A 54,400-nucleotide genomic window follows, 5' to 3' on the forward strand; every position below is an offset into this window, starting at 1 on the left:
TAAGGCATCAAAAAGATGCATTTTATGATAATAATTAACTAACTCCCCCTGCGGTGAAAAAACCAGGCAGGTGCTGTAAATTTTATTTTCCAGAGCACTTTTAATCGGGAAACTGCCGCAGACCAAATAGCACTGGTAGTGCACAGCTAGTTCAGCAAGGCGAGTCTGATAATAGCCATCACCTAAATTTTCAGCTAACGCTAAATAAGTTTCTTTATCAGAAAAGCAAAGTGCATTCTCAGGTATCAGCACCAGCTCGTCTGGCTCAGGAGACCGCTCGGCCAGCAGCCTGATTAACGACTGCAGATTGTGCCCGGGAGCAGCGCTGCTGAGCATCTGCACTGCGCATAAATTAAATGCCATTATGGAACCAGCGGGCCGTTCTGCGGCTGATATTTATTCATCTCTTCAAGTACTTCACTGTCCTGCAGCTTAACTTTCGCTTTCTGACTGGACAGCAGCTCCACTTTCGGGTTATCAATAGGGCCTTTTACAGAAAAATCAACGCGTATCACAGTCTCAACTACCGGTTCAAACAGCTTAGACAACATCAGTACAGCAGCTCCGGTTAACGGATTAATAGCAAAAGCAGTTAATACCGGCAGGCTTGATGTCACCGCCGGACTGTAACTGATCTTATAGTTAGTATCAAAGTTAGGCAGATCAATCAGGCCTTCACCGGTAATTCTACCCGCTGAGCCGTTTAAATTAAAATCATCATTTTCAACAATACCGTCAGTGATATTGCCCGATAAGGTAAAGTCGTCAAAGTTAAACCCCTTGGAGAAAACATTATCAAATTCCAGATTAAGGCTGCGCCGAATGCCGTCAAGACTGAAAATACTTAATAATCTGGCACCTTTATCACTTACCTCGGTAATTGAACCGTCTTTAAATTCAGCGGCAAAAGCCCCGTTTAATGAATCGAAATTGAACTCCCAGGGTGCACCTATCCAGTTAAACGCACCGTTAAGTTCAGCTTTCTGATAGACAACAGGATTGACATAACCAAGGCGTTTAATGGGATTATTATTTTGATCTGCAATGCTGTCAATAATCACATTAGTACGGCGCTGATCCCAGATTCCCGATATGCTGGTAAATTCATTGTCACTGCCGATCTTTATATAATCAATATTAAGACGTTTTTTGCTGGGAAAAATATGCATGCTTAAAGGGGACAGATTGATATCACCAACAATACACTCAACACACTCGGCAAAAACTTCCGGATAATCATTCATCAGATTAGTGCTTTGATATTGTTTTTTCATCGCTACGGATTCTTTATCAGCATTAAACTTAGACAAATCCAGTTCCTGGAAATTAATTTTTTTAATATCCAGATCCACACGTACCGGCACCCCGAAGCGGTACTCAGCCGTTGTCTGCAAATTATCAGAGTAGATGTCAGCAGACCATTTGTCTTTATCATTAAGCGCCGTTATTTTCAGCCCGGCTAAAGGCTGCTCAAAAAACTGTGCATGCCTGATATCAACCTTAATTTCGTCAAGGGAAAATACAGCAGCACTTTCCTTATCTGCCTCAAAACTGCCCTGCTCATTTAATTCAAGCCACTTCTCATACCAGGGGGTTAAATTCAACTTATCTAAATTAACCTTAACAATATGCTGATTCGTCTCTACAACAGACAAATCATCGCCGCCGATATTCACTGCTGAATAGGGAATCGTCGGGCTGTCGCCATGAAAGTCCATAGCCCCGGCAAGCACCAGCTTATCTTTAATTTTCGCTTTTATTTTAGCGTTATAGTCATCACCGGAGATCTGCACATCAGTCGGCCAGGACTGCAGTGCATTTTTATTAAACGGAGCAGGAAGGCCGCTTATCATACCTTGAGCTGCAGAATTAAAAGCAACATCAAATTCATAGCCGCCGGAAAAATTATATTCAAAATCAACACTGCCGTTCCAGTCTAAACTGCCCGATAAGCGTGCAGGCTGGAGCACGGTATGATAACCACTTAACGGCGCTAACTGCCATATACCGGCAATATCTGCATTAACCTGATAAGTTTCATCCTTTTCTTTACTGCTGAAAGAAAAATCTACCGGCTGTTCAAACAGCTGCGCATTTAAACCTTGAGCAGTTAAATCTCCATTAATAAAACTGAACTTTCCATTTACCTCTTTTAAGGGCATGGTCAGCTCATCCGTTAAATGCAGGTTGATATCATTATCCGTCAGGGTGATCTCGCCGACTGTCTGTTCAGACATAGTTTCACGGTTAAAGGGAATACTCAGCTGTAATTTCCCGCTCAGCTCATTCTGTACCTCAATGATATTAAGAGCATTACCAACACTGTCTTTAAGTGGCGAGTTTTTTAAATAATCACTGATCTCCTGTGCATCATCACTAATATCAGCAGTAATAGTTAAAATACCGTCAGGATTAAGGTGATCAATTTTTCCATCAAGTTTCTGTACTGTAATTTGACCTAATTGAGCCCGCCGGGCATGCATAGTTAACCAGTCATTTTCAAAGAGCAGATCTAAATCTAAATCGGTTAACCCCTGCCACTGCCCGTAAAAGTCATATTGTGCTTTGCGCACCGGCACCCAGGCTTGAAAAATACCATTATGCTGTTCGTAGGGATAATTGCTAAAGGCGCCGTACCACAAGATCTTAGCCCCTTTCACCTGCCCTTTTTTAAGCGTCGGCTGAAGATAGTCGAAAACATCATCACCCATGGCTTTAATCGGATAATAATGCTGTGCTTTTCCCGCATCATTAAGAGAGGCATAACTGTACAGGCTTAAAAAAGGACTTTGGTTTTGTGCTTTTTTATTGGGGAAAAACAGAGAGAACTGAGTTGTTGTATCAAGATCCTCGGTTTTTAATAAACTCTGCTCACTATATAATTTGAAACCTGTGTCGCTCTGCAGCCAGCGCAGATCCAGCAGACCTGATTTTACCGGCATAGGACGGCTGAACTGTCCGTCAAAATAGATCTTCTGTTTCGGCAGCTTAACGCTAAGCTCTCCTTGAGAAAGCCCGCCGGAAAGCTCAAGATGTGCATTACTCAGCCCGGGTATGCCGCCCTGCGGTCTGTTTTTAAATGCCTTTAAGCTTGTCTGATAATTCAGGGTATTATCTTTATTTTTTACAAGACTCAAATCCTCTATCTGAGCATCCATATCAAATGCGCTTAAATAGGTAATCTGCTCGGTGCTTAAATCACTTCCTAAAAGATAAAAGGGCAGCAGGTCAGCTAAATGCAGACTGCTGAAATCAAGGTAGGCACTCTCTCTTGTACCGTATCCGTTAATATTAAGCCCCTGCCATTTTTTCTGGTTGCGCTCAATATCAAGATCGTAGCTGTCCAGTAACCAGGTTTGTCCGTTGTTGGTCAGCTGCAGCAGGCCGCCGTTTAACTGCCAGTCATTGAAGTGCCTGGATTGTGACCAGGACAGCTGACTATTCTGCAGAGCAACCTGTATTTTATTAAAGTGGCTGGATTTGCCCAGAGAAAAGTCAGCCCAGGCTTCAAAACCTAACACAGCTTTTGCAATCCGTGCATCCGCATTAACCCTGTCTATTAGATAATCCGTAATATTAAGGTTATCTGCATCGACATAAAGCTGGCCGGAAAACTCCCGGTCTGCACTGCTTCTGTCCGGCTGCAGATCCACCACAAACTGTAAAGAATTATCCCCTAAACTATTCGGAAGTGAAGCCGCCCCCACGCCCTGGTGCAGTCCGCCTTTATTCAGCCAGCGCAGCGTCTCTATAACAATGGTTTTATCATTGCCCAGGTGATCTTTAAACTTAACCACACTGTCTTTAATAGAAAACTTATTCAGCTGCTGTAAAAATATTTTTTTCAGTGAATCAAGGGTCAGCAGCGACTGCTCTGACTTAGCTGTACTCTCACTGCCGGGTTTAACCGTTAACTGCGCTCCCTGCAGTGAAATGCGGTTAAATACCAGAGAGCTTTCTGTAATGGACTCCCAGAAATTAAGGTGCAGAAAAAGATGATCCAGCTTCAGTACAAAGGGAAGGTCCGCGGAGTCCAGCAGCTCAATATTATTAAGCGTTAAAACCATACCGTCGAAATCAATACCAGCGGAGATATCTTCGACCGATAAATTAATATTGTATTCTTCGGCTAACCAGAGCGCAGCATCTTCCTTATAATCATCAATACTGATCAGGAAAATGCGTAATAAAGTTAAACATAATGCGATGAGAAACAGTTTAAAGGCAACTAGTGCATAAATACGTTTCAGCCATCTGAAGGTAAAATGTTTCAACTTACATCATAACCACGTCAAACTGCTCCTGCCCGTACATGGGCTCAGCATGAATTTCTACCTGCTTGGACATAAATAAAGTTAACTCTCCCAGGCTGTGAGATTCATCGCCCTGCAGCGCTTCTGCAACAGACGGCGAAGTATAAACAACAAAACGGTCAACATCATAAGCGCGGTTAACCCGCAGAATTTCCCGCAGCACTTCATAACAGACGGTTTCTACCGTTTTAACATAACCCCGTCCATGGCACTCTTCACAGGCACTACAGAAAATATGCTCAAGGCTTTCCTGAGTACGTTTACGGGTCATCTCGATTAACCCCAGAGGAGAAAAATCATTAATATGTGTTTTAACCCGATCTTTAGATAACGCCTGCTCTAAGCTGGTAAAAACACGACGTTTATGATCTGCTGATTTCATATCAATAAAATCAAGAATAATAATACCGCCTAAATTGCGCAGCCGCAGCTGCCGTGCAATCGCCTGTGTTGCTTCAATATTGGTGTTAAAAATAGTTTCATCAAGATTACGGTGGCCGACAAACGCGCCGGTATTAATATCAACCGTAGTCATCGCTTCGGTCTGGTCGATAATCAGATAACCGCCTGATTTCAGTTCAACTTTACGTTCCAGCGCGCGCTGTACTTCATTTTCAACATCAAACAGATCAAAAATAGGACTTTCACCCGGGTAATACTCAATCTTATCTTCAAGTTCAGGTACAAACTCATTGGTAAACTCTTTAAGCTGATTATAGGTAAGATTAGAGTCAATACGCACTCTGTCTATCTGAGTGCCGACAAAGTCGCGCAGGATTCTGAATGCTAATCCTAAATCCTGATAAAGCAGTTTATTTTTACTTTTGCTGCGCTGACGGCGGGTAAGTACCTTACGCCATACCCGCTGTAAAAAAGCGGCATCATGAACCAGTTCATTTTCCGGCGCACCTTCGGCAGCTGTGCGGATAATATAACCGCCTAACTCATCCAGACAACCCTGGGTGATCGCTTTTAAACGGTCCCGCTCTTCGGCACTTTCAATACGCTGTGAAACACCAACATGCTCACTGCCCGGCATGAAAACAAGATAACGCGAAGGCACGGTAATATCAGTGGTTAAACGAGCACCTTTAGTACCAAGCGGATCTTTAACCACCTGCACCATAATATCCTGTCCCTGGCGGACCAGTTCAGAAATATCAGCTACTTTAAACTGCGCTTTTTCTGTCTGCGCAACACATTCAGTATGCGGAACAATATCCGAGGCATGTAAAAAAGCGGCTTTTTCTAAACCAATATCTACAAAAGCAGCCTGCATACCCGGCAGTACCCGACAGACTTTACCTTTATAAATATTGCCGACAATACCTTTACTCGCCTGACGTTCGATATGTAGTTCTTGTAACACCCCGCCTTCGACCAGCGCCACACGCGTTTCTGTCGGGGTAATATTCATTAATAATTCAACGGACATTTGTAATTCCTTTAAAAGCTCTTTAATGAGCGGATCTGCCTGAATAATATAAGAGGCAGACTGCCCTGCTCTAATCTTTGTTAATACTCGCGTTTCACTCAGCGAGCATTTTGCGGTGCTTGTAAAAATGCCTTAATCAGCTGATCAGTCTCATACAGCGGCAGACCGACAACCGCACTGTAACTACCTTCAATCGCTGTTACAAATTTTCCACCGACACCTTGAATACCATAGCCGCCGGCCTTATCTAAAGGCTCGCCGGTTAACCAGTAATCACCTATTTCATTGTCGCTTAACACTTTGAAGCAAACGTCTGTCTTTACCAGAACATGTTGTGAGCGTAAATTATCGACTAAAGCAACAGCAGTAAATACCTGATGTTTACGACCGGAAAGCAGCTGCATCATCTCTCTGGCATGACTTTCATTGCGGGGTTTTTCTAAAATATGCTGATCAATAACCACTATCGTATCCGCACCTAATACCGGCCGGTCCTTAGGGCTGTTTACGAAACCGGCCTGCGCTTTCTGCAGCGCTAAACGCTCCACATAGCGCACTGCAGTTTCACCCGGGTTTATTTTCTCTTCAATCGATGCCTTAACTTGAGTAAAAGAGACACCAATCTGAGTTAATAGTTCAGAGCGTCTAGGCGAGTTAGAAGCAAGGTAAACAGCTGATTTCATATTTATGCGACCTTAAAACGAATGCGAATAAACCGCAGAAACAAAAAGAACCAGGGCCAGATTAACATCGAAGTAAAAATTGACCAGAAGTAATGGCTGTGCAGCACAATATCCTGCAGGCTTGATGCAATCCAGTACAGCACTAACTTCGCCAGCAGAATAAATCCTCCTGCTAACAGTGTTGTCTGCACCAGTGTGAAATAACGAATACGCTGGTAATTAATACTCACCAGATAAGCCAGAACCGAAAATAACAGAGCATGCATACCCAGCGTTGAACCTAATAACAGATCCAGCAGCAGACCTAAGACAAAAGCGTGACCAATACTCACCCGGTGAGGCAAAGCTAATACCCAGTAAAAGAGCAGCAGGATCATCCAGTCCGGACGAAAAGCATTAAGTATAATCGGAAGCGGAAAAATGGCACAAATTAAACCAAGAAAAAATGTCAGGTAGATAACCCGGTAACTACTCAGGACTGACATCTTCTGACTCCGGCGGGGTAAGCGATAAATCAGACTCGTTATATTGATGATCATTCCATAACAGCAGCAGGTAGCGGCTTCTGTCCAGTTTTGCTACGGGTGTTGCCGTCACCTCAGCGTACAACGCACCTTCCTGATAGTTAAAGCGGCTGACAGTTGCAACCGGATAACCTGCCGGGAAACGCCCTCCCAGACCAGAGGTAACCAGCAGATCCCCCTCCTGCAGATCGGCATTACTCTGCACAAAGGGAACATTAAGTTTATTCCATGCGCCGCTGCCGTGAACAATGGCGGTCACATCATTGCGCTGCACCCGTACTGGAATACCGTGGCTTGCATCAACAATTAACAGTACCCGGCTGGTTGTACTGCCGACCTGCGAAACCTGGCCGACAACGCCCTCTTCATTGATCACCGGCTGCCCGAGATAAACACCGTCAAGCGCACCTTTATTAATTAACAGCTGATGAGTAAAGGGATCGGAACGCAGACTCATCACCTCGGTGATCATGCGTTTATTGGTAAAACTGCGCTGTGAGTTCAGCAGCTCACGCAGTTGTTTGTTTTCATTCTGCAGCTGAGTAAGTAATAAGCGATCCGCTTTAAGGTGCAGATTGTCTTTTTCCAGCTGCTGATTACGTTCTTTTAAAGCGTCCCGGGTCATCAGATTGTCAGCTAAGGTGCTGAACAGTTTCTGCGGTGCATCAGCAATATACTGCAGAGGACTAACCAGTGAATTAAGATAAATACGCGATGAGGCAAAAAGATTAAACTGACTGTCAGCTAAAAGCAGAATAAGCGAAAGCGCTATCACTATGGATAGCCTTAATAAAAAAGAGGGACCGCGCGTAAAAATTGGTTTCATTGTTACCGATCAAATAAGAACAGGCTGCTGGTAATCACTGACGATAAAGCAGTCAGATTGATTTGATAAACTCTTATGCAGCGGTTTAAAAAAATATCACATCTGAAAAAGCCTGCGTCGGCAGGCTATATATTAATGCACCAGGTCTAATTGCAAAATTAATCCGGCAGACGCAGTAAATAAAGCATTCAGCTGCTGTAAGCGCAGTTAGTCTGCGTTAAACACGTCACCACCATGGGTATCGATCATTTCCAGCGCCATACCGCCGCCTCGAGCGACACAGGTCAGAGGATCGTCAGCAACAATAACCGGAATACCAGACTCTTCTGAAAGCAGACGGTCAAGTTCACATAATAAAGCACCACCGCCGGTTAATACCATACCTGTTTCTGCAATATCGGCAGCCAGTTCAGGCGGCGTTTTTTCAAGCGCCAGCATAACAGCAGAAACAATACCGCTTAAGGGCTCCTGCAGCGCTTCTAAAATTTCATTGCTGTTAAGCGTAAAGCTGCGTGGAACACCTTCTGCCACATTCACACCGCGTACTTCAATCTCTTTAACTTCATTAATCGGGTGAGCAATTGCAATGCTGTGCTTGATACGTTCAGCTGTAATTTCACCAATGGTACAGCCGTAATTACGACGTACATAGTTAATAATCGCTTCATCAAATTTATCACCGCCGACACGTACAGAAGCAGAATAAACCACACCGTTTAAAGAAATAACGGCAACTTCTGTTGTACCGCCGCCGATATCAACAACCATTGAACCTTTCGCTTCCGATACCGGCATTCCCGCGCCGATAGCAGCCGCCATCGGTTCATCAATAAGGAATACATCACGCGCACCGGCACCCTGTGCTGATTCGCGAATAGCACGGCGTTCAACCTGAGTTGAACCGCATGGTACACAAACTAATACACGCGGGCTGGGACGCAGCACACTGTTGTTATGCACTTGTTTAATAAAATGCTGAAGCATTTTCTCAGTAATATAAAAGTCCGCAATGACGCCGTCTTTCATCGGACGAATCGCTTGAATATTACCAGGCGTTTTCCCTAACATCTGCTTTGCATCATGACCGACAGCCGCAACACTTTTACCCGCACCGTTTTTATCTAAACGGATCGCAACTACTGAAGGCTCATCTAAAACGATACCTTGATCTTTTACATAAATAAGGGTGTTTGCTGTGCCTAAATCGATCGAAAGATCGTTAGAAAACATACCTCGAAACATTTTAAACATGAAAAATTTCCAAATGAGCTAAAAATAATTAATTAAGAAACGTACTCTATCAACACACCTAAACTTCATCAAGGAAAGAAAGTGAATAGCATCAGTAATAGTCGGTTTACTTCAATTCTTTAGCTGGCGGCGCATAGAAAACCAGCAATAAGCCCGGTTATTTTACAAAATGAACAAAGAATAAATTTCCCCCCCCAAAATCGACGCACTGATTACAGTTACCGGCAGCGCTAGAGTATGCACATATCAGTAGAAAAATTAAGACTTGTCTTTTTGAAAAAACAGCAGCGTTAAGTAGATTTTACTGGGAATCAGAAGCAGCAGACCGGCACCGATAATTAAAGCAATCAGCAGCACGCCGTCAGATCCCATGGTTACGCTGATATTTGTAAAACTCGCCAGACAAACACCTAAAATAAGCAGCAATATTCCCAGCAGCATACACAGGGTCATCACTCTATTAATCAATGCGGCCGTTAGCTTCATTGTGATCCCTTCAGTAAGTGCTTAAACAAAAAAGCCTTCCACAGGGAAGGCTTTAAAATAACAGACAGAATTACAAACTAACTGAGTCTAACTTTTCAAAATAATCAGGGAAAGTTTTAGAAGTACACTTAGGATCGTTAATTGTTACCGGCGTATCACTTAATGCCACTAACGAGAAACACATTGCCATACGGTGATCATCATAGGTATCAATAGCAGCATGATTAAGCTTAGCGGGTGCTGTTACTTCGATAAAATCGTGACCTTCTACAACCGTTGCGCCGACTTTACGCAGCTCTGTCGCCATGGCAAATAAACGGTCAGTTTCTTTTACACGCCAGTTATAAACATTACGAATAATAGTTGTGCCCTGTGCAAACAGAGCGGCTACAGCAATAGTCATAGCGGCATCCGGAATATGGTTCATATCCATATCAATCGCTTTAAGTTCGCCTTTAGAAGCTTTGATAAAGTCATCACCCCATTCAATTTTAGCGCCCATCGCTTCCAGAGCGTCTGCAAACTGAATATCACCCTGCACCGATTTTCTGCCGATGCCGGTCACTTTAATACTGCCGCCGCCGATTGCGCCGGCAGCTAAAAAGTAGGAAGCCGATGAAGCATCGCCCTCAACCAGGTAACTGCCGGGAGCAGTGTAAGTTTGGCCACCGCGGATCACAAACTTCTGGTATTCACCATTTTCATTATCAACCTCGATGCCGAAATCCTGCATAATCTGCAGAGTGATTTTGATATACGGTTTAGAAACCAGTTCACCGATTATTTCAATAGTTGTGTCCTGCGCAGCCATAGGTGCCGACATTAAAAATGCCGTTAAAAACTGGCTTGATACACTGCCGTCAATCTCAATTTTTCCGCCTTTAAGGCCGGTACCTTTAATTTTAAGCGGCGGATAGTTTTCATCCTGCAGATAAGTAACATCAGCACCAGCCTGCTGCAGCGCATCAACTAAACTGCCGATTGGGCGCTCAAACATACGCGGCTCGCCGGTTAAAACGTATTCCCCCTGACCGAGACAAAGCGCGGCGCAAAGCGGACGCATGGCCGTACCGGCATTACCTAAGAACAGTTCCAGAGAACCAAGCTCGGCGGTATTAAATGCCCTGCCTAAGCCTTCAACAACACATTGTTTTTTATCATCGCTAAGCTGATAGTTAACACCTAATTTTTTTAAAGCGTTTAACATATGACGAATATCGTCACTGTCCAGCAGATTAGTTAAAGTTGTTGTGCCTTTCGCTAAAGCAGCCAGCAATAGTGCGCGGTTAGAAAGACTTTTTGAACCTGGTAGATTGATTTCACCTTCAACTTTAGCAATCGGGTTTAATAATAACTGTTCCATAATATTCTCTATTTCTCTGACTTAATAACAACATTAATAATATTTACTACAAATCCAGCACTTTAATCAGCGCCTCTTTAAAACGCTGATTTTCAGCCTGTGTACCGATACTGATACGCAGGTGCTGCGGTAAACCATAACCGCTGATCGGGCGTACAATAACTCCCTCACGCAATAGATCCTGATAAACCTTATCACCAGACGTACCAACATTAACAGTAATAAAATTACCCATAGATGGAATATACTCAAGGCCGTTTTCACTGAAAAACGTACTTAAATCGGCCATACCGGCATTATTTAAGCTGATACTCTGCTCAAGGTATTTTTCATCCTGGAGAATAGTCTGCGCAGCTTTTAATGCCAGGGCATTACAGTTAAACGGCTGACGTACACGGTTTAAAATATCCGCGATCTGTGGATTTGAAATCGAGTAACCGACACGCAGCCCGGCTAAGCCGTAAGCCTTTGAAAACGTACGCGAAACAATCAGATTTGGAAACTTTTTAATCCAGGCAACGGCATTACCGCGGCGGTCTGAAGGAGCATATTCAAAATAGGCTTCATCTAATACCACTAAAACATGTTCAGGTATTTTAGCCAGAAAAGACTGTATCTCATCCTGCTCTAGGAATGTACCGGTTGGATTATTCGGGTTAGCAATAAAAATCAGTGCAGTTTTATCCGTAACAGCATCAGCCATGGCATCTAAATCATGACCATAATCCTTTGCCGGCACAACAACCGCAGACGCGCCGATCGCCTGGGTAACCAGCGGATATACCACAAAAGCATGCTGTGCAAAAATAACCTCATTATCACAACTGACAAACGCACGGGCAATCAGCTCAAGCAGATCATTCGAACCATTACCTAAGGTAATCTGGTTTAAATCAACAGAATATTTTTCCGCAAGCGCCTGTTTCAGATAATAACCGTTAGCATCAGGATAACGTGTTAACTCACTTAACTCTTTCTGCACAGCGTCTTTTACTGACTGACTTAAACCCAGCGGATTTTCATTTGAAGCCAGCTTTACAATATTACTGATGCCAAGCTCACGCTCTAACTCGTCAGTGGGTTTACCCGCCTGATAAGGATGGAGCTTCTGTACACCATGATTAGCAATTGTTAAAAAATCACAACTCATCTGATATTCCTGATCTATTAATTAAAATTTAAGGGGGTATACCAGTCTTGATAAATATCTGCTCAATCTTGCTGGTTAAAATCAATGATAACTTCGTTGTTTTCAATCCCAATAGCCTGCTATTGCTCAATCAAACGCCTTGCTCTCATTAATTTTTCCTACGCAATTTTAGACCATTTACTTTTCCAGGCTGGTATTATCTTAAGCGTATTTTTTTTCAAAGGCGGCCATAAAGTCAACTAATGCCTGCACACCTTCAATCGGCATAGCATTATAAATACTGGCGCGCATGCCGCCCACTAATTTATGCCCTTTAAGCGTCAGCAGACCAGCGGCTTTTGACTCTTTTAAGAAAGTCTCATTAAGACTGTCATTCGCTAAAATAAACGGAATATTCATGCGGCTGCGCACGCTTTTATCAATATTATTGGCATAAAAATCAGAGTTATCGATAAAGTTATAAAGCAGATCTGCTTTAGCGATATTTTTCTTCTCCACTGCAGCTAAACCGCCCTGCTCCTTAAGCCATTTAAAAACTAAACCGGCAAGGTACCAGGCATAGGTCGGCGGCGTGTTATACATAGAATCTGCATCAGCCTGTACCTTGTAGTCTAAAATAGACGGGATTGCCTGACGCGCCTGACCAATCAGATCATCGCGGACAATCACGATTGATAAACCCGACGGACCGATATTTTTCTGCGCACCGGCATAAATAAGGCCAAATTTTGTTACATCAACAGGGCGCGATAAAATCGTTGAGCTCATATCGGCAACTAGCGGTACTACACCGGTTTCCGGTATATCAAACAGTTCAATGCCTTCAATGGTTTCATTCGGACAGTAATGAACATAAGCGGCGCCGGCATTAATCTGCCAGTCAGCACAGGCCTGTACACTGATTTTGCCGTCCGCTGTTTCACTCATAATATTGGTTTCAGCAATACGCGCATGTTTTTTTGCTTCTACTACCGCAGATTTTGACCATTGTCCGGTTAACAGGTAGTCAGCGTCCAGTTTATCACCCAGCAGGTTCAGCGGCACAGCGGCAAACTGACCGCGTCCGCCGCCGTGACAAAACAGCACTTTATAGTTATCTGGAATCTCCATCAGATCACGCAGATCCTGCTCTGCCTGCTGCGCCATATCGATATATTCAGGACTGCGGTGGCTCACTTCCATGACCGAAATACCCATGCCCTGCCAGTTGCAGAATTCGTTTTGTGCTTTGTGCATTACCGCTTCCGGCAGCATTGCCGGACCGGCACAGAAATTAAATATTTTAGTCATTGTTATCTATCCCTTAAAACAAAATAAGCGGCCAAGGCCGCTTATTTAAAGATTAATAAAGTTTATTCCTGAGATTCAGACGGCTCGTCCGTTGACGGCGCACTTCCCTCAACTTGCGAACCCGGCTCAGCGCTTTGACCTTCAACAGGCTCACCGTCTTCTTCATAAACCGGCGCATCTTTGATTTCATCAATGCGCTGCAGAGCAACTATCTGCTCATCCTCAGCAGTACGAATCAGGGTAACCCCCTGAGTATTACGACCGACCACTGATACTTCACTAACACGAGTACGTACTAATGTACCGCGGTTAGAGATAAGCATGATTTCATCATTTTCATCAACCTGTACTGCACCGACAACTTTACCGTTACGTTCGCTCACTTTAATTGAGATAACGCCCTGCGTTGCACGGCTCTTCGGAGAGTAGTCAGCAAGCGGCGTACGTTTACCGTAACCGTTTTCTGTGGTTGTCAGAATATGACCGGTTTCATTCGGCACAATCAGAGAAACAACTTTTTCACTGTCTTTCAGCTTAATACCACGAACACCCGTTGCTGTACGGCCCATTGGACGTACACCTTTAAACTTAACTTCCTGGTTGCCGTTTTCATCTAATACCGGCGCACCGTCTTCATCAACCACTAAAGTTTCTTCTGCTTCTTTAAAGCGCACCACTTTACCGGCATCAGAGAAGATCATGATTTCATTTGAACCGTCGGTAATTTCAGCGCCGATTAATTCATTGTCTTCATTTAAGTTAATTGCAATCAGACCGCTTGCACGCGGACGGCTGTAAGCACTTAATGCGGTTTTCTTAACCGTACCGTTAGCTGTCGCCATAAATACAAACTTATCATCTTCATATTCACGTACCGGCAGAATCGCAGTAATACGTTCGCCTTCTTCCAGCGGCAGGATGTTCACAATCGGACGACCACGGGCCTGACGTGAAGCCAGCGGCAGCTGGAACACTTTCAGCCAGTATAAACGGCCGCGGGTAGAGAAACATAAAATCGTATCATGGGTGCTGGCAACTAATAGTTTTTCAATGAAATCTTCATCTTTCATCTTAGTTGCAGCTTTACCTTTACCGCCGCGGCGCTGTGCTTCGTAATCGGTCAGAGGCTGGTACTTCACATAACCTTCATGGGAAAGCGTTACGACTACATCTTCTTCATTGATCAGATCTTCCATACAAAGATCTGTTTCACTTGCTGTTATTTCAGTACGACGCGGATCAGAAAAGTTTGCTTTAATCTCAGCTAACTCTTCACGAATCACTTCCATTAAACGTGCCGGACTTTCTAAGATAAATAACAGAGCAGCGATAAGCTCTAACAGCTCTTTATATTCGCTTAATACTTTTTCATGCTCTAAACCGGTCAGCTTGTGCAGGCGCAGATCCAGAATTGCCTGAGCCTGTACTTCGGTCATGTAATATTGACCGTCACGAACGCCGAACTCAGCAGCTAAACCGTCAGGACGAGCAGCATCAACACCGGAAGCTTCAAGCATAGCAGCAACATTACCTAAGTCCCAGCCTTTTGACTGTAAACCGATTTTCGCTTCCGCCGGTGTTGCCGAATGACGAATCAGATCAATAATAGGATCAATATTTGCCAGTGAAATCGCTAAACCTTCAAGAATATGCGCACGCTCGCGGGCTTTTTTCAGCTCAAATACAGTACGGCGGGTAACAACTTCACGACGGTGTAAAATGAAAGCTTCTAACATCTCTTTCAGATTAAACAGTTTCGGCTGGCCGTGATCCAGTGCTACCGCATTAATACCGAAAGTAACCTGCATCTGTGTTTGTGCATAAAGGTTGTTTAAAACAACTTCACCCACTTCGCCGCGCTTAACTTCAACAACCATACGCATACCGTCTTTATCCGACTCGTCACGCAGGGCACTGATGCCTTCGATTTTTTTATCTTTAACAAATTCAGCGATTTTTTCAATTAAACGCGCTTTATTAACCTGGTACGGCAGTTCATGAACCACAATCGTTTCACGACCGGTTTTATCATTAACTTCAATTTCCGCTTTAGCACGAATTTTTACTTTACCGCGGCCGGTATTGTACGCATCAATGATACCTTTACGGCCGTTGATAATACCCGATGTCGGGAAATCCGGACCGGGAATAAATTCAATCAGTTCATTAATAGTAATATCAGCGTTGTCAATCAGTGCTAAACAGCCGTCAATCACTTCGCCCAGATTATGCGGCGGAATATTAGTTGCCATACCAACAGCGATACCCGATGAACCATTTACTAATAGGTTAGGTATTTTAGTCGGCATTACTTCCGGAATGAATTCTGTACCATCGTAGTTAGGTACGTAGTCAACGGTTTCTTTATCTAAATCGGCTAATAATTCATGGGCAATTTTCTGCATACGGATTTCCGTATAACGCATTGCCGCCGCGCTGTCGCCGTCAACAGAACCAAAGTTACCCTGGCCGTCTACAAGCATATAACGTAAAGAGAAATCCTGAGCCATACGAACGATTGTATCGTATACCGCTGTATCACCATGCGGGTGATATTTACCGATTACATCACCGACAATACGTGCCGATTTTTTGTAAGGTTTATTCCAGTCATTGCGCAGTACATTCATCGCAAATAAAACACGGCGGTGAACCGGTTTAAGACCATCGCGTACATCAGGCAGTGCACGCCCGACAATTACGCTCATTGCATAATCAAGATAAGAGTTCTTTAATTCATCTTCAATGTTGATTGGAGAAACGTCAGAGGCAAATTCGCTCATAGAGACCTAAATCCTTAGTTTATTATAATATCGACTGAATTTTAGTGAGTTGCGCATACTAGCATAAATAACCGATGAATAAACGCATTGACAGCAAATGTTCCTGTGAATATGGGATAATGGTCAGTCTGTGTTTAAAACAAGCTGAAAACACCTTTAAAGTGCCTCTATACATCACAATTAAAGCGCTTATATAAAAGCATTATCATTGTCCGCTGATTAACGGCACTTTAAAAATTATCAAATAAGTTGAATTCATTATTAAAATTATTAAGTTATCCGCCTTTGTAGAGTCGCAGGCGGTGTACCTGCAGCACTCGCATTTCTAAGGAGCTCGGGTATAATGCGTCGACTTCGGATTAAGAGAGTAAAGTGAATGCCTTCAAATAATGATGCACTGACGGATAATGTAGATCCTAAAGAAATTGAAAAATTTTCCGCAATGGCTGAGCAGTGGTGGGATTTAGAGGGAGACTTTAAACCTCTGCATATGCTTAACCCGACTCGACTGGAATATATCGAACAGGGTGTTGACGGGTTATTTGCAAAATCTATTGTTGATGTCGGCTGCGGCGGCGGTATTCTTGCTGAGAGCATGGCTAAACAAGGTGCACAAGTAACCGGCATTGATATGGCACATGCGTCATTACAAATTGCCCGCTTACACGCTTTAGAAACGCAGACAGAACTTGATTACCAGAAAATAACTGCAGAAGAATTTGCTGCTCAGCATGCAGGACAGTTTGATGTGGTTACCTGCATGGAGATGTTAGAGCATGTTCCGGATCCGGCTTCTATTATTAAAGCCTGCTGCGATATGGTCAAACCCGGGGGCTTTGTCTACTTTTCAACGATCAATAAAACCTTTAAAGCTTATTTAATGATGATTTTAGGCGCAGAGCACTTGTTAAAGTGGGTGCCTAAAGGTACACATGAATATGAGAAATTTATCCGCCCTTCTCAGCTTCTGGCCGCCATTGATAAAACAACTTTAAAATGTGAAGATCTCTGCGGCGTGGAGTTCAATGCCTTTGCGGGTGAATTTAGCATTACAGATAATGTAAACGTAAATTATATGCTTCGCTGTCAAAAACTGGCTTAACTGCTTAACTGCTTAGCTAAATTACTGCTTACTGCACAAAAAAACGCTGGACCAACGCCAGCGTTTTTCTTCATTAGTTAATATGTTCTGCCTGACTGTTAATAAGCAGTTTACATTAAACCAGTGACTGACTTTTAGCAATCGGCTCTAAACACGCTTCTAACTCTTCATCCGTTGTCGGCATCATGCCAAGCTCAAAAATCTCCCTAGATCCAAGCATATATGCACTAGTATCACCGTGATCATGATGAAACCACTTACCGTGTAGGCAGATATCTGTATAGCATTTTGGCTGCATAAGTAATTTCATAAAATTCCCCTTTCTATTCAAGTTAAACGTTATTTTCCTTAACGCCCTGCTTTTTGTTAATTTAATATTAGTTAATATTTTTATTAACAATTAATTAACTTATTCGTTTTTCCTATAAAACCTGATAAATAGCATGGATATATTGATTTAGATCAAACCACAAAGCATAGTTGCCGAGTTGTAACAAGTTTGTTACAAGTTTTGTGACATTCACCACTGATCACCGCTGCGCCTGTCATAAATCAAACCTCACTGATTCACTTAGGCATAATCAATGCCAGTTACCATAGCTCTAAAGGGTGAAATGATTAATAAATCACCAAAGCATGAACTCAACGGCAGTTCAGAAAATAATATTTTTTGTTTCCAGATTGTTTCCTTGCGGTTAATTAATTTACAAATAATCGTTGCATTTCACTAAAAACAGATCCGCCATAAACCTTCATGTTAGTTAACACTAACCCACTTTTTAGGTTTTCCGTTTATCCACAATTTTATCCACTTCCCCTTTGAAAAGATTCACTTGAAAAAAACTTAAAAACCTTTATCTTGTGCCTCTTCGTTTACTAACACACAATATCTTGTGTTTTAAATAATCAGTTCACACAATTACCAAACTGCATTTAAGTCGCCTGAGTCGCATTGCTGTCGCCAGAAATAAGGTAGCCACAATGAATAAAAACCTGTTTGTCACTAAACGTAACGGTAAAAGAGAAAATATCGACCTCGAAAAAATTCACCGCGTCATTACCTGGGCCGCGGAAGGTCTGGATAACGTTTCAGTCTCACAGGTTGAGTTAAATTCTCATATTCAGTTTTATGACGGTATCCGCACCGATGATATTCATGAAACAATAATTAAAGCGGCCGCCGATCTTATTTCTGAAGAGTCTCCTGACTACCAGTATCTGGCAGCCCACCTGGCGGTATTCCACCTGCGTAAAAAAGCTTATCAGCGCTTTACGCCGCCCAGTGTTTTTGAACATGTCAGTAAAATGTGCTCTAAAGGTAAATATGATCCGCACCTGCTGGAAGACTACACAAAAAAAGAATTTGAAGAGATGGAGAAATTCATCGACCATGACCGTGATTTAAACTTCTCATATGGTGCGGTTAAGCAGCTGGAAGGTAAGTACCTGATTCAGAACCGGGTAAACGGTGAAATCTACGAAAGCGCGCAGTTTTTATATCTTTTAGTATCAGCCTGCTTATTTGCAGATTACGATAAAGACGTTCGCTTACAGTATGTTAAGCGTTTTTATGATGCTGCGTCGCAGTTTAAAATTTCACTGCCGACACCTATTATGTCAGGTGTACGAACACCTACTCGTCAGTTCAGCTCCTGTGTATTAATTGAAACCGGCGACAGCTTAGATTCAATTAATGCAACGGCAAGCTCAATTGTAAAATACGTATCACAGCGCGCGGGCATCGGCATCAATGCAGGACGCATCCGTGCTATGGGCAGCAATATTCGCGGCGGCGAAGCTTTCCATACGGGTTGTATCCCATTTTATAAATATTTCCAAACTGCCGTAAAGTCATGCTCACAAGGCGGTGTTCGTGGCGGTGCGGCTACGGTTTTCTATCCTATCTGGCATTTAGAAGTTGAATCACTGTTAGTGCTTAAGAATAACCGTGGTATCGAATCTAACCGTGTCCGTCATTTAGACTACGGCGTACAGCTGGGACGTTTATTTTATCAACGCCTGATTGACAGAAAATCCATTACCCTGTTCAGCCCGTCGGATACTCCCGGATTATATGATGCATTTTTTGAAGACCAGGATGAATTCGAGCGTTTATATGCCTTATATGAAGGTGATAAGAGTATTCGCCAAAGTTCAATTCCAGCAGTTGAGTTATTCTCATTACTGATGCAGGAGCGGGCAAGTACTGGACGTATCTATATTCAGAATGTCGATCACTGTAATACGCACAGCCCCTTTGATAGTAAAGTTGCGCCGGTTCGTCAGAGTAATTTATGTTTGGAAATTGCCCTGCCGACTAAACCTCTGCAGCATATTATGGATGAAGAAGGTGAAATAGCGCTTTGTACACTATCAGCATTAAACTTAGGAGCTATTGATTCACTTGATGAGTTAGAAGAGCTTTCTGAGCTGACGGTTCGCGCTCTGGATAACTTATTAGATTATCAGGACTACCCGATAAAAGCGGCTGAAAACAGCAGTATGGCGCGTCGTACATTAGGTATAGGGGTTATCAACTATGCTTATTATTTAGCGAAAAACGGCGTTAAATACTCCGACGGCAGTGCCAATAACTTGACTCATAAAACCTTTGAAGCAATTCAGTATTACCTGTTAAAAGCATCAAATAAACTAGCCAAAGAACGCGGCGCCTGCCCTAAGTTTAATGAGACGCGTTACTCTCAGGGTATTTTACCGCTGGATAACTACAAAAAATCCTTAGATGATATTTGTGATGAAGAGTATCACTTAGACTGGGAAACGCTGCGTGCAGATATCGTTAAAGACGGCTTACGTAACTCCACTCTGTCAGCATTAATGCCGTCAGAGACTTCAAGCCAGATTTCCAATGCGACTAACGGCATTGAACCGCCGCGCGGATTTATCAGCGTTAAAGCCAGTAAAGACGGTATTTTAAAACAGGTGGTTCCTGAGTATGAAAAGTATAAAGAGAATTACGAACTGTTATGGGATATTCCAAATAATCAGGGCTATTTAGAGTTAGTGGGTATCATGCAGAAATTTGTCGACCAGGCAATTTCAGCAAATACTAACTATGACCCTAAACGTTTCGACGACAGTAAAGTACCGATGACCAATCTGTTAAAAGATCTCTTAGTTGCCTATAAAATGGGTGTTAAAACATTGTATTACCATAACACACGTGACGGTGCAGACGATGAAAAAGTCATCGAAGATGACGGCTGTGCCGGCGGTGCCTGCAAAATTTAAGGCCCGGTTCATTAATAATAAGCCCTCTTGTAATGACAGGGCTTTTTCAGTTTATAATTACCTTTGACTAATCCAATAATAAATACCATCAGTCAAAAAACAGAATATGGAGAAGCACAATGGCTTACACTACTTTCTCAAAAATCCCTAATGATGCACTTAAAGAGCCGATGTTTTTTGGCAACCCGGTTAACGTTGCCCGCTACGATCAGCAGCGTTTTGAAGTATTTGAAAAGCTTATTGAAAAGCAGTTAAGCTTTTTCTGGCGTCCGGAAGAGATTGATGTCAGCCGCGATCGCATCGACTTTTTGAATCTGCCCGATCATGAGCAGCATATTTTTATCTCCAATTTAAAATATCAGACACTGCTTGATTCCATTCAAGGCCGCAGCCCGAACATCGCTCTGCTGCCGATTGTTTCACTGCCGGAACTGGAAACCTGGATTGAAACCTGGTCATTCTCAGAAACCATTCACAGCCGCAGCTACACACATATTCTGCGTAATCTGTTTACCGATCCTAGTGAAGTATTTGAAGATATCGTCACTAATGAAGAGATTCAAAAGCGTGCTTCTGATATTGCCGGTTATTATGATGACCTGATTCATGCGACACAGTTTATGCAGCTGCACGGTTTAAAACAGACTGAGACCGATTATATTAATCTGCACGGTCATAAAGAAACTCTGACATTACGCTCACTTAAGAAAAAACTTTACCTTTGTATCTGCTCAATTAATGCCTTAGAAGCGATCCGTTTTTACGTATCATTTGCCTGCTCATTTGCATTTGCTGAGCGTGATTTACTGGAAGGTAATGCCAAAATCATCAAACTGATTGCCCGTGATGAAGCGCTGCATCTAAATTCAACTCAGCAGATTTTAAACCTCTGGGCTGATGGTAAAGATGATCCGGAAATGGCTGAAATTGCTATTGAATGTTTTGCCGAAGGACGGGAAATATTCATGCAGGCGGCAGAGCAGGAAAAAGAGTGGGCAAAATATTTGTTTAAAGACGGCTCAATGATCGGTCTTAATGAAGAGATTTTATGCCAGTACGTTGAATATATTTCTAACCAGCGTATGCAGGCAATCGGTTATGAAGCGCCGTTTGACGTTAAAAGCAATCCAATCCCGTGGATAAACCACTGGTTAGTAAGTGATAACGTACAGGTTGCACCGCAGGAAGCAGAGATCAGCTCTTACTTGGTAGGACAAATCAATAGTAAAGTTGACAGTGACGATCTGAGCACTTTTGAGTTATAAGCGGGCATGTCAGCAAAATTAACCGTCGACGGTATTGAATATCCATTAAATACAGAAAAAACACTGCTTGAGAACTTAGAATCTCAGGCAGTTAAAGTGGAATTTCACTGCCGCGACGGTCACTGCGGCGCATGCCGCTGCTTATTAATAAGCGGGCAGCCTGAATATATCAGCTACCCTATGGCGTACCTGCGTGATGGGGATGTGTTAACCTGCTGCTGCACCGCTAAAGACGATATCAAACTCGCCACTTACCGCTGAATTATCAGCGGTCAATACCATCCGGCTGCCTATTAATTAGCGGGCAGCCTGAATATATCAGTTATCCCATGGCGTACCTGCGTGATGGGGATGTGTTAACCTGCTGCTGCACCGCTAAAGACGATATCAAACTAGCCACCTACCGCTGAATTACCTGCACAACCCCAGGATAACGATCGGCCGGTCTATATCGCCCTCCCATAGACCAGCAGCTATCTAAACCGACTTGAGTTATAGACAGTTTAACGCCGGTAGAAGGCTGTTTTTTCAATACTCTGCAGAGAAGAAACCTCTTCACCCTGCATACGTTTAACCAGAAACTTACTTAATTTTCTACCTATGCTGTGCAGATCTATTCGAAATCCGGAAATAGGATGTGCAAAAAAACTTGGTAAATCACAGGTTTCTACGGCAACAATATCAATATCTTTACCTACTTCACAACCAGCATCCTGAACACCAGCAGCTATACCACAGGCACTAATTTCAGAACTGCAGATAATGCCGTCAGGTATACTGCTGCTTTGCATAAGCTTAAACGCAAACTCGCGATAATCAGTCACATCAGTGTCAAAAATAATATCCAGCTCTTTTGTAAAACAGCCGCCGAACTCCATCGATGCACGTTTAACACCATAAAATTTATGCCAGGAAAAGGTGTATTCCTGTGCAGAGCTCAGTAATTTAATATTAGATCTATCCCGCTGATACAGGTAACTTGCAGCACGATAGCCAAGGTCATAATTGTCGGTATCAACATAAGCATGCTCAATACTCATCTCCGTCTGCCCGAAAGTAACAAAAGGCACATTCTGTTCAGTCAGATAACTAACACGCTCATCTTTCGCCTGCATAAGATTACAGATAATTCCACCGGCCAGATTATTTTCAACAGCATATTTCACCGAATGTAGAGGGTCAACTCCCGGCTCCAGAGGCAGCACGGTTAAATTAAACGGTGTCCCTTCAATACCCGCGGTCAAACCTTCTATTAAGGCAAGAGTGCCGATATCCCCCATAAAATCTCCCGGCTTGGTAACGGGCAAAATAGCGCAAATATTATAATTAATACCCGTTCGTAGCCCTAAACCGGAAAGGTTCGGGCTGTAACCTAATTTATCCGCAGCGGCTTTTACTTTATCTTTTGTCGGCTGCTTTACATCCTGTCCGTCTTTAAGAGCGCGTGATACCGTGGTAACAGATAAGCCTGTATATTCAGCGATAGTTTTAAGCGTGGTTTTAGCCATAGTAGTTCTCAATATTCAAATTATTAACAATAATTTTGTAACGTTAAGAAAATTGTCATATTAAATATTTCTCCTCACGTTAAACACCCGGCCCTTCAAACAATTAGCCCCGATGCTGAGACTATACCTAATAGTAGTCATTAAGGCAGTGTTTTTATCAAAAAAAATGACAAATAACTTACAAGGAATTCACGCAGGCATAGTAAAGGTGCACTTAGAAAACCTATGAGCATAAACAAAACAAGCGCACTTAAAGCAGTGTGAATCATGAATCTTCACTAATAATCAGCACTATTTTCTAGCCATCTCCCTGAAGTACTTTATATTCAGCCGGCTAAAAAACACAATAAAACAACACAAGCCGTAACGTTACAACAAAGTTCATTTTAAAAATAATTTTAGAAGCACATCACAAAGGCAAGTTAAGCAAGCCCAATCTTGATTGCAAGAAACTATAGTTGCTGATAAATTCGCCTTAACTTAAATGAAAATCGTAACGTTTCGATTTCACCAGTGTTTGAGTATTTAGCTCAAAAGCCGGCACTTTTAAACGTTCAGGATTACCAGTCATCGCTATGACTGCGCGTATTTATCTCTTTATGCGGACCTTTGAGTTAAATAATTTTCAAATTTAAAGTGGATTTTTTTGGAGTACATCATGATTAAAAAAATAGTTCCGTTTCTACTCGCCGCCGGGGTATCAAGCCCAGCACTCGCGAGTGAAATAGTGGTTGCAGCCCAACAACAGGAACAGGGAAATGTTGCCCTGTACAATAAATACAGCCATAGCTTTACTACCAGTGGTCACAAATTCGATAACCCGTTTGATTCAAAAGAAATTAAAGTTGACGCTCTGATCACAACACCGAGCGGAAAAAAGATCACCATGCCGATGTTCTATAAAGGCTCGGAAAACGGGAAAACATTCTGGGGTTTCAATTTTGCACCGCAGGAAAAAGGCCAGTATCGATACCAGGTTGCCGCCAGCCACGAAGAGCAGAACTTATTGACTAAATCATTCGAATTTGTCTCTTTAAACTCACAAGATAAAGGTTTTCTAAGCAAGGATGAAAACCAGGGGAGCTGGGTATTTGACAACGGCGAACGTTTTCGCGGCGTCGGCATGAATATCGGCTGGGAAGCGCGTTTAAGCATTGGTGACAATCCGGAATATACCTATGAGTACTGGATGCGTCAGATGAAAAAGAACAAAATAAACCTGGTCCGCACCTGGGTTAACGCACCGTGGAACATTCCTCTGGAATGGAACAAACCTGTCTACGGCCGCTACTCAGACTATAACGGCAAGGGTCTGCATCCTGAAGCGATTGAGCGTTTTGACTACCTTATTGATAATGCGGAAAAGAATGATGTAAACCTGATTTTAGTAATGGATTACCATGGTTCTTTATGGGCCAAAGATTTTGATAACTGGGGTAATGATTTTTGGAAATCTAACCCGTACAACGTAAAAAACGGCGGTCCGGCAGCCACACCTGAAGAATTTTTTACTCACCCTGATGCTATCTCCCGCTATCAGGATCGTCTGCGCTACATTGTTGCACGCTGGGGTTACAGCACCAATATAGCCGCCATTGAATTCTGGAATGAAGTTGATAATGCCGTCTACAAAGAAGATCAGAATATTTCCGATCAGGCGGTTACCAGCTGGCATAAAACCATGTCTGAGTATCTGGATAAAACGGATCCGTACAATCACATTCAGACCACCAGTGTCAGCCATAAAGAGATTGAAGGGTTATTCGCCAGTGAAGGTTTAGATCTTATTCAAACGCACTTATACGGTATGTCCGCTGTTGCCACTGAAAAAAAGATTAAGGAACTTTCGCAACGTTACGACAAAAGTTATGCCGTAGGCGAAGCAGCACTTGGCTGGGAAGGTGTACAGGATCGAATTGATGAATACGCAGTACATCTGCATGAAAGTATGTGGATCAGCATGTTCAGCAAAACACCGTTTTTACCTATGACCTGGTGGTGGGAAGACTATGACGCGGCAGGCAAAAACTTCCATCTGCAGTATGCGGCTGAATTTATCGACAGATTAACCGCCGGTGATGAACTATTTGCTAACAGTGAATCAGTAAAAGTTAAGTACAACCTGATGAACCGGGCTCTAAAGAATAAAGATACTCATTATATCTGGGTTAACAATACCAAAAGAGCTGATTTGAAAAACGTTACCGTTACTCTTTCCGGCGGACAGAGCGGTGAACTAAACGGGACCTATGAAGTTGAACTTTACAATACCTGGACAGGTAAAACGACCGAATTAAACAAGGTTACAGCAAACGAAAATCAGATAACCATACAGCTGGCCAAGCTTGCCAGCAAAAAAGATGTTGTCTTGATTTTAAACCCAACCATTTTATCTAACTAATCTTAAAGAGGCTTTAAGGATGAAGAAACACATATTATCTTGTTGCGTGATTGCAGGCGCAATGTTATCAGCTCCGACAATGGCTTTAGAATCTCCAGAATTTATTGGTTATGCTAAATGGGGAAAAATGTATACCAACAGTGATGAACGTAATAACGGCTCAGGTGAAGTAAGCGGTGTAATTGCCACTACAGGAGGTTTTGGTAATTTTCGTTTAGGTAATGAAGCAAACTGGTGGGAAGCAGGATTAACCGGTGATGTAGCTAAGATCAGTAACAGTGTTTTTGATGTAACCTGGATGATAGGTAACGGCGGAGGAGACTGGAGCTCAATCCGTACCCAGCAGATGTATGTCGGGGCAACCGATGTAATCCCGGGCCAGCCGCAGGCAGAAGTCTGGGCCGGACGCCGTTATTACCGCCAGCATGAAGCATTCCTGATCGATGTTAAGGTTTGGGATACTTCCGATACCGGTATCGGGATTGAAAATATTGACCTTGGATTTGCTAATGCACACTTTGCCTGGTTTGCACCGGATGCAAAATTCGGTCAGCCGACAGAAGAGCCGGATCAGTACCAGGCCGGTGCTATACACAGTTTCGATTTCCGTATTTCGGATATTAATCTGGGCCGAGGTGCAGATCTGACACTTGGTATTAACTATGCCACCCTGCAGAATCGCGATCTATCGCCTGCTGAATATAACATCAGCAATGACGGCTATATGTTAACTGCGGCATACAATCAAATATGGTCACGCGGTACTAACCGTATGACTTTACAGTATGGTGTAGACGGTTTAGCCGGCGGCCTGATGGACGGTGTAGGCACTACAAATAAATATTTCCTTGGTCTGGAGCATGAAGGCAGCAGCCTGCGTTTTGTGGACAACGGTGAAGTGCGTTTGAGCAACTCGATTGACATGATGTACGTACTTGCTTATCAGAAGATTGATCTTGATAACGGCAATGGTACAGAGTGGGCTAGTATCGGTATCCAGCCGCAGTATGCCTGGAACAGCTTCCATACTACTGCATTTCAGATTGGCTACGATATGGCTAAAGACCAGACGAACATAGGTAAAAATGAAACATTCAAAGCGACCATTTCTCAACAGATCCAGGCGGGTCCTGGAGTGTGGTCACGCCCGGCAATACGTATTTATGCAAGTTACGTAGAGCAGGCGGAAGAGTGGAAACCAGCCAGTTCAGAATGGTTTGACCGTATTCCCGGTGCAGCTGCATCTAGTTCACATATAGATACTTCTGAATATGTCTTTGGTTTTAACTTCGAAGCATGGTGGTAAGCAGGTATAAATAACCACGCCCCAGCAGCCCTTCTACGCCCCCAAACAGCATATGCTGTTTGGGGGCTGAATCATTAAACAGGCAATAAGACTATGAAAAAAATATTATCCGTCGCTTTATTAATCCTATTTCAGTCCGGCTGCAGTACTCGTTTTTACAGCAGCGCCGATATGAATTCCTTACCCGCCACTAGCGAAGCAAGTTTTGCAGCTGCTTCAACAGACAGCAGCTGCTGCGATTCTCTGCAGAGCATCCCTTTAACACCTCTGCCGCTTGATACTCAGACATTCAGTACTTTTGACAACGGCAGCCCAAAATTAAAATTTGCAGAAAATAAGCGTTTTATCAGCGCTTATCAGCTCCCTCAAAACGCTGATATATCGCAGTTAGATGTTGAGGCGATTGTTATTAACAAGACCGTTTTTGCCCCTTTGGTTCTATTTTACGATGCGCAGTGGAATAAACTAAGCCAGATTAACAGCGAAACCTTCAGCTATTCTCCGGCTAGATTCACCGATCCGGATCGTTTTAAAAACTCCATATCACTAACATCGGCGGATACAGCTCAGGCTCGTTACCTGATAATCACTTCTGACCCGCAAGCTTATAATGAAAAAATTCAACTGGCCCACCCTGAAGAACTTTATGCCAAAAATCGCGGCATTATTGCACTTAAGCGCCAGAAAACTTATGCGGCCTTAGTGCCGACTGGCGTAGTACGCTTAACCCTGAAATCTAAGAGCATTATCACTGAGATGCTTTCCGGCGGCAGCTCCCAGCCTGCCGGCTCACTCAGCAGCTACAAAAAAGTCACAGGCGTTGTCAGCAGCACAGCAGCTGAAAGCGATCTGCGCCATAAAGCCATAAAAACGGCTGTTGACAAAAAAGATTTCAGCACGGCTATGCGTTTGGTTAAGGAAGCCGAACAAGCGGGTGATAAAGAAGCAGGCCAGCTGTTTATCGAAGCACTGCAGCAGATTCAGCAAAGCGCCCCGGATATAACCGAATAACCCGCTAATTCCTGCATAACCAGTCTACCTCAAGAGGCAGAACTGCTCGAGGTAGACTGGGTATAACCGTTAATAAAAGGATTTATTATGCACCACACAACAAAACTATTTTTAATCCTGTTTCTGGCAGTACTGAATGTATCCTGCTCTTCAGGAATCAGACAGGCGAATATTTCAGCAGCAGATCAACACATTCAGTATAGCGGTAGAATTGATTTCAGCACTAAGGAAGCCCCCTATATTACCTGGCCTGGTACTATGATCCAGGCGAACTTTACCGGGACTTCACTAGCCGTTATTCTGGACGATACACTGGGTAATAACTACTTTAATGTTTTTCTGGACAATGACTGGCAAAACCCGATTGTGATTGACTGTAAAAGCGGGCGTAATGAATACCTGCTGGCAGAAAACCTTAGCCCGGGCAGTCACTCGCTTACCATCAGCAAACGCACAGAAGGACATGAAGGCGGTACTTATTTTCACGGATTAATCCTTGATAAAGATGCCCGCCTTAACACGCCCCCCCCCCGCCCTTTGCGCCGTATTGAATTTTATGGAGATTCAGTAACCAGCGGTTTAGGCAACGAAGCTGCAATGAGCGCCGGCGATAAAAACATGGCGGAAAAAAATAATTACTTAAGTTACGCGGCAATAACAGCAAGAGCCCTGAATGCTGAACATGTCAGTATCTCTTCCAGCGGCATAGGTTTAATGGTCAGCTGGTTTAACTGGACAATGACAGATTATTACGATCAGTTAGACGGCAGCGGGGTTAACGGGAAAAAATGGGATTTCAGTCAATGGACTCCCGATGTTGTCGTTATCAACCTGATGCAGAATGACAGCTGGCTGGTTGACAGTGAGTTCAGCCCTCCTCCGACAAAAATGCAGCGTATCAAGGCTTATTATAATTTTATTTATACACTGCGAAGCAAATATCCTGATGCACATATCATTGCCGCGTTAGGCGGTATGGATGCAGTCAAACCAGGCAGTCCATGGCCAGAATATATCCGCAAAGCAGTGGCTCAATATCGTAAGGATTTCAATGATAACAAAGTCGACAGTTTCTTTTTTGACTATAACGGCTTTAATAAGCACCCAAGGGTAAAGCACCATCAGGCTATGGCCGATAAGCTGACGGCCTTTATCAGTGAAAAAATGAACTGGCACCTGAACTAAAACTTACATCTGCTCGATAAACGGCTTTCGAGTCTGCCGTAAAGCAGCTCAAAGCCGCTTTACGGCGCAATATCCCGCTCTTCAACAGCCCGGCAGTTAGCAGCCTTTTAACGACTAAAATACTCTAATATATAAATCTATTACTCAGCCTGCTGTTCATAACAACACAGATCCAGCTCTTTCCTCAGCCTATATTTTTCCGGCTCATTTCTCTATATAAAAACGATTCAAAGTGCACAACGAATTCAATAAACAGGCAGGCGGTGAAGGCCGTAAGCGCAGGGACAGTTCAGCAGCCTGTAAGCTGCTGGTTGAAACAGCAGAAATACCTGAATATCTACTGCATTCACGGGGAAGCTGCTTTTAGAAAAGATATTCACAGTACCGTGCAGCCCGGGAAGAAGATGATTACAGAAATGCACTGAAGAGAGAAACTATAACCTAAGTGCCTGTTAATTCCGTTACAGCCGGTCAGGCTGTAACGGAATTAAAAAGTGCGCTTTCTACAGGTTATAAAAAAACTGCCGGAGCATATAAGTGTGCTCCGGCAGCTGCTGAAAATGTACTAACAACATCAGCTAAAGAGATTAAAGGCTGCTTACAGTGAGATTACCCAGCTGTGGTGCCCAGCCGTTGGTATCATTGAGAGAAATAGGGAAAGTAATACGCAGATATTTGTTACCGGCTTCTTCGGTAGTACCGGTATAAGTGACCTGCTGCCAGTGATCGTAAATATTTTCATCTTCATCAATAGCCAGATCCAGCGGCATATAGTTTTCTCCATCACTTGAAACTTCGATAGAAAAATCTTCAACTCCCAGCTCCATTTCATTACGCCAGAAGAAACTGTCCACTATCACAGTTTTGATATCATTGTCAAAAAGGTAGGTGATTGTTTCTGCATCGTTGTATTTTCTTAATACGCGATCAGTATCACCGCCGAAACGATCATAATCATCGCCTTGTTCAAACTGCAGATTACCTGAATTCTCCATCGCCAGATCCAGGTTTGCCATGGTATCGACAAAAATCCCTTCATTAAAAGCGGCAGGTCCCGCAGGACCAGAAGATGTTGCGCACGCAGTTGTCATACCGACAAACATCATAACTGATGCTGCCCTGGCTAATTTTTTTAAGCCTAATGATTTATTTATGTTACTAACAGTAAAAATAGGATGCATTTTATACCTCGGTTATAAGTAGATTTATAATTGAGCTCAGTTATACACTTAACCGGCAGCGCGGCAGGCTTTTAAATTCCTCAGCGGCCTGAATAACAACGTTACAATTAAGTAATATTCGAAGCTTTTGTTTGTTATCTGTCTTGTGCTGCAGATTACCTCATGCTGAGGCACAAAAACGGATCTTAGATAAACAAAAAAGCAGCCGGAGAACCGGCTGTTTTTTAGTTAGCAGTTAAAAGGCAGCTTAGTCTTTAATATCAACCTTTAAATAACCCAGCTGCGGTGCCCAGGGCTTGCCGTCTCCGGTTGCAGGGAAAATAATCTTCATATAACGATAACCTTGAGACTCGTCTACAGCTGCCGTATACGCCACTTTTTTAAAGTAATATTCACCGCCGCCGTCAGTTATCGTGCTGTTTAGCACTTGATTATCATAACTGCTGCCGTCCACTGAAAGTTGTACAGTAAAGTTTGCAGTTCCAGCATTGCCGTTATCAAAATAGGTATCGAGAACGATTGACTGAATATCATTCGCCAGCTGATAGGTTAACGCATTAGCTTGATCCTCTTTGCGTTTTACACGATTATCATCACCGGCAAAATTAAATGAATTACCTGTCTCAGCAACAAGGTTTGCAGTCGCCCATTCATCCATGTAATACACTTTACTTAAATCCGTATAATGATCTTCTAAATACAGATCCGGAGCCGCAACATTGGTAAATGAAACCAGGTTAGAATAAACACTCTCCTGCTCCAGACCAGTGCTGGTTTTATTAAAGGCTTTTACCCGGTAAGAATAAGTTGTATTAACCCCTACAGTAAGGTCGCTGAACAGTTTCTGAATAGATACATTTTCATGAACCACCTCAACACCAGTAGAGTTATCTGTCACAGATACCTGCATATAATTAGAAGCATCAGTGCCGCCGGTAACAATATCATTACCAACTACAATCCAGTTTACTTCAGCACTGCAGTCGTTAGCCTGATCGCAGCGCTCAACATCATAATACTGGGCATTTGTAACCCCCTGCCAGCGGATATCTGCAGCAGAAGTGACAGGCAGCATTACCGGCGTACCGTTAGGTGCCGGCAGTTCCGGTTTAGTTTCAGCATTTATTTCATAAGCTTTAGCCCAGACGGAGTTAATTAAAGCCAGCTCTTCATAACTGTCATTTTCAGCAAAACCCGGCCAGTGATAAGCATGGTAAACAACGTTATCTTCTTTTTTGTTTAAATATCCGCCCTGTGCATCCTGTGGACGCAGGCTCCAGAGCATAATACCCGTTGCTCCTTGATCAATAACGCTCTGTATAACAGCATTAATAGTATCAATGCCGCTGAGACCCGTTTCACCAACAATAAAAGGTTTGCTGTTTTTGGTCATATTCCAGTCAGCTAAGAAGCGGGCAGTATAATCACCACTGGCCTGCGATCCAGTACCGTAATAATGGTTGGAAATAATATCAACATTTGTATCCGCAATTGCAACCTCAGATATTCCGTCAAATGAACCATCCATAACCAGGTGATTTGCATCTATTGACTTAATATAAGCGGCCATTTCCGTTGTCCAGGCACTTGGAACAGAGGGAAGCTCATTACCGGTTTCCCAGGCGAAAATCGCCGGATCATCCTTATATTTAATACCTGAAATAGTATTTGTACGGTTTAATACATAATCAACAATGGTTTTATAATCAGCTTTTAACTGCGGATCGGTAAAGAACTCTGCTTTCGTTTTACCGCGGTTAGCCGCATATTCACTCATACCGCCCCACCAGGACCAATTATCTATCAAAGGTAGAATAATGCGGACACCATGTTTATTCGCAAGGTCAAGTGCCAGATCCAGATCAGCAAACAGGTCTTCATTGAACTGCAGCTCATTATTACTGCCGAAGGTAATATGAAACGGACCATCAGGGTTATTCGAATTTTTCACCGACAGCACATAACTGCGGGTGACTTTACCGCCCATAGCAGCGATACTTTTTAGCGTATCTTCTGTTTCAAAGGGATCAATCGGACGCCAGAAAGGACTTTCCTGCATAAACAATTCAGGCGTGTTAAAGGAAACAAAGCGGAATTCACTGCTGCCGTCAAACAGTTTATTACCCTCTGCGCCCAGACCACGGGTTACGTAATAATCAAACTGATTATATGTCGCGTCGGCAACTTCAGGCGGTACAGCTAACGGAGCCTGGCCGCCGGCAACGGGTCCAATATTTCCACCAAGACCTCTGACATTATCGGCAGCATGAGCTGTATTTTCAGTAACATCAAAAAAAACATCACCTAACTGCGGGTTCCATGGTAATTCATCATTACCCTCAAGCACCGGAAAAACAATTTTAATGAAATCATAACCTGCCGGGATATTCTCCAGATTCGTTTCCATTTGATTTACCCAGTCAGAACTTACACCGGTTGCAGCCTGCACAACAGCAAAGGCTTTATAATTCTCACCTGTTTTTGAAAGGAAAATCTCAAAACTACTGCTATCAGCAACCTTCTTATCGTAATAAGTGACTAATTTAATGTTTTTGATATCACCATTAACAAGATATTCAATCTCCTGTGCCGTATTATCCCCGCGCTTTAAGCGAGTACTGTCATCGGAGTAATATTCAGTATTTTGATCATCTACTGCAATATTATTTGAATATGTAAGCATGGCGTCGAAATTTGTAATATCCACAGCAGTAAAGTTAGCAGGAACACTGCCGCTGTTACTACTACCGCCCCCAATAGCCGCACTATCTGCAGCTGCATCAGGCTCTACGACGTTACACGCCGACAATGCAGCAATAGCGGCTGCAGCGGCAGTTAATTTAAATGTACTTTTAACCATTTGACTTCCCTTCAGTAATTAATACAGAGCAGATTATTCCGTTTAGACCTAACCCTGTCTTGTTATTGCTGTGATGATGCCGATAAACATATCCCTTTAATAAGCTGTTTTATCATCACCCTCCCCCTTGAAATTGTAACGTTACGATTTTTAAAATACCGATATGGTTACTAACTGGGTACAAACCAAATCTAGTCGATACCAGCAAAATATATAAGCCTGTTGCTTTGCTTTTGCGAGCTTGATCTAAGTTAGCATCTATTTTTAGATCCAGATCATAACGTTACGATACATATAAGAATGATAATTATTCGATATAACAAAACTACAGCATACGAATTCAGTTTTTATCTGACGCGGCGGTGCTTTTAATAAACACTGCCGCCGATAAAATCAGAGCACCACAAAAATCAAAAAATCTTATGCAGATAATCACAGTGATGTTTTCCGCTAAATAACTTATTCAACAATATGAAACATGGTAGAATTCTCGAATTAACGGACTGAATAGTATAAATTTTAAATATGGCAACAATTAATGATGTATCACAACTCGCCAATGTCTCTATTGCAACTGTTTCTCGTGTGCTCACGGGCAGCCGCGGAGTTCGGGAACAAAGCCGTAAAGCGGTGCTTGATGCCGTTCGTGAATTAAATTACCAGCCGAATACCATTGCACGAAATCTGGCAAGACAAAAATCTGACAATATTTCCATCCTGCTTTCCGCAGAGGATCAGGTTAGATTTGCAAAAATGCTGCCTTATCTGGAGAAAAAACTGTCCGAATTAGGCAAGCATATGATAGTGCATTTTTTCCACAATGAAGAAGAACAAGGCAAACGCCTGCAGAAACTAACTGAAAGCAGCAGCGAAGCAGTTATTTTACTCGGCGGATATCACACCGATCTGCAGTCACCTAAACTACTGAAAGTCGATAATAAAAACTCTGACGATAACAGCTCCCTCAATTACGATTATAGCCAGGCAGCCGAAACGGCAACCAGATATCTGATCAATAAAGGCCACCGGAATATCGGCCTGCTTATTGACTCCCGGGATGATCAGGGCAGTAAGGATATGATTACAGGTTTGAAAGTTGCTCTGCAGGAATTTGCCAGACCGCTTAACAGCCAGCTTATTTTTACCACAACTCCCAGTTCGGATCAGACAATCATATCACTGGTTAAAAACAACAGAAAATGTACCGCAATGATTGTTAAACGTGATCTACAGGCTGCTGAAATAATGAATCAACTGCGCGAATTTGATCTTCATGTCCCTAAGGACTTATCAGTTATCAGCCTGGAAGGCTCGCAGCTGGCGCACTACCTGACACCTAAACTAACCACTATTACTTACCCTTACGAGCTTATTGTGAATATTGCTTTAACACGTTTAGAGTCAATACTGAGTGAGATTAATGTTTATGATCCTCCAGCTGATGTGCATACAATTACAGGCCGCTTAGTAACTGGAGATTCTGTTATTACTATGCAGTAATCCCTTGAGAATTATTCAGTTTAAAAGAGCACAATATTCAGCTGTGCAGCCGGAAACGGTTTTTATCCGGCATACAGTAATGATAAAATAATACTCTGAGGATCTGCGCTTTAATCATGGCAGACAATACTGCAGGGGAAGTTCAAAGCAATAAAAGACGGCAAAGTTAACACCTGGAGATTTAACTGCACCAACAGCTAAGCACTTTTTCAATAACCGCTCTTTGCACTTTTACTCTATTAAATACAATGTTTTAGAATGCTTTTTTCTTTGATTAAATACGATCATAGAGCGAAGCGAATGACGCTCTTTCACCTGTTCTGCGGACAAAAGTTCTTTGCGTTTTTTTGATTTATCAGCCCGGGCACGGTTAAGTGCGGCACATCTGTTTTCAGTCAGACAACGCAGACATTTATTAGTTGCTGTTGACTCTTGTAATCCATGGATTTTACATTCAATCAAAACTTACCTCACTTTCCTAATAACAGCCTGAGACGGTTGTTGTTCATAAGCGCGATACAGAGACCATTATTTTCCAGCATAGTCTTAAACCACCGCCCTGACTTTTTAATTTGACTGTTCAAACTGTTTTCAATATCAACTTCGACAAAACCAAAACGGTTTTTATAAGTACTAATATCCTCTTCAGTCAAACAGCACAGACACTTTTCTGCAGCTATTGATTCTTGCAGTCCATGAATTTTACATTCAATCAAAACTCACCTCACTTCCCTGGTAATGTCTGAGAACAGTAGGTAGTCATGACCTCATGCCGAGATCATGACTTAATCTGTTAAGGTTTTAAAACAGATTAGAAACCATTATTTTCCTGCACAGTCTTAAACCAGCGGCCTGACTTTTTAATCCGTTTTTTCAAGCCGTTTTTAATATCAACTTCAACAAAACCATAACGGTTCTTATAAGCATTCGTCCATGACCAGTTATCCATCGCCGTCCACAGGTGGTAACCACGACAGTTCACTCCCTCTTCAATCGCTTTATGCACCCAGCGCAAGTGATCTTTGATAAACTCAATCCGGTAGCCGTCTTCAATAATACCCTCTGCATTACGGAACTTTGCTTCACCTTCAACACCCATCCCGTTTTCTGAAATAAAGCATTCAATATTATGGTAACGGTTTTTTACTTCAGTCAGCAGGTCGTAGACACCCTGCTCATAAATTTCCCAGCCGCGATGCGGATTAATTTTCTTCTCCGGCCAGTCATATTCATCGAAAAATGATTCCGGCATCAGCGGAGCACCAGCATCAAAGGGAGTTTCTTTGGCTTTAACACGACGCGGTGAATAATAATTCACTCCAAGAATATCAATCTTGTTTTCGGCAATAACCTTAAGTTCATCGGCACTCATATCCGGTGTCAAACCATGCTGCTGATAGAAATTCAACAGTTCCTGCGGGTAGCGTCCGTCAATTGCACAGTCCAGAAAAGGACGGTTGAACAACAGCTCTGCCAGTTCCTTTGCCTTCACATCTTCCGGGTTATTCTCATCACGCGCATAAGTCGGGCACAGGATCATAATTGAACCAATTTTTCCCTGTTTCCCGGATTTCCGGTACTCTTCAATTGCCCTAGCCTGCGCGTAAATCATATTATGCTGAACCTGAACTGCCCGGGTATAATCCTGCACACAGGGATAATGCCAGCCGCGAATATAACCACATTCAACTACCGCAAGCGGTTCATTAAAAGTGAACCAGTATTTAACCCTGTCGCCGAATAATGCAAAGGCTTTACCGGCATACAGAGCATATAATTCACAAATTTCTTTATTTTCCCAGCCGCCGCGCTCCTGCAGTTCAACAGGCATATCAAAATGGGCCAGGTTAATAAAGGGCTCAATGCCCTGAGCCAGCAGTTCATCAATCACATTATTATAAAATGTCACTGCTTTCGGACAAATTTCTCCCGTTTCAAAGTTGCGGATCAGACGCGACCACTGGATAGAGGTACGAAAGCTGTTGTGACCGGTTTGTTTTAATAAAGCGATATCATCTTTATATGTCTGGTAAAAACCGCTGGTTAATTCAGGACCAACGCCGTCAAAAAAACACTCCGGCTGCTCTTCGAACCAGTGATCCCAGATATTTTTATGGAGTTTATCCGCAGCGCCTTCAGCCTGTGGCCCGGATGAAGCACTGCCCCACCAGAAATTCGTCGGGAAAGTTAAAATAGACATAAAACCTCAACTGTTGTTTGAAAATTTAAATAATAAGTGAATAAATAAGAGCAGCGGCTGCTCTTATTATCATTAAGCTGTTCCTAAATCAGGTACTGCTATTTGTGCTTCTGATTCTTTCTCTTCCTGCAGTTCTTCATGATAGTACTGACGGTCAAGAATACGCACAAACGGCAGGTAGATAAGTGTAATAAGAACTAAATTAATCAGCTGCATAACAGCACCTTTCACGCCCGCAGTTAAAAAACCAGAGATAAAAATAGGTGTTGTCCATGGAATAGGCATGCCGTTTGGACTCGGCACCAGGCCGATATAAGTAACAAAATAGGTGAATAATGCAATTAATACCGGACCAAGCACCCAGGGAATAAGCATTACCGGATTAAGAATAAGGGGCATACCGAATATAATCGGTTCATTAACATTAAACACATTCGCCGGCAGCGCCATTTTACTTAAAGACTTAAGCTGACGGGATCGCCCGACAATAAACACCGCAATAATCAGACCTAATGTTAAGCCGCTGCCGCCCATCAGCAGGTAAACTGAACGGAATGAACTGGAAACAATGTAAGGCACTTGTTCGCCGGCTAAAAATGCCGAGTAGTTCTCGATAGCTAATGAATCCAGCACCGGCGTCATCACCGAGTTAACCACCATGCCGCCGTGAATACCCAGTACCCACAGCAGCTGCTCAAATAAAACAATAACGGCAAGCGCTATCGGCCCGTCGGTAACATTCTGCAGCGGTCTCTGCAGTATGCTGTAGATAATACTGTGCAGGCTTTCAAATGAAGACCAGTCAACCAGAACTTTAATCGCGATAAAAACAGCTAAAGTAAGAAACACCGGAACAATCGCGTTGAATGATCGAGCCACTCCCTCTGGAACACTTTCCGGCATTTTAATATATAACTTACGGTCCATAACAAATTTAACGATATGAGTTACCAGGATACCGACAAAAATGGATACAAAAATCCCTTTTGCCCCCAAGTATTCCAGTGATAATCCTTTAATACTGCCTCCCTGATCCAGTTCAATGGAAAAAGGCAGCAGTAATAAAAAACAGATCAGCGTAAGTACGGCAATCATCAGTGCATCAAGTTTAAATGCTTTGGCCAGATTATAACCAACTGAAATAGCGGTGATCAGCCCCATCATGCCAAATGTGACATCGGCTATTCCCCACATATAACTGGACCAGTTTTCGCCCAGCAGATCTGCCATAAACGGCCCGTATCCCGGTATAGGGAACGCGGCTATCAGCAGAAAAATAGATCCGGCAATCAAGAGCGGCATATTAACTAAAAATGCATCCCTGATAGCATTCAGATACGTATTCTTTGAAAATGCTTCTGCTACCGGCAGCAGATAGCGTTCAAGTTTATCAAATATTGTTGTCATAAATTCACCTGTTAAATCCGTTAAGTATTATTAAGCAAAGTAACAATGCTCTGCTGAGGTAACATTAAATCCAGCAATTACCGTAACGTTACAATACACAAACGGACAGAAACGGTAAACGCTTTCCAACAACCACATTGACAAACCGTGATTCACCTCACTTTAATTCAAAAGATATAATCAATAATGAATTGACAACTCAAAAAGAAGCCAGCCGACAAGCACCTGCTTTAAGCAGAACAACTTATAAATATCTCACGAAGTCACCTACAGGGTGTTGTTTGACATATTTTAGAAACAAGTCACAGCATGGCATTTAACAATATGGCAAAGTGCCAGCCATAAATCGTAACGTTTCGATTTATTTAAGCAGGCAAACGGCTTAATACGCCATATTTTATTCAACCATAAAGATGACGATTAATTATTATGTATTTAGTATTAGATATCGGAGGCTCATCGGTAAAATACGCTTTTATTGAAGATAACTGGACAACATTATCTAAAGACGCTTTCCCGACTCCAAAGGACGGTTTAGACAGCCTGATCAAGGAAATTGATAAAATTGTAAAACGTTACCCGGCACAATTGACAGGCATTGCTATCAGCTCTCCTGGTGCGGTTAACAGCAAAACAGGGATTATTGAAGGAGCCAGCGCTATTTCCTATATTCATGGCCCTAATATTAAACAGATACTTTCTCTGCGTTATAATCTGCCGGTAGAAATTGAAAATGATGCTAACTGCGCAGCCCTGGCAGAAATATGGCAGGGGGCAGCCAAAAATGTAAATGACTGCTGCTTTGTTATTATCGGCACCGGCATAGGCGGTGCTATTGTCCGCGAACGGAAAATTCATAAAGGCAAAAATCTGCACGGCGGCGAATTCGGCTTTGCGATAAGCAGAGAAATAAACGGCAGGCTGCTGACTTTCAGCGACATGGCTTCAACTCGAGGTCTGATAGAACATGTTGCCAGACGTAAATCAGTCCCTAAGGATTCACTCAACGGAGTGGATGTTTTTATAATGGCTGATGACGGTGATAAAGAAGTTATCGAAGAAATTCAGGACTATTATTATCGACTGGCTGTGGGTTTATATAATATTCAGTGTATTGAAGATCCGGAGATTATCGTCTTAGGCGGCGCTATCAGCTGCCGCGCAGGTTTGCTGCCCGAGCTGGAAAAAGCCCTGGATAAGATCATCAGCAAAATTGAATACCCTGCTGTCAGACCGACTTTAAGTGTCTGCCAGTTTAATAATGATGCAAACCTTTACGGCGCTCTATATCATTTTCGAAGTGAAACCAGGTTAACAGAAAGTACAACTGCATTAATGCAGAGCTGCTGAGCCAGTTTTCCGCCAGAGGCACAACAGGGCCTCTGAGCAGATAATCTTCACAACAGACCGCAAAAGAATTCAGCTTCTTAAAGCTAAAATGCAGATTAATAAACACAATCTGTTATCTGTTTAAAAGGATAATACAGGCGTCGAAGGCGAAGTAAACATTCCCGTTTTCTACAGTACAGGCTTTATGTCTCTCTCTGTTCATCATGATAATACTGGTGATCAATAATCCGCACAAAGGGCAGATAGATAAGCGTGATCAGCACTAAATTAACCAGCTGCATAAGCGCACCTTTAACACCGGCAGTTAAAAAACCAGAAATAAAAATAGGGGTTGTCCATGGAATCGGCATACCGTTAGGACTCGGCACCAGCCCGATATAAATAACAAAATAAGTGAATAAGGCAATAAATACCGGGCCGAACACCCAGGGAATAAGCATCACAGGATTAAGAATAATAGGCATACCGAATATAATCGGTTCATTAACATTAAACAGATTCGCCGGCAGCGCCATTTTACTTAATGATTTAAGCTGTCTGGACCGGCCGACAATAAATACCGCAATAATCAGCCCTAATGTCAGACCGCTTCCCCCCATCAGCAGATAAACAGAACGGAAAGAGCTGGAAACAATATAGGGTATTTCTCCGCCAGCTAAAAATGCAGAGTAGTTCTCGATGGCTAATGAATCCAGCACCGGAGTCATCACTGAGTTAACTACCATACCGCCGTGAATACCCAGCATCCATAACAGCTGTTCGAATAAAACAATAAGGGCAAGTGCGGCCGGTCCGTCAGTAACATTCTGCAGCGGCCTCTGCAGGGCACTGTAGATAATGCTGTGCAGACTATCAAATGCAAACCAGCCCACCAGGACTTTAATCGCAATAAAAACAGCCAGGGTAAGGAAAACCGGAATAATCGCATTAAATGACCGGGTAACACCCTCGGGAACACTTTCCGGCATTTTTATATACAACTTATAATCCATGGCAAATTTAACAATATGGGTAACTAATAGGCCGACAAAAATAGACACAAAAATCCCCTTAGCCCCCAGGTATTCCAGTGATAAACCTTTAATACCGCCGCCCTGTTCCAGTTCAATAGAGAAAGGCAGTAGAAATAAAAAACAGATCAGCGACAGGACTGCAATCATTAATGCATCAAGTCTGAATGCTTTAGCCAGATTATAGCCAACCGATACAGCTGTGATCAGTCCCATCAGGCCGAATGTAACATCAGCAATTCCCCACATATAATCTGACCAGTTCTTTCCCAAAAGGTCTGCCATAAAAGGCCCGTATCCCGGAATAGGGAATGCTGCAATCAGCATAAAAAGTGAACCAGCAATCAAAAGCGGCATATTAACTAGAAATGCATCCCTGACAGCATTCAAATAGGTATTTCTCGAAAACGCCTCAGCCAGCGGCAGCAGATAACGTTCCAGCTTATCAAATATTGTTGTCATTAACTTTCCCTGTTATTTCTGTTAAATATTAACAAGCTTAGCCTTAATACTAAGCAGAGTTCAGATTATAGAACAAAAATTACCGCAACGTTACAAAACACACGAACGCCAACCGGTAAGCGCTTACCAAGTGACAATAAAAATCTGACGCAACAGTATTTCTTCTTAAGTACGCTATAAAGCAGTAAACACAGACACCACTACAGAAGAACACCTCACCAAGAAAAACAAAGTCAAGGACTTATACTTTCAACTGGTGATCAACTTCACACTCCCAACAGCAAACAAACGGAAAGCGTTTACCAAAACAATCCAAAGCAATATAGTGTCAATATTCATTAAAGCAAGGAGTTTATCGTTATGAAAAAAATCATGTTATGCTGCTCAGCAGGTATGTCTACCAGTATGCTGGTAAAAAAAATGCAGAAAGAGGCTGAAAGTCGAGGCCTTCCCGCTGAAATCAAAGCCTTCGGTGCAGCTGAATTCGACAATCAGCTTGCGAATTACCAGGTTGTTCTTTTAGGCCCGCAGATCAAATACATGCAGGCCGACCTGCAGCAGAAAGCCAATGCTCATGGAATCAAGGTTGAAGCGATCAACACCATGGACTACGGCATGCAGAAAGCAGACAAGGTATTAGATTTTGCTCTTGAGCTTATCGGTTAATCGAGGTTATCTATGCAGTATAAATTTCCACAAAACTTCTGGTGGGGCAGCGCAACATCAGCTCCGCAGACTGAAGGTGCCGCTTTTGAAGACGGCAAAGGCGAAAATATCTGGGATCACTGGTTTAAAGAGCAGCCTACCCGCTTTCATAATCAGGTAGGTGCCACAGACGCTTCAACCTTCTACCGTAACTATCGTGATGATATTGCGCTGATGAAAAAGATTGGCCATAACAGCTTCCGTACTTCAATTTCCTGGTCGCGCCTCATTCCCCAAGGTACCGGGACGGTTAATCAGCAGGCGGTTGATTTTTATAATAATGTTATTGACGAGTTGCTTGCTCAGGGGATTGAGCCGTTTATCAACCTGTTTCACTTTGACATGCCGATGCCGATGCAGGAAAAAGGCGGCTGGGAGTCTCGCGAAGTAGTTGATGCTTTTGCTGCTTTTGCCGAAGTTTGTTTTAAGTTATTCGGCGACCGCGTCAAATACTGGTTTACTTTTAATGAACCCATAGTGCCGGTAGAAGGCGGTTACCTGTACGACTTCCATTATCCTAATGTCGTCGACTTTCAACGTGCAGCGGCCGTCGCCTTCAACTCTATTTTAGCCCACAGTAAAGCGGTACAGAAATATCGTACACTGCAGCTTAAAGGTGAAATAGGCATTATTTTAAATCTGACCCCTTCTTATCCGCGTTCGCAAAATCCGGCGGATTTAAAAGCTGCCGATATTGCCGACCTTATCTTTAACCGCAGTTTCCTTGATCCTGTAACTCTGGGGGAATTTCCGCAGGAGTTAGTGGACTTATTAAAAGAATATAAGCAGCTGCCAGGCTGTGAAAAAGGTGATTTGGAAATCATAGCAGCAGGTAAAGTGGATCTGCTTGGAGTAAATTATTATCGTCCACGCCGCGTTTGTGCCCGTGCCAATGCAGTTAATAGCGACGGTCCGTTTATGCCGGAGTGGTTCTTTGATAATTATGATATGCCCGGCTGTAAAATGAATCCCCACCGCGGCTGGGAGATTTACGAAAAAGGCCTTTATGATATTTTGACCGATCTTCGTGAAAACTACGGAAATATTCCATGCTTCATTTCAGAGAACGGTATGGGTGTAGAAAACGAAGAAAAGTTCATTGTGGACGGTCAGATTCAGGATGATTATCGAATTGAATTTGTAAAAGATCATCTGAAATGGACTCATAAAGCGATTAGCGAAGGCTCAAACTGCCTCGGTTATCATTTATGGACCTTTATTGACTGCTGGTCCTGGTCAAATTCCTATAAAAACCGCTATGGATTTATTCAGCTGGATCTTGCATCGCAAACACGGACCATTAAAAAAAGCGGTGACTGGTTTGCTGATGTATCTAAAGATAACGGCTTTAACTAAGGAGAAAAGTAATGGATTTAGAAGAACAGGTTATGGGCATTATTATCAATGCAGGACAAGCACGCAGCCTCAGTTATGAAGCATTAAAAAAAGCCAAACAAGGCCAGTTTGATGAAGCACAGACATTATTAGATGAGTCTCAGGAAGCCGCCAAGGCAGCACATGCTGTGCAGACGAAGCTGATTGAATATGATCAGGGTGAAGGTAAAACGAAAATGACCCTGGTAATGGTTCATGCACAGGATCACCTGATGACTTCAATGCTGGCAAAAGAACTGGTAACAGAAATGATTGCACTGTACCAGCATATAGAAACAGTAAATGCATAAACTGCGGGGGGAGCAGTCCCCCCTGATATTATAAAATGAATACCTTAGACCCGGCTGACGGCCGTGAGCAGTAATTAAATTTAGCGGCGGAGCTTTTTTACCTGCAGTTCACAGCTTCCTGTGAAAGTGTACTAATGTGCTGATTAATTTGAGTGGTTAGATATTAAAACACCTCTAATCAGGCTAAAATCAGCGGCACCATAAATTGATGGAGTCCACTATGGCTCATGCAACATTAAAAACATTAGCAAAGCATACCGGGTTATCAGTAACCACGGTATCCCGTGCACTCAAAGATGCTCCGGAAGTGAAACAGCCGACTAAAGATATCGTTAAAGCGGCAGCAGAAGAACTAGGCTACCGCCCTAATCTTTCCGGTGTCGGGCTGAAAACCGGACGTAACTTTAATATCTGCGCCATTTTTCCAGTACAGAAACCCGGTGACATGATCGGGGATATTAGTACTCTGCCGCTGATTGAAGGGTTAACCAATGCGCTGGAAAACACCCCGTATCATTTGACTGTTCTGCCGATGAAACCAGGCGAAGATCCCCTGCTTTCGGTCAAATATGTTGTTGATAACCATATTGCTGACGGCGTTATTTTCAACCTGACTAAACCTGCAGATGAAAGGGTCAAATACCTCAATGAAAAAGGCTTTCCATTTATTACATTTGGTCAAACCGAGATGAGTATTGAACATCCTTATTATGATATTGACAACTACGATTTTGCTTATAGAGCGGCAACCCACTTGTTTAACCAGGGATGCAGGCATATCAAGCTGTTTATATCCTCACTCGATTATACCTATAGCTGGCATAAAATTTACGGAGTACGCCGGGCGTCTCTGGAATGCGGGTTTCAGTTTGATCAACACAAAGATACTGCCGCTGGTTATGAAATGGAAGACTACCAGGAATATACCAGGCAGCTGCTGAGTCAGGAGGATGCACCTGACGGTATTATCTGCAGCTCGGAAATTTCAGCCATGGTGATCCTTGCCGGGATAAAAAGCGCCGGTAAAGTTGCGGGAAAAGATGTTCACATAGTGGTAATGGAAACCTGCTCTTTACCGGCCTACTTTACACCGCCAATATCCGGCTTTAGGCAGAACTTTCATAACTCAGGTCGTAATCTTGCACAAATGCTGATACGTAATATTGAAGGTGAAGCACCTGAAAATCTACAGCTAGTAGACAAACCAACATTTTACCAGCGCTGAAGCAGCTGCTGTTAAAACAATTTTAACAGCAGTGAAATTAGACTTTTAAGCAGCGCAAAGTGCATTAAAGACAAAGATGCTGAGTATTTTATATATTTTTATTTAAAAGGACTAATTAATGGAGACAACAGATCACCCTGTGTTTTTGAAAATGCACAATGTCATTCAAAATTATGCATGGGGCAGTACAACATCCCTGCAGGAACTGTTTGCGCTGAATAATTCAGAAAATCAGCCTCAGGCTGAAATCTGGATGGGAGCCCATGCCAACGGATGTTCAAAGGTTAATATTAACGGCACCACAATGCCGCTTTCTGATTTTATTAACAGTGATGCCCGCGCCGTTTTAGGGGATAAAACCCAGGCAGAATTTGGCGAACTGCCTTATTTATTTAAAGTATTAGCGGCAGAAAAAGCACTGTCAATCCAGGTACATCCAAATAAAAAACAAGCTGAACAAGGGTTTAACAAGGAAGAGCTGCAAAACATACCTTTACAGGACGCAGCCCGTAATTATAAAGATGCTAATCATAAACCCGAGCTGGTTTTTGCATTAACCCCTTATCAGGCTATGAATGGTTTTCGTGATATTGAAGAGATCATAGCGGCCTTTGAGCAGCTGGACATTGATGAACTAAGCCCCCTGCTCAACCGTTTTACCCGGCAGAAAAACAGCCTCGGGCTGCAGGAGTTTTTTAGCGCAATGTTATCATTACAGGGCAAAGCCAAAGAAAGTGCCGTCAATTCACTGCTCCGTGCAGCCGGAAGTAATACGCAGGATGAGATATATGCACTTATTCTCTGCCTAGCTGAACAGTATCCCGGAGATCTCGGCCTGTTTTCACCACTGCTGCTCAATGTTATTACCCTGCAGCCGGGTCAGGCAATGTTTCTTGATGCCTGCACACCGCATGCCTACATTAACGGCACAGGGCTGGAAATAATGGCAAACTCAGACAATGTATTACGGGCAGGCCTGACGGGTAAACATATTGATATTAAAGAACTGGCCGCTAATACTCTATTTGAGAGCAAAGCCTATAACAGTATTTTATCTGTGCCTGAAATAAGTACAGGTGCCGAGCACTACCAGATTCCTGTATCAGACTTCAATTTCAGTGTCTACCGGCAAGGGCTGACTCTGCAGACACAAAGTGCAGAAATCATTTTTGCTGTTGATGCCCCGCTCACTTTACGCCATGAAAACCAGGAAAGACTGACCATAAATAAAGGCGAATCCGTGTTCATCCCGGCTTACAGCAGAGCCTATCAAGTGCTCAGCCAGGGCTGCTTTGCACGCGCATATAACTAAGGGCTGGCTGTGCGCCTAATAAAATGGAAAACATTTATTTCCGTCAACCCACCTGAATAAAAAAACACTGCCTGAGAATTTAAAATTCAGGCAGTGGAAGCAGCTTACTAGCTGTATACTCATCAGCTATTAATAAACGCGTACAGCAGGGTGCCGACAATTTTTAATATTCCAATTCAATACCGCTTAAAACCATATTTTTCAAAAAGTTAAACCACACTCTCGGTATAGAAACAATTCAGCGGCACAGTGAGTTAACTCACAAATGAATCAGCCTGTTTACTGACCAGAAAATGTTTTATTTTATTCAGTTTTAAATGTCTTATACTTCATTTACGATTAAATATAAACGGATTTAATATTGACTGGATGTTAATACTTACTCGCTTGACCTCAATTTTACTTCTACTTACTTTTTGTTATAGCGGAGGGGCTTTTGCGAGCGCGAAATTCACCCAGGGTTATGAGGCATCACAAGCAGGGGATTATAAACGGGCAATCGAACTGTGGACACCATTAGCCGAAAAAGGTGATGCAGCAGCCCAGTATACGCTGGGCTGGATGTATGAAAGCGGAAAAGGCGTCCCGAAAAACGCTCAGCAGGCGGTGTACTGGTATACAAAAGCGGCTGAGCAGGGAGATGTTGCATCGCAGTACGTACTTGCCACTATGTATGAAAAAGGCACAGAGATTCCAGAAAATCAGCACAAAGCGGTAAGCTGGTTTTTAAAGGCGGCCAATCAGGGGGATGCGGTTTCACAGTTCAAACTAGGGGTGCATTTTCAAACCGGCAGCGGTGTTCAACAAAGTGATAAAGAAAGCCTGATGTGGTTCCATAAAGCCGCTGAACAGGGCCATATAACCGCACAAATAAACCTCGGCAAGGTATATCAAAGCGGCAAAGGAACAACGCAGGACTATCAGCTGGCAATACAGTGGTACGAAACGGCCGCCACACAGGGTAATGCTTTAGCTCAGTATCACCTCGCTTTTATGTATGAGTACGGCCGTGGCGCCCCTCTCAATTATCAGCAGGCCAAATCTCTATATTTAAAATCAGCGACGGCTAATTATTCACCTTCAGCTTTCAAAGTTGCTGAATTCTTTGAATTAGGTAAAGGCGGGGATATCGATTTAAACAATGCCCGCCTCTGGTATGAAAAAGCAGCGTCTCAAGGCAACAATGCAGCTCAATATAAACTAGGTACTATTTACCAGCTCGGCCTTGGCACAAATAAAGATATTCGCCTGGCACTAGACTGGTATAACCAGGCTGCTAGACAAAACCATGCTTTATCGCTGTATCAGCTTGGTGTTATTTATCAGGAGGGAGATCGAAGGATAAAAGTTGACTACGTAAAAGCCGCTAAATATTTTCAAAGAGCATCATCACAGGGTAATAAACAAGCAACAGGACGCTTAGGCTATTTATACGAACATGGTTTAGGGGTTAAAAGCGATCCATGGCTTGCCAGCTCTCTTTATAAAAATGCATCGCAGAAATGGGCTCAGGAACGTTATCTGATACTTTCCAAACTAAATAAATGTCATGAAAATGCCACAACTAAACTATTTACCCTGCCCATCGCCTGCAGCAGCCGGGAATTATTAAGGAAAAAAATTAAAGATCAAAAAATCACCGCGATAAATGAGGATCTCAACAGCTGGTCTGATACTTATTTTACCGGGGCCGTAATACGAGGCACCAGTGAATTAGAAGTAATCTACACCAGAGAAGATCTGTTTGTCAGCGCAAAATATACTTTTATCGGACGCAGCAAGCCGGATCTGATTACCCGGGTTAAAAATAAAATCAGTAAAAAACATGGTCAGCCGCATAGTCAGTCTGGAGATGTTAAGCAGGGTAAAGCAAGCTTTCAGTGGCTGCTGAGCGACGGTATAAAGTTAACGGTTCACCGGGGCTGGCCGGATACCACTACCTTTGTCACTTACTCCCTGCCGGAACATGTCTCTCTATTAGAAAAGCAGCAGGCACAGTCTAAGGATAAAAGCTATAAACCGCAGAGCAAAGCTTCAGATGAAATATCAGAAATACCAGAGCCGGGACTTTTTTGAGTATTATAAAAACATTGTCCTGCCTCGTTCATTCCCATAAAATCAATCTCATATGAAAAGAACTATTTCAAAGTACTAGTGCTGCAGATAGTTTATAAAAATTAATGTTGTATTAAATAAGTTGAGTCCATGGATACTAACCTTTTACTTTTTATCGGCACCGCATTTAGTTTCGGCATGGTAATTAACTTTACCGGTCTGCCTCCCATGGTCGGCTTTCTACTCGCTGGCTTTGCACTGAATTTTTTCGGGTTTGAATCAAGTGAAGGTTTGAATACCTTAGCTAATTTAGGAGTTACTCTATTACTTTTTTCTATCGGCCTAAAACTGGATATCCGCACCCTGTTTAAAACTGAAGTATGGGGAGGCGCCTCAATTCATATAAGCGCCAGTATTGTTTTTTATACCCTGCTTTTATTTGCCTTAAAACAGCTGGGTTTGAGTTTTTTCGCCGATCTGGATACCTTAGGTTTAATCTTAGTTTCCTTTGCTTTAAGCTTTTCCAGTACCGTATTTGCGGTAAAAATTCTCGAAGAAAAAAGTGAAACTAATTCACTGTACGGGCGTATTGCTATCGGTATCCTGATCATGCAGGATATTTTTGCCGTGCTGTTTTTAACGCTTTCAGTTGGTAAAGTCCCCTCTATCTGGGCCTTCGCACTCTTTGCACTGCCGCTTATTCGACCATTATTATTTAAACTGCTGGATAGAGCTGGTCATGGCGAACTGCTGGTTTTATACGGCTTTTTCTTAGCATTAGTTATCGGTGCCGGAATATTTGAATCCGTTGGCATGAAAGCCGACTTAGGTGCACTGATTGCCGGTATGCTGCTGGCAGGTCACCCGAGTGCAAAAGATATGGCAAGATCTCTGTTTAATATGAAAGAGCTGTTTTTAATCTGCTTCTTTTTAAGCATAGGTTTAGGCGGACTGCCGAATATGGATCACCTGTTAATCGCATCTATATTATCAGTTCTGTTATTCGGCAAAATTGCACTGTATTTCGTAACCTTAACTAAATTTAAACTACGCTCCCGTACTTCTCTTTTTGCCGCATTTTCTCTCGCCAACTACAGTGAATTCGGCTTAATTGTCGCATCCCTGGCAACCTATAAAGGCTGGTTGTCGCAAGACTGGTTAATCATTACCGCTATCGCAGTATCGCTCAGTTTTATTATTGCCTCTCTGTTAAATAAATATTCCGATGATATCTACAGCCGTTTTACCCGCTCCTTAAAACGCTTCCAGGCCACTCGTTTACACTTAGACGACCGTCCGGTACGAGTGGGTGATGCCCAGATTTTAGTGATGGGTATGGGACGGATCGGCGCAGGGGCTTACGATGCATTAAAAGTTAATTATGGTGAAAAAGTAATGGGAGTCGATTACGACCATCAGACAACCCTGAAACACCGTGAATACGGACGAAGGGTGATTACCGGTGATGCCCTCGATTCTGATTTCTGGAATAAACTGCAGTTAACAGAAAATATAAAACTGATTTTATTAGCCATGCCGGACCATAATGGTAACCGTTATGCGGCTGAGCAGCTTAACAAAATTGCCAGCTGCAGTTTTAAAGTCGCCGCCCTGGCGCATTATAAAGCCGATGAAAAGGAGCTCAATGAACTTGGTGTTAGCCCGGTTTATAATATGTACGAAGAAGCCGGCTCAGGTTTTGCGCACCATGTCTGGACAGAACTGCAGCCGCAGCTGACAACAACTCAGCATAAACAGGAACTGTAAAGCTGTTGATGGAAAAAGGCGTTACAGCAGCCTACGCTTTTTTCTGCCTCCTGCCGATAATAAATACGGCCTGATTTCCATGCAGAAATGACTGAATATTCAACATCAGAGCATAAATCTGTTCATTTATCGACTTGCTGAACGGCACATTTCCATGTAGTTTGGACTATTACAGTGTGACTTTTAAATTAACTGCACTGATTTAGTGTGACTTTTCTTGCTTATTCTGCAAAAATCGTCTGCATACTTTCTCGATTAAACTCGTTCTCTTTTTGCTTTGTTTAAGCAAATGGAAAAGCATTATTAATACAAAAAAACGAATTTTCATCAATATTCGTTTAAGAAAAAGGTAACGTTATGTGTTCTATTTTTGGTGTGCTCGACATTAAAAGCGATCCTCTCGCACTGCGCCAGCAGGCAATTGAAATGTCAAAACTGCTTCGTCACCGCGGACCGGACTGGTCTGGTGTTTACTCGTCTGATAAAGCTATTCTTGTTCATGAACGTCTTTCAATTGTTGACGTAAATACAGGCGCACAGCCACTGTACAATCAAAATGATACACATATCCTTGCGGTAAACGGCGAGATCTACAACCACAAAGACTTAGAAGCTGAATTAACCTGCGGTTACCAGTTTAAAACAAAATCTGACTGTGAAATTATTCTTGGTTTATACGAAGAAAAAGGTAATACCTTTTTAGATGACCTTAACGGTATCTTTGCTTTCTGTTTATATGATGCAGAAAAAGACAGATACCTGATCGGCCGCGACCATATGGGTATTATCCCGCTGTATATGGGCTGGGATGAGCACGGCAACTTCTACGTTGCATCAGAAATGAAAGCATTAACGCCGGTTTGTTCAAAAGTTCAGGAATTTCCGCCGGGACATTTTCTAGATAGTGAAATAGGTGAGATAACTAAATATTATGTTCGTGACTGGATGGAATATGATGCAGTTAAAGATAACCAGGGCAGTGCGGCCGAAATCGGTCAGGCACTTGAAGAGTCTGTTAAGCGTCAGCTTATGTGTGATGTACCCTATGGTGTATTACTGTCAGGCGGTTTAGATTCATCAGTTATCTCTGCAGTCACACAGAAATTTGCTAAACAGCGTGTCGAAGATAATGATCAGTCCGGCGCATGGTGGCCGCAGCTGCACTCTTTCTCTGTAGGCCTTGAAGGCTCGCCGGATTTAGCAGCGGCAGAAAAAGTTGCAAAAGAGCTGGGTACTGTACACCACCCGATTATCTTTACTGAACAAAACGGTATCGATGCACTGCGTGAAGTTATTTATCATCTGGAAACCTATGATGTGACCACTATCCGCGCTTCGACTCCTATGTATCTGATGGCACGTAAGATAAAAGCCATGGGTATCAAAATGGTACTTTCCGGTGAAGGTGCAGATGAAATCTTCGGCGGCTACTTATACTTCCATAAAGCGCCTAACTCTCAAGAGTTCCATGAAGAGTTAAACCGTAAACTTAACAAACTGCATATGTTTGACTGTTTACGTGCTAACAAATCAATGTCAGCCTGGGGTGTTGAAGCACGCGTCCCCTTCTTGGATAAAGAGTTCCTGGACGTAGCAATGCGTACTAACCCGGAGCTTAAAATGATTAAAGACGGCCGTATCGAGAAAAATATTCTGCGCGAAGCATTTGACGGTAAACTGTTAAGCGAAGTTTTATGGCGTCAGAAAGAGCAGTTCTCCGACGGTGTGGGTTACAGCTGGATTGATACGTTAAAAGAACATATCGAAACGCAGGTAACGGATCAGCAGCTGGCAACAGCGCAGTTCAAATTCCCGATCAATACGCCGGATACTAAAGAAGCTTACTTCTACCGCAGCATTTTTGCCGAGCACTTCCCGCTGGACAGTGCAGCAGAATGTGTACCGCACGGAAAATCGGTTGCCTGTTCAACCGTTGAAGCATTAGCCTGGGATGCAAGCTTCCTGAATAATGCAGATCCTTCCGGCCGCGCAGCCGGCATCCACCACGATGCATACAAGCAGAAATAAACGCTTTGCTTAGGGCCTGATTATCTTTGAAAATTGCCCCTGTTGAGTCTGAAAGTTTCTCAATCAAGGCGCGAAGAATGAAGTTTAGTTGTTCTAAATGAGTGATGAGCAACGCAGAGTGAGGAATTTTCAGACTCAACCCGAAGGGCTGGGGCTATTTTTACACTCAACTTCGTTAGCAGTCATTAATGTAGAGCGACTACACTGCATGACTTCTGCCTTGCTGAGCATAAAAATAGCCTCCAGCAGGAACAAAGAGCAAAGATAAACAGGCCCTAATCATTATTTTAAAAGCGTTCCTAGGAACGCTTTTTTTATGGACAAAATACAATGACCGAACAACACCAGCAGGCCTGCCCCTGTAAAAGCGGAAAGAGCTATCAGCAGTGCTGTCTGCCTTTTCATGAGAGCAAAGCAAAACCTGAGACCTGTGAGCAGCTGATGCGCTCACGCTTCAGTGCCTTTGTACTGCAGTTCGGCGCTTACCTGTTTTCTACCTATGATGCCGACTTTCGCGGTTCATTAACCATTGAGCAGTTATCAGAAAAAACCATGGACTGGAAAAATTTACAAATTATCGCTTCTGAAAGCCTAGAGAAAACCGGTTTTGTTGAATTTAAAGCCTGGTACATTGAAAACGGCCGCTTAGGCTGCCATCATGAGCGCTCAAATTTTGTAAAAAAGGGTGATCAATGGCTTTATTGTGATGGTACTTTTTATCCAGAAGAAAAATCAGGTAAGATAGCACGTAATGGAATCTGTCCCTGCGGCAGTGGTAAAAAATATAAAAGATGCTGCGCTGCTAATTAACAATTAAAGAGATCAAAATGGAAAAGAAAACACTACTGACTGACTGCCCTGACAGCAAAGGTCTCATTGCACAGATTACAAATATCTGCCATAAACACCAGTTAAACATTGTTAAAAACAATGAATTTGTCGACCATCAACACAGCCGCTTCTTTATGCGTACTGAAATTGAGGGTTACTTTAACGATCAGACATTATTAGCCGATTTAGACTTCAGCCTGCCGAAAGGCTCGCACCGCTCGTTAATCTCATCGCAGAAAAAGCGCATAGTAATACTTGTGACTAAAGAAGCACACTGCCTGGGTGATATTCTGATGAAAAGCACCTACGGCGGCATTGATGTTGAGATTGCAGCCGTTATCGGTAATTATGATATTTTAGAAGATTTAGTGTCTAAGTTTGATATCCCTTACCATACCGTCAGTCACGAAGGTTTATCTCGTGAAGAGCACGAAGAAAAAGTTATGGAAGCCATTGCTCCTTACACACCGGACTATGTCATTCTTGCTAAATATATGCGTATTTTAACGCCGACATTTGTTGAAGCCTATGAGAATAAACTGATCAATATCCACCACTCATTTTTACCCGCTTTTATCGGTGCTAAACCATACCAGCAGGCATTTGACCGCGGCGTGAAAATTATCGGTGCTACGGCACACTTTGTTAATAATGACCTCGATGAAGGCCCGATTATTATTCAGGATGTTGCCCATATCGACCATGCATACAATGCAGAAGATCTTGCTAAGGTAGGCCGCGATGTTGAGAAATCAGTATTAAGCCGTGCGCTGCAGCAGGTTTTAGACGATAAAGTCTTTGTTTACGCTAACCGCACCGTTGTTTTTAAATAAGCATCAGATAGATAAGCAATAGAAAAAGCCGTCAGCTTGTAAAAGTTAACGGCTTTTTTATTAAAAAAGTAAACAGATAACCTAATTAACGGCATTGCTGTAAGTTACCTTTATCGGCTTATTATCTAAATCCAGCGTTTTATATAATTCCATCATATCAGCCCCGACTCCAGGTGCTCTCTGTACCTCAACTTTACCAGCCTGAGTGTTTTCCTGAGCGGCCGTCAGGCGCTGCTGCGACAGGAAGGATAAATTCTCTTTAACGTCACAGGGAATATCAGGCGCAGCGCTTCGTGACAACAGTGCTTCATTATTTAATAGCTGCTTCAAACGAATGCTGGTGAAATTATTGTTATGTAAATCTTCATTTAAAGCTGCCGCCTGCTCTAACGAAATACCTTTATTCACTAAGGGCTGTCCTTCAGGCAGGAACAGCGAATCCCGTATTGTCTGCTCAGCTAATACCTCTTCTTCAGCCGGACGGCAGGTAAACTGAGCAAAATCCCGAGCATCATCTGATAGCAAACTGAGCAGCAGATTAAATTTATCACGAGTGCCGTTATGCACAGCAGTATTTAACTGCTGACCTAACTGCCACTCATTTATTATCAGCCCGCTTTCAACTTGTTTCATATTTATACGATTTTCGACATTTAATAGACATAATCTAAGTTATCGGCAACAAACTGATTTTATTTAATGTTTTTCTTTAATTTTCTCTTCACAAACAAAAAAATACTGATATTATTCACCGCGAAATGACGGAGGGGTTCCCGAGTGGCCAAAGGGAGCAGATTGTAAATCTGCCGCGTAAGCTTCGGTGGTTCGAATCCACCTCCCTCCACCATTTCAATC

At 42.8% G+C, this 54,400-nt stretch carries 41 protein-coding genes and 1 tRNA gene (1 of these 42 running past the window's edge); 21 read left to right on the forward strand and 21 right to left on the reverse strand.

Going from position 1 to position 54,400, the window contains the following annotated elements; genetic code table 11:
• From G337_RS0107620 to gyrA, 12 genes are all read right to left on the reverse strand, one after another.
• On the reverse strand, positions 1–363 hold the 5' portion of the coding sequence (locus G337_RS0107620; RefSeq protein ID WP_028863368.1) for a carbon-nitrogen hydrolase family protein. The gene continues 480 nt to the left of window position 1, outside the view; 363 of the gene's 843 nt are visible here — the first part of the coding sequence; its start codon is at positions 361–363; the stop codon falls past the left edge of the window.
• Positions 363–4,274, reverse strand: a complete 3,912-nt coding sequence (locus tag G337_RS0107625; protein WP_028863369.1) for a YhdP family protein — start codon at positions 4,272–4,274, stop codon at positions 363–365. Before G337_RS0107625 ends, G337_RS0107620 begins: the two co-directional genes overlap by 1 nt.
• A 1-nt stretch (position 4,275) precedes the next feature.
• Positions 4,276–5,748 (reverse strand): ribonuclease G, encoded by a 1,473-nt coding sequence (gene rng, locus G337_RS0107630; RefSeq protein WP_028863370.1) that lies wholly within the window; start codon positions 5,746–5,748, stop codon positions 4,276–4,278.
• A 98-nt stretch (positions 5,749–5,846) separates the two neighbouring features.
• Positions 5,847–6,431 carry a Maf family protein gene (locus G337_RS0107635; protein ID WP_028863371.1) on the reverse strand — a complete coding sequence of 195 codons (585 nt, stop codon included), beginning with the start codon at positions 6,429–6,431 and terminating at the stop codon, positions 5,847–5,849.
• Between the two features lie 2 nt (positions 6,432–6,433).
• On the reverse strand, positions 6,434–6,916 hold the full coding sequence (gene mreD, locus G337_RS0107640; protein ID WP_028863372.1) for a rod shape-determining protein MreD: 483 nt from the start codon (positions 6,914–6,916) through the stop codon (positions 6,434–6,436).
• Entirely contained in the window at positions 6,900–7,781 is an 882-nt protein-coding gene (gene mreC, locus G337_RS0107645) for a rod shape-determining protein MreC (RefSeq protein WP_028863373.1), read from the reverse strand. The genes mreD and mreC overlap by 17 nt, the downstream gene beginning before the upstream one ends.
• A gap of 207 nt (positions 7,782–7,988) precedes the next feature.
• Entirely contained in the window at positions 7,989–9,032 is a 1,044-nt protein-coding gene (locus tag G337_RS0107650) for a rod shape-determining protein (RefSeq protein WP_019616301.1), read from the reverse strand.
• Positions 9,033–9,290: 258 nt separating this feature from the next.
• Positions 9,291–9,518, reverse strand: coding sequence for a hypothetical protein (locus G337_RS0107655; RefSeq protein WP_028863374.1), 228 nt, complete (start codon positions 9,516–9,518; stop codon positions 9,291–9,293).
• A 70-nt stretch (positions 9,519–9,588) separates the two neighbouring features.
• Positions 9,589–10,881, reverse strand: coding sequence for a 3-phosphoshikimate 1-carboxyvinyltransferase (gene aroA, locus G337_RS0107660; protein WP_028863375.1), 1,293 nt, complete (start codon positions 10,879–10,881; stop codon positions 9,589–9,591).
• Positions 10,882–10,927: 46 nt separating this feature from the next.
• Positions 10,928–12,031, reverse strand: coding sequence for a histidinol-phosphate transaminase (hisC, locus tag G337_RS0107665; protein WP_028863376.1), 1,104 nt, complete (start codon positions 12,029–12,031; stop codon positions 10,928–10,930).
• Positions 12,032–12,232: 201 nt separating this feature from the next.
• Complete coding sequence (gene serC / locus G337_RS0107670; protein ID WP_028863377.1) at positions 12,233–13,321, reverse strand: 3-phosphoserine/phosphohydroxythreonine transaminase; 1,089 nt, start codon at positions 13,319–13,321, stop codon at positions 12,233–12,235.
• Between the two features lie 62 nt (positions 13,322–13,383).
• On the reverse strand, positions 13,384–16,104 hold the full coding sequence (gene gyrA, locus G337_RS0107675; RefSeq protein WP_028863378.1) for a DNA topoisomerase (ATP-hydrolyzing) subunit A: 2,721 nt from the start codon (positions 16,102–16,104) through the stop codon (positions 13,384–13,386).
• A gap of 376 nt (positions 16,105–16,480) precedes the next feature.
• On the opposite strand from gyrA, the gene ubiG reads away from it, so the two are divergent.
• The gene (ubiG, locus tag G337_RS0107680) at positions 16,481–17,206 is read left to right on the forward strand and encodes a bifunctional 2-polyprenyl-6-hydroxyphenol methylase/3-demethylubiquinol 3-O-methyltransferase UbiG (RefSeq protein WP_028863379.1); all 726 of its coding nucleotides are present in this window, start codon (positions 16,481–16,483) and stop codon (positions 17,204–17,206) included.
• Between the two features lie 115 nt (positions 17,207–17,321).
• Here ubiG and G337_RS0107685 read toward each other — a convergent pair whose 3' ends face one another.
• Complete coding sequence (locus tag G337_RS0107685) at positions 17,322–17,504, reverse strand: hypothetical protein (protein ID WP_342665392.1); 183 nt, start codon at positions 17,502–17,504, stop codon at positions 17,322–17,324.
• A 683-nt stretch (positions 17,505–18,187) separates the two neighbouring features.
• Here G337_RS0107685 and nrdA point away from each other — a divergent pair.
• The 3 genes from nrdA to yfaE all read left to right on the forward strand — a co-directional run bounded on the left by nrdA (position 18,188) and on the right by yfaE (position 21,984).
• Positions 18,188–20,458, forward strand: a complete 2,271-nt coding sequence (nrdA, locus tag G337_RS0107690; RefSeq protein WP_028863381.1) for a class 1a ribonucleoside-diphosphate reductase subunit alpha — start codon at positions 18,188–18,190, stop codon at positions 20,456–20,458.
• A 119-nt stretch (positions 20,459–20,577) separates the two neighbouring features.
• Positions 20,578–21,723, forward strand: a complete 1,146-nt coding sequence (nrdB, locus tag G337_RS0107695) for a class Ia ribonucleoside-diphosphate reductase subunit beta (protein WP_037027211.1) — start codon at positions 20,578–20,580, stop codon at positions 21,721–21,723.
• 6 nt (positions 21,724–21,729) lie between these two features.
• Entirely contained in the window at positions 21,730–21,984 is a 255-nt protein-coding gene (gene yfaE, locus G337_RS0107700) for a class I ribonucleotide reductase maintenance protein YfaE (protein ID WP_037027212.1), read from the forward strand.
• 242 nt (positions 21,985–22,226) lie between these two features.
• Here the strand turns inward: yfaE and G337_RS0107705 are convergent, their stop codons facing one another.
• Positions 22,227–23,231, reverse strand: coding sequence for a LacI family DNA-binding transcriptional regulator (locus G337_RS0107705; RefSeq protein WP_028863384.1), 1,005 nt, complete (start codon positions 23,229–23,231; stop codon positions 22,227–22,229).
• A 658-nt stretch (positions 23,232–23,889) separates the two neighbouring features.
• Between G337_RS0107705 and G337_RS0107710 the strand changes: the two genes are divergently transcribed.
• The 4 genes from G337_RS0107710 (at position 23,890) to G337_RS0107725 (ending at position 29,134) form a co-directional block, all read left to right on the forward strand.
• The gene (locus tag G337_RS0107710; protein WP_028863385.1) at positions 23,890–25,632 is read left to right on the forward strand and encodes a DUF5060 domain-containing protein; all 1,743 of its coding nucleotides are present in this window, start codon (positions 23,890–23,892) and stop codon (positions 25,630–25,632) included.
• Positions 25,633–25,651: 19 nt separating this feature from the next.
• The gene (locus G337_RS25800) at positions 25,652–26,938 is read left to right on the forward strand and encodes a carbohydrate porin (protein ID WP_084605312.1); all 1,287 of its coding nucleotides are present in this window, start codon (positions 25,652–25,654) and stop codon (positions 26,936–26,938) included.
• Positions 26,939–27,031: 93 nt separating this feature from the next.
• Positions 27,032–27,949 (forward strand): MalM family protein, encoded by a 918-nt coding sequence (locus G337_RS0107720; protein WP_028863386.1) that lies wholly within the window; start codon positions 27,032–27,034, stop codon positions 27,947–27,949.
• 87 nt (positions 27,950–28,036) lie between these two features.
• Complete coding sequence (locus tag G337_RS0107725) at positions 28,037–29,134, forward strand: SGNH/GDSL hydrolase family protein (RefSeq protein WP_028863387.1); 1,098 nt, start codon at positions 28,037–28,039, stop codon at positions 29,132–29,134.
• A gap of 587 nt (positions 29,135–29,721) precedes the next feature.
• Here the strand turns inward: G337_RS0107725 and G337_RS0107740 are convergent.
• The gene (locus G337_RS0107740; protein ID WP_028863388.1) at positions 29,722–30,315 is read right to left on the reverse strand and encodes a hypothetical protein; all 594 of its coding nucleotides are present in this window, start codon (positions 30,313–30,315) and stop codon (positions 29,722–29,724) included.
• 247 nt (positions 30,316–30,562) lie between these two features.
• The gene (locus G337_RS27625; protein WP_051303061.1) at positions 30,563–33,175 is read right to left on the reverse strand and encodes a glycoside hydrolase 5 family protein; all 2,613 of its coding nucleotides are present in this window, start codon (positions 33,173–33,175) and stop codon (positions 30,563–30,565) included.
• A gap of 525 nt (positions 33,176–33,700) precedes the next feature.
• Here G337_RS27625 and G337_RS0107750 point away from each other — a divergent pair.
• Positions 33,701–34,675, forward strand: coding sequence for a LacI family DNA-binding transcriptional regulator (locus G337_RS0107750; protein WP_028863389.1), 975 nt, complete (start codon positions 33,701–33,703; stop codon positions 34,673–34,675).
• 470 nt (positions 34,676–35,145) lie between these two features.
• On the opposite strand, the gene G337_RS29525 is transcribed toward G337_RS0107750, so the two are convergent.
• The 3 genes from G337_RS29525 to G337_RS0107770 form a co-directional block, all read right to left on the reverse strand.
• Entirely contained in the window at positions 35,146–35,391 is a 246-nt protein-coding gene (locus G337_RS29525) for a family 1 glycosylhydrolase (protein WP_028863390.1), read from the reverse strand.
• A 95-nt stretch (positions 35,392–35,486) separates the two neighbouring features.
• Positions 35,487–36,875, reverse strand: coding sequence for a glycoside hydrolase family 1 protein (locus tag G337_RS0107765; RefSeq protein ID WP_028863391.1), 1,389 nt, complete (start codon positions 36,873–36,875; stop codon positions 35,487–35,489).
• Between the two features lie 72 nt (positions 36,876–36,947).
• Positions 36,948–38,282 carry a PTS sugar transporter subunit IIC gene (locus tag G337_RS0107770; protein WP_028863392.1) on the reverse strand — a complete coding sequence of 445 codons (1,335 nt, stop codon included), beginning with the start codon at positions 38,280–38,282 and terminating at the stop codon, positions 36,948–36,950.
• 429 nt (positions 38,283–38,711) lie between these two features.
• Between G337_RS0107770 and G337_RS25810 the strand changes: the two genes are divergently transcribed.
• The gene (locus tag G337_RS25810) at positions 38,712–39,632 is read left to right on the forward strand and encodes an ROK family protein (protein ID WP_051303063.1); all 921 of its coding nucleotides are present in this window, start codon (positions 38,712–38,714) and stop codon (positions 39,630–39,632) included.
• A gap of 182 nt (positions 39,633–39,814) precedes the next feature.
• Here the strand turns inward: G337_RS25810 and G337_RS0107780 are convergent, their stop codons facing one another.
• On the reverse strand, positions 39,815–41,104 hold the full coding sequence (locus tag G337_RS0107780) for a PTS sugar transporter subunit IIC (RefSeq protein WP_028863393.1): 1,290 nt from the start codon (positions 41,102–41,104) through the stop codon (positions 39,815–39,817).
• A 360-nt stretch (positions 41,105–41,464) separates the two neighbouring features.
• Here G337_RS0107780 and G337_RS0107785 point away from each other — a divergent pair, with 360 nt between their 5' ends.
• The 10 genes from G337_RS0107785 (at position 41,465) to purU (ending at position 53,545) form a co-directional block, all read left to right on the forward strand.
• Positions 41,465–41,770: a PTS sugar transporter subunit IIB gene (locus G337_RS0107785; protein ID WP_028863394.1), complete on the forward strand. Its 306-nt coding sequence runs from the start codon at positions 41,465–41,467 to the stop codon at positions 41,768–41,770.
• A gap of 12 nt (positions 41,771–41,782) precedes the next feature.
• Entirely contained in the window at positions 41,783–43,165 is a 1,383-nt protein-coding gene (locus G337_RS0107790) for a glycoside hydrolase family 1 protein (protein WP_028863395.1), read from the forward strand.
• A gap of 11 nt (positions 43,166–43,176) precedes the next feature.
• Positions 43,177–43,494 carry a PTS N,N'-diacetylchitobiose transporter subunit IIA gene (chbA, locus tag G337_RS0107795; RefSeq protein ID WP_028863396.1) on the forward strand — a complete coding sequence of 106 codons (318 nt, stop codon included), beginning with the start codon at positions 43,177–43,179 and terminating at the stop codon, positions 43,492–43,494.
• Between the two features lie 220 nt (positions 43,495–43,714).
• Positions 43,715–44,719 carry a LacI family transcriptional regulator gene (locus G337_RS0107800; RefSeq protein ID WP_028863397.1) on the forward strand — a complete coding sequence of 335 codons (1,005 nt, stop codon included), beginning with the start codon at positions 43,715–43,717 and terminating at the stop codon, positions 44,717–44,719.
• 118 nt (positions 44,720–44,837) lie between these two features.
• Entirely contained in the window at positions 44,838–46,031 is a 1,194-nt protein-coding gene (gene manA / locus G337_RS0107805) for a mannose-6-phosphate isomerase, class I (RefSeq protein WP_028863398.1), read from the forward strand.
• A gap of 369 nt (positions 46,032–46,400) precedes the next feature.
• Complete coding sequence (locus tag G337_RS25815) at positions 46,401–48,107, forward strand: tetratricopeptide repeat protein (protein WP_051303065.1); 1,707 nt, start codon at positions 46,401–46,403, stop codon at positions 48,105–48,107.
• Between the two features lie 129 nt (positions 48,108–48,236).
• A complete protein-coding gene (locus G337_RS0107815) occupies positions 48,237–49,853 on the forward strand; it encodes a cation:proton antiporter domain-containing protein (protein ID WP_028863399.1) in 1,617 nt (538 codons plus the stop codon).
• 357 nt (positions 49,854–50,210) lie between these two features.
• A complete protein-coding gene (gene asnB / locus G337_RS0107820; RefSeq protein ID WP_028863400.1) occupies positions 50,211–51,881 on the forward strand; it encodes an asparagine synthase B in 1,671 nt (556 codons plus the stop codon).
• A gap of 330 nt (positions 51,882–52,211) precedes the next feature.
• Positions 52,212–52,691, forward strand: a complete 480-nt coding sequence (locus tag G337_RS0107825) for a YchJ family protein (RefSeq protein ID WP_028863401.1) — start codon at positions 52,212–52,214, stop codon at positions 52,689–52,691.
• Between the two features lie 17 nt (positions 52,692–52,708).
• Complete coding sequence (purU, locus tag G337_RS0107830; RefSeq protein WP_028863402.1) at positions 52,709–53,545, forward strand: formyltetrahydrofolate deformylase; 837 nt, start codon at positions 52,709–52,711, stop codon at positions 53,543–53,545.
• 81 nt (positions 53,546–53,626) lie between these two features.
• Here purU and G337_RS27630 read toward each other — a convergent pair whose 3' ends face one another.
• Positions 53,627–54,178, reverse strand: coding sequence for a VC2046/SO_2500 family protein (locus G337_RS27630; protein WP_051303067.1), 552 nt, complete (start codon positions 54,176–54,178; stop codon positions 53,627–53,629).
• A gap of 130 nt (positions 54,179–54,308) precedes the next feature.
• Between G337_RS27630 and G337_RS0107840 the strand changes: the two genes are divergently transcribed.
• Positions 54,309–54,392: transfer RNA gene (locus G337_RS0107840), tRNA-Tyr, on the forward strand.
• Positions 54,393–54,400 lie beyond the last annotated feature (8 nt).

It is taken from the genome of Psychromonas aquimarina ATCC BAA-1526 (assembly GCF_000428725.1).
In the GTDB taxonomy this organism is placed as follows: domain Bacteria; phylum Pseudomonadota; class Gammaproteobacteria; order Enterobacterales; family Psychromonadaceae; genus Psychromonas; species Psychromonas aquimarina.

Excerpts from the sequence above, each read along its gene's own strand:
- rng (WP_028863370.1), bottom strand. The coding sequence starts at position 5,748 with ATGTCCGTTGAATTATTAATGAATATTACCCCGACAGAAACGCGTGTG.
- G337_RS0107635 (WP_028863371.1), bottom strand. The coding sequence starts at position 6,431 with ATGAAATCAGCTGTTTACCTTGCTTCTAACTCGCCTAGACGCTCTGAA.
- mreD (WP_028863372.1), bottom strand. The coding sequence starts at position 6,916 with ATGTCAGTCCTGAGTAGTTACCGGGTTATCTACCTGACATTTTTTCTT.
- mreC (WP_028863373.1), bottom strand. The coding sequence starts at position 7,781 with ATGAAACCAATTTTTACGCGCGGTCCCTCTTTTTTATTAAGGCTATCC.
- G337_RS0107650 (WP_019616301.1), bottom strand. The coding sequence starts at position 9,032 with ATGTTTAAAATGTTTCGAGGTATGTTTTCTAACGATCTTTCGATCGAT.
- G337_RS0107655 (WP_028863374.1), bottom strand. The coding sequence starts at position 9,518 with ATGAAGCTAACGGCCGCATTGATTAATAGAGTGATGACCCTGTGTATG.
- aroA (WP_028863375.1), bottom strand. The coding sequence starts at position 10,881 with ATGGAACAGTTATTATTAAACCCGATTGCTAAAGTTGAAGGTGAAATC.
- hisC (WP_028863376.1), bottom strand. The coding sequence starts at position 12,031 with ATGAGTTGTGATTTTTTAACAATTGCTAATCATGGTGTACAGAAGCTC.
- serC (WP_028863377.1), bottom strand. The coding sequence starts at position 13,321 with ATGACTAAAATATTTAATTTCTGTGCCGGTCCGGCAATGCTGCCGGAA.
- gyrA (WP_028863378.1), bottom strand. The coding sequence starts at position 16,104 with ATGAGCGAATTTGCCTCTGACGTTTCTCCAATCAACATTGAAGATGAA.
- ubiG (WP_028863379.1), top strand. The coding sequence starts at position 16,481 with ATGCCTTCAAATAATGATGCACTGACGGATAATGTAGATCCTAAAGAA.
- G337_RS0107685 (WP_342665392.1), bottom strand. The coding sequence starts at position 17,504 with ATGCAGCCAAAATGCTATACAGATATCTGCCTACACGGTAAGTGGTTT.
- nrdA (WP_028863381.1), top strand. The coding sequence starts at position 18,188 with ATGAATAAAAACCTGTTTGTCACTAAACGTAACGGTAAAAGAGAAAAT.
- nrdB (WP_037027211.1), top strand. The coding sequence starts at position 20,578 with ATGGCTTACACTACTTTCTCAAAAATCCCTAATGATGCACTTAAAGAG.
- yfaE (WP_037027212.1), top strand. The coding sequence starts at position 21,730 with ATGTCAGCAAAATTAACCGTCGACGGTATTGAATATCCATTAAATACA.
- G337_RS0107705 (WP_028863384.1), bottom strand. The coding sequence starts at position 23,231 with ATGGCTAAAACCACGCTTAAAACTATCGCTGAATATACAGGCTTATCT.
- G337_RS0107710 (WP_028863385.1), top strand. The coding sequence starts at position 23,890 with ATGATTAAAAAAATAGTTCCGTTTCTACTCGCCGCCGGGGTATCAAGC.
- G337_RS25800 (WP_084605312.1), top strand. The coding sequence starts at position 25,652 with ATGAAGAAACACATATTATCTTGTTGCGTGATTGCAGGCGCAATGTTA.
- G337_RS0107720 (WP_028863386.1), top strand. The coding sequence starts at position 27,032 with ATGAAAAAAATATTATCCGTCGCTTTATTAATCCTATTTCAGTCCGGC.
- G337_RS0107725 (WP_028863387.1), top strand. The coding sequence starts at position 28,037 with ATGCACCACACAACAAAACTATTTTTAATCCTGTTTCTGGCAGTACTG.
- G337_RS0107740 (WP_028863388.1), bottom strand. The coding sequence starts at position 30,315 with ATGCATCCTATTTTTACTGTTAGTAACATAAATAAATCATTAGGCTTA.
- G337_RS27625 (WP_051303061.1), bottom strand. The coding sequence starts at position 33,175 with ATGGTTAAAAGTACATTTAAATTAACTGCCGCTGCAGCCGCTATTGCT.
- G337_RS0107750 (WP_028863389.1), top strand. The coding sequence starts at position 33,701 with ATGGCAACAATTAATGATGTATCACAACTCGCCAATGTCTCTATTGCA.
- G337_RS0107765 (WP_028863391.1), bottom strand. The coding sequence starts at position 36,875 with ATGTCTATTTTAACTTTCCCGACGAATTTCTGGTGGGGCAGTGCTTCA.
- G337_RS0107770 (WP_028863392.1), bottom strand. The coding sequence starts at position 38,282 with ATGACAACAATATTTGATAAACTTGAACGCTATCTGCTGCCGGTAGCA.
- G337_RS25810 (WP_051303063.1), top strand. The coding sequence starts at position 38,712 with ATGTATTTAGTATTAGATATCGGAGGCTCATCGGTAAAATACGCTTTT.
- G337_RS0107780 (WP_028863393.1), bottom strand. The coding sequence starts at position 41,104 with ATGACAACAATATTTGATAAGCTGGAACGTTATCTGCTGCCGCTGGCT.
- G337_RS0107785 (WP_028863394.1), top strand. The coding sequence starts at position 41,465 with ATGAAAAAAATCATGTTATGCTGCTCAGCAGGTATGTCTACCAGTATG.
- G337_RS0107790 (WP_028863395.1), top strand. The coding sequence starts at position 41,783 with ATGCAGTATAAATTTCCACAAAACTTCTGGTGGGGCAGCGCAACATCA.
- chbA (WP_028863396.1), top strand. The coding sequence starts at position 43,177 with ATGGATTTAGAAGAACAGGTTATGGGCATTATTATCAATGCAGGACAA.
- G337_RS0107800 (WP_028863397.1), top strand. The coding sequence starts at position 43,715 with ATGGCTCATGCAACATTAAAAACATTAGCAAAGCATACCGGGTTATCA.
- manA (WP_028863398.1), top strand. The coding sequence starts at position 44,838 with ATGGAGACAACAGATCACCCTGTGTTTTTGAAAATGCACAATGTCATT.
- G337_RS25815 (WP_051303065.1), top strand. The coding sequence starts at position 46,401 with ATGTTAATACTTACTCGCTTGACCTCAATTTTACTTCTACTTACTTTT.
- G337_RS0107815 (WP_028863399.1), top strand. The coding sequence starts at position 48,237 with ATGGATACTAACCTTTTACTTTTTATCGGCACCGCATTTAGTTTCGGC.
- asnB (WP_028863400.1), top strand. The coding sequence starts at position 50,211 with ATGTGTTCTATTTTTGGTGTGCTCGACATTAAAAGCGATCCTCTCGCA.
- G337_RS0107825 (WP_028863401.1), top strand. The coding sequence starts at position 52,212 with ATGACCGAACAACACCAGCAGGCCTGCCCCTGTAAAAGCGGAAAGAGC.
- purU (WP_028863402.1), top strand. The coding sequence starts at position 52,709 with ATGGAAAAGAAAACACTACTGACTGACTGCCCTGACAGCAAAGGTCTC.
- G337_RS27630 (WP_051303067.1), bottom strand. The coding sequence starts at position 54,178 with ATGAAACAAGTTGAAAGCGGGCTGATAATAAATGAGTGGCAGTTAGGT.